We start from the raw sequence: 43,944 nt of genomic DNA, 5'->3' as shown, positions 1-43,944 counted from the left end.
CTTGTACTTCGTAGGGGCCCAACTGCTCATGCCTACCGGCTATCATGCTGGATTCATGCAGTGAATCCCTCGCACGATTTGTGCAACAAGGCCCAGAGCCGTGGTAAAGAACCGGTCAATCCCGGGCGGGGATCACCAGTTCTCCTTCAGCCATTTCACCGCGCGGCGCAGCGAGCGGCCGGGATAGCGCTCGGCCGGGATCTCGAAATCCCACCATTCGTCCTGCGGATGGGCGGCGAACATCGACAGGCCCACGGCCGCCGAGAAGCCCGGCCCGGTTGCGGCCTGCGGCAGGCCCTGGACCCGCAGCGGACGGCCGAGGCGCACCTGGTGGCCGAGCATCCGCGCCGCCAGACCCATCAGGCCGGGCACCTGGCTGGCCCCGCCGGTCAGCACGATCTTCTGGCTCGGCAGCGCGTCGAACCCGGCGGCATCGAGCCGCGCGCGCACCGCCTCCAGCGTCTCCTCGACGCGCGGACGCATGATGCCGATCAGCTCGGAGCGCGAGATTTCGCGGCGGTCATGCTCCCAGTCGCCGGTCTCGCCGGTCAGCTCGATCATGTCGCGGTCGTCGCGCCCGGTCGGCACCAGGCCGCCGTAGTAGCACTTGATCTTCTCCGCCAGGCTCAGCGAGATGCCGAAGCCCTTGGAGATGTCCGAGGTGACATGCGCCCCGCCGATCCGCACGCTGTCGGCATAGATCATGTGGCCGCGCATGAAGATCGACAGGCTCGTGGTGCCGCCGCCCATGTCGATGCACGCCGCGCCGATCGACTGCTCGTCCTCGACCAGCGCCGAGATGCCCGAGGCATAGGCCGAGGAGGCGATGCCCGCGACTTCCAGGTCGCAGCGCTTGATGCAGTGCAGCAGATTGCGCACCACGCCGGCATCGACCGACAGCAGATGCAGGTCGGCGGCCAGCGCATTGCCCACCTGTCCGCGCGGATCGGTCAGGCCGGACCGGTAGTCGAGCGCGAAATTCACCGGCTGGGCATGCAGGATGGTGCGGTCCGGGCCGAGATCCGGCACTTCGCAGCTGGCCAGGACCGCGGCGATGTCGGATTCGCGCACCGCCTCGCCTGCCAGGTCGATCTGCCCGGCCAGCCCGTAGCTGCGCGGCCCGGCGCCCGAGAAGCAGGCGATCGCGTGGTCGACGCGGACCTGCGCCATTTTCTGCGCCGCCTGGACCACCGTGCGCAGCGCGCGCTCGGTCTCCTGCATGACGTCGATCTCGCCGAAGCGCATCCCGCGCGAGCGGGTCGTCGCCGCGCCGATCACGCGGAAGCGCGACTGTCCGGCCAGCGGGCCGACGCCGTCGGGCCCGGGCAGATGGCCGCCGTCGAAGCGCAGGATCAGGCAGGTGGTCTGCGAGGTCCCGATATCGAGGATCGCCACCACGCCGCGCTGCATCGCCGCCTTGCGCATCTGGCGCATGGCACGCTGGGTTTCGTAGAGGTCGATCATCAGTTGGTCATCCCTTTTTCCAGCCCGCGCAGGGTCCTGAGATAGGCAAAGGCTTCATCCCCGAGCCGGATCGTCGGCCGGTCGGGATTGCGCATGTCGATCACCCGGATGTCGCGGCCAAGCAGGTCGCCCGCCTCGTCCATCGCCAGCACCCGCTCCAGCGCGTCGACCGCGCCGGTCTCGGGCAGCTGGATCACCTGGTTTCCGGTCAGCATCACGTCCCAGCGGCGTTCGCCCTGGCGCACCAGGCCGCGCAGCCGGTCCTTCAGCGGCTCGGCCGCCGCGACGATGGCCAGCGCCTCGGGGATCGCCTTGTCGGCGCCCGCCGCGGCAATCAGCGGCAGCTCGGGCGCGCCGTCGCGCCGGTCGGTCACCGCCACGCGGTGCCCCGCCTCGTCAAGCAGCGCCAGACCGCCCGCATTGCGCCAGATCACCACCGGCTGGCGCTGGGTGATCTCCAGCATCAGCGCGCCGCCGAGTACGACATGGGCGTTGACATGCTCCACCGCGTCGAAGGCCGAGACCTTGACGCGGATCTCGTCGAGATCGAGATCGAGCACGCTCATCGGGAATTGCAGGTCGAGCACCCGACGGATCTCGCGGGTCAGCTCGGGCGAGGCCCCCTTCACCGCCATCTGCTTGACCTGGAAATCCGGCTGGTCGCGCAGCCGCGAGGTGACGGCGACTTCGACGCTGCGGATCAGCTCCTGCGAGCCGGGCTGGCTGGCCCAGAGGGTCACGCCGCCGCCGATCACGCCGATCGGCAGCAGCCACAGCATGGTCAGGCGGAAGACCGGGGAGAGCCACAGCCGGTTGACGCGGTAGGCGATCCGCGTCGGCGCGTAATCCTCCCGCGGCTGCTTCACCGGCCACATGAGGCGTCCTCCACGATCCAGCGGCAGAGCTCGGGGAAGGAGATGCCGCAATGCGCCGCCTGCTCGGGCGCCAGCGAGGTCGGCGTCATTCCGGGCTGGGTGTTGACCTCCAGAAGGATCAGCCCGTCGATCCCGCGGCTCTCGTCCCAGCGGAAATCGGTGCGGCTGAGCCCGCGGCAGCCAAGTGCGCGATGGGCGCGCAGCGCGTAGTCGAGGCAGGCCGCGGCGATCTCCCCGGGGATGTCCGCCGGGATTTCGTGGCGCGACCCGCCGGGGCGGTACTTGGCGTCATAGTCGTACCAGCCGTCGGTGAGGATGTCGGTCACGGTCAGCGCCCGGTCGCCCAGCACCGCGGTGGTCAGCTCGCGCCCGGGGGCGAAAGTCTCGACCATCACCTCCTCGGGCATGCTGGCGGCAAGTTTCGGCGGGCCGTTCGCGCCCTCCTGCACCAGGTAGACACCGACCGAGGAGCCCTCGTTGTTGGGCTTCACCACATAGGGCGGCGGCAGCACATGCGAGGCCTCGGCCACGCTGCGCGGCACGATCCGGCTTTCCATGACCGGCAGGCCCGCGGCGGCCAGGACCGCCTTGGATTTCTGCTTGTCCATCGCCAGCGCGGAGGCGGTGACGCCCGAATGGGTATAGGGGATCCTCAGCCATTCCAGAAGCCCCTGCACCGCGCCGTCCTCGCCCCAGCGGCCATGCAGGCCGTTGAAGACGACATCCGGGGCGGCCGCAGCAAGCTGCTCCGCGATCTTCTCGCTCGGGTCGATTTCGGTCACGCGGAATCCGGCGGTCCGCAGCGCCTTGGCGCATTCGCGGCCCGAGGATAGCGAAACCTCGCGCTCTGCCGACGGTCCCCCGAGAAGGACCGCGACCAAGGGGTCTGACATCATGCCCCTGCCTCTCACTCGGGCCGTTTTCGGCCTCTGACTGCTCTGCCGCCCGGATTAAGCTCCAGGTCGGTTACTATTTAGTTATTTTCGGGTGTACCGGCGAGCGTCTCGCCCACCCTCTGCACTTCCCAGACTAGCTCAATGCCGTGGAATTCCCAAACCTTTTTCCGCACCAGCTCGCCCAGCCCTTCCAGATCTGCGGCAGTTGCGCCACCGGTATTCACCAGGAAATTGGAATGCATCTGCGACATCTGCGCCGCCCCGAGCGCGGCCCCGCGCATCCCCGCCTCGTCGATCAGCTTCCAGGCCTTCAGCTCGTGCGTGTCGTCCGCCCGCCCCGTCGAGGAAAAGCCGGCCGGATTGCGGAAGGTGCTGCCCGCGGTGCGGTCCTTCGTCGGCTGCGAGGCGTCGCGCTTTTTCACCTGCTCCTCCATTTTCGCGGCAAGCGCGTCGGGGTCGCCCTGTTCGGCGGCCAGCGTGACGCGGGTGATGACCATGTCGGGCGGCAGGCCGGTATGGCGGTAGGCAAAGCCCATGTCGGCGGGCGACAGCGTGACCACCTCGCCCTGGCGCGTGACCGCCTCTGCCTCGAGGAAATGATCTGCCAGATAGGCGCCGTAGCAGCCGGCATTCATCCGCGCCGCCCCGCCGATGCTGCCGGGGATGGTGCGCAGGAAGGTCAGGTCCAGCCCCGCCGCCGCCGCGCGCTTCGCCGCCTGCGCATCGGGCACCGCGGCGCCCAGGATGGCGCGGCCGTCCTCGAAGGCGATGCCGTTGAAGCCGCGGCCGAGCCGGATCACCAGCCCGCGGATGCCGCCGTCGCGGACGATCAGGTTGGAGCCGAGGCCCAGCGGGAAAACAGGAGTTGCCGGGTCGAGCCCGGCAAGGGTAGCGCGGAGATCCTCGAGGTCCTTCGGCTGGAAGAACATCTCGGCCGGCCCGCCGCAGCGGAGCCAGGTGAGCGGGGCAAGGGGGCGGTTGCTTTCCATGCCGCCTGCTCTAGCTCCTTGTCCGGAAAGAGTCATCCCGCCCCGCACCCGGCCGCGCGGTTTCCCGCCGTCCCGGAGAGAAGGACCCCAGAGAATGAAAAGCGCCGCCCTGCTCCTCGCCCTCGCCGCCAGCCTGACGGGCTGCGTGGAGTACTCGACCTCCACAAGTACGACGACCCGCACGACCGAGGACGGCGTGCCGCTCGGCTCGAGCACGTCGGACTGCCGCAGCGTCTCCGCCACCGTCATTCCTTCGGGGGCGGATTGCGCCTGAGTGCGGACACTGGACAATCGGCCGGTCCAGCGCCGCCGACGGTCCCCGCCAGTGGCATGCTCCCGGCACGACCAGCGCATTTGGGCTTCCCCGGGCAGTCGCTGCCGCATCCGCATGCGCGGCCGGCCCGGCGCTGCCGCAGGTCGGATCGAGCAGCTCCGCGTGCCGCAGAGTCTCGACCAGCGCGATCCCCGGGGCCGGAATGCACCTGAGCGCGCAGACCGATCAGCTGACCCGCGCGGCGGCACCGGCGGGTTGGGCCTGCCTGCCCGGCACGCCGAAGGCGTGTTTGCAGCACGAACAGAACAATCGCGCCCACCAAGGCAGCCGATGCCACATTCGCACTCACGACCAGCACCGATGCGTCGGCCGGATCGAGCAGCTCCGCCTGCCGCAAAGTCTCGACCAGCGCGCCCCCCGGGACCGGACTGTGCCTGAGCACGCGGGCTGATCAGCTGACCCGCCCTGCGGCAACGCCTGGCTGCGCCTGCCTGCCCGTCACGCCAGTGTAATGCTTCCAGCACGACCAGGCGCAGTCGCGCCTGCCCATGCAGTCGCTGCCCAATCTGCCTCCACCAGACGCCGAAGCGAATGCCATCTAGAGTCAGAATGACGCGAGAATGATGTCCACGGCTTTCTTCAGCAGTGGTGACGCCTGCCACAAGCCAATGCCGGAGGCCGAGACGACTGCAATGTTCTTCGAGATTCCGGCGGCGGTCTTCGTGAGGCTTTCGACCTCCTCCAGCGCCTTCTTCGAGCCGGTCCAGCCCGACAGCAGATAGATGCGGAGAAGCCTGCCTGAAGCGGCAACAAAATTCTCCCGGCGCTCTTCTATCGGCAGCGTCGCATCAGCGGCGTTACGCGCCTGATCTGGCAGCTCTTCTGCAAGGATGCCTTCCGATTGCGCGGCAGCCTCGTCCGCCGCGGCGATGATCGTCTCCGCTTCGTCGGAGGACATGTCCCGCAACGACGTTCCCGCTCGGGCGGCGACGGCCTCCTGAACACTAGGGTCGCGTTCCATCAGAGTCGCCTTGGCATCGGTCACGAGATGCAGGAAATCATCGAGATCGGCATCTTCACTTGGAGCTGGACACTCGCCGCGGTCCACCTTGATGCCGGTGCGCCTCAAGACCCGCGTGCAGGACATGTGAAGCTGGGTGGGACGGTCAGCGTAGGAAGCGACTGCTTTCCTGACGATGTCGAGTTCCGCCGAGATCGCCGTGAACTGGTTCCCCAACGCCCCATCGCTCGGGAAAAGGTCGAGCGCATCGCAGAGGATATCTGTGACGTGGCGCAAGTGGTCCGAGGCGATCTCCGTGACCGGCTCCACCCGGAATAACGACGTTTCCTGGTTCCGAATGACACGCTCGCCGCTCGCCGTCGCCATCACACCACGCTCCAGACGGAATTCGGCGATCCGGGCGGCGATCTTCTGCGGTCCGTCCTCGCCCTCCCACTGATCGGGCGCGATGAGGGCGATGCGTTCGAGCAGCGGCCAGTCGGGGGACGGAGCGTCGGACAGCAGGTCCTCGTACCATGAGGCGAAGGTCGCCCAAGGCTCCCCGGCAGCGTGCCACGCCTCGCCAATCTCGGACCAATCCATTTCTGACGTTGAGTTCTGAGCCCAGAGGGGTTTTGTTAGAATGTCTGTCTCTGCCGATAGCCGAGACGCATCCATCCTAATTTCGCCCCAACGTCCGAAGGCATCGCTCAGCGTATCTACCCCACCACCGACTGTAACAGAGGTGCCACGCCATGTGACAGAACGACCATCGGGGGCAACTGACCTATTTCGGACAGAAACAGTGGCGTTGTCGGCTGCGGTATAGGAGGCAAACAAGTGCACCGCTGAGTCTACTGCAGCTACGGTTGCGGCGGCTGCGGCCGCGATACGCGCTGCAGCGAAACTGGCCGAGGTTCCGGCAGCAGTGTTGATTGAGGCGCCCACGGAATTGAAGGCAACAAGTCTGAACCTCTCGGTTGGAACTTTCGCAGCCACCAGACATGTCAAGCAGGACCTCAAACACGCCAAAGCACTGGATTCAGCGTCTGGATTCACCGGAAAAACACCACGCCAAAGAGCTGGCTGCACCCGAAGTGCTGCGCGGGTTGCGATAGCTACCGAGGTCTCGTAACTATTTTGCTCTTCCAGCCAGGCCCGAAGGCTGTCCTGGTCCCGGATATCCTCGGCCGCCATCAAACCACCCAAACCAATTCGTCCCGAGGCAACCCCGGGGGAGGCGCCGGGTCAAGCCCGGCGCGGGGCGGGTCAGGCGGTCAGGCGTTCGGCCAGGCGGTTGGCCCAGGCAGAGATCGTGCCGGCGCCGAGGCAGACGACCATGTCGCCGGGGCGGGCCTGTTCGCGGACCAGGCGCTCCAGGTCGTCCTCGTCCATCACCGCGCGGGCGTGGCGGTGGCCGTGCTGGATCAGGCCTGCGACTAGGCCCTCGCGGGTCGCGCCCTCGATCGGGGCCTCGCCTGCGGCATAGACCTCGGCGATGCCCACCACGTCCGCCTCGTTGAAGCAGGTGCAGAAATCGTCGAAGAGCGAGGAGAGGCGCGAGTAGCGGTGCGGCTGGTGCACGGCGATGACGCGGGCGCCCGGCTCGACCGACTGGCGCGCGGCCTTCAGCACCGCGGCGATCTCGACCGGGTGGTGGCCGTAATCGTCGATGATGGTGACGCCATTCGCCTCGCCCACCTTGGTGAAGCGGCGGTTGACGCCGCCGAAATTCGCCAGCGCCTCGCGGATATCCTCGAGCTTCATGCCGAGATAGCGCGCCACCGCGACGGCCGCGAGCGCGTTCGAGACATTGTGGTCGCCCGGCATCGGCAGGGTGCAGCCTTCGATCTTCTCGCCATCGGGCAGCGAGATGTCGAAATGCGCGACGCCCTTCTCGTAGCGCAGCCCGGTGGCGCGGACATCGGCCTGGGCGTTGAAGCCGAAGGTCAGGATGCGGCGGTCATGGGTGCGCCCGACCAGCGCCTGGACCTCCGGATGGTCGGTGCAGCAGACGGCAAGGCCGTAGAAGGGGATGCCATGGACGAAATCGTCGAAGCCCTTGCGCAGGTTCTCGACCGAGCCCCAGTGCTCCATGTGCTCGGGGTCGATATTGGTGACGATGGCGATGGTCGCGGGCAGGCGGTTGAAGGTGCCGTCGGATTCGTCGGCCTCGACCACCATCCATTCGCCCTGCCCCATCCGCGCGTTCGAGCCGTAGGCATGGATGATGCCGCCATTGATCACCGTCGGGTCGATCCCGCCGGCGTCGAGCAGCGTCGCCACCATCGTCGTCGTCGTGGTCTTGCCATGGGTGCCGGCCACCGCGACATTCGATTTCAGCCGCATCAGCTCGGCCAGCATCTCGGCACGGCGCACGATCGGCAGGCCGCGGCGGCGCGCCTCGTCGTATTCGGCATTGCCCGGCTTGATCGCCGAGGAAATCACCACCACCTCGGCCCCGTCCAGGTTCTCCGCGCGCTGGCCCTCGAAGACCTTGGCGCCGAGCGAGACCAGACGGTCGGTGATCTTCGAGGTCTTCGCGTCCGAGCCCTGGATCGTGTAGCCGTGATTGAGCAGAACCTCGGCGATGCCGGACATGCCGATCCCGCCGATCCCGACGAAATGGATGGCACCGAGGCCGAGGGGGAGTTTCGTGGCGGCGTGCATGGCGGCCTCCCAGTGTTTCATCTGCTCTTCCTCTTCTTCGTTACTTGTTTTCGGCGACGGACTCGACCAGCGCGGCCAGACGGGTGGTTGCATCTGGACGACCGGCGGCCAGGGCGGAATGGGCCATCTTCACGGCGATGTCGGGCTGTTGCAGGATGGTGACGATCTGCGCAGCCAACGCCGCTGGCTGCAGTTTTGTTTCCGGGATCATGATCGCGCCGCCCGCCTCGACCAGCGCCCGGGCATTGGCGGTCTGGTGGTCGGCCGCGGCGGCGGCATAGGGCACCAGGATCGCCGGGCGGCCGATCACCGAGATATCCGCGATCGACGAGGCCCCGGCACGCGCGATGGCCAGCTGGCATTCCGCCAGCCGCGCGGGAATGTCGGTGAAGAAGTCGCGCACATCCGCCTGGACGCCCGCGCTTTCATAGGCATAGCGCACCCGGTCGAGATCCTCGGGCCGCGCCTGCTGCGAGACCCGCAGCCGGCTGCGCAGCTCTTCCGGCAGGCTGCAGACCGCCTCGGGCACGACGTCCGAGAGGATGCGCGCGCCCTGGCTGCCGCCGAAGACGGTAAGGCTCAGCGGATAGTCCCCGGGCGGGATATAGGGCGCCCCGGCACGGTCCTGGACCACCTGGCGCACGGGATTGCCCACCGGCTTGCCATTGGCGCCCGCGGGCAGGATGGTCGGCCAGGTGCCGCAGGCGACGACCGGCACGCGGCGGGCGAACTGCTCGTTCACCTTGCCGAGCACGCCGTTCTGCTCGTGCAGGAGCCGCGGCAGCTTCAGGAGCCAGGCCGCGCCAATCGCCGGGATCGAGGGATAGCCTCCGAAGCCGATCACCGCGGCGGGGCGGTCGCGGCGCATGGCCAGCACGGCAGAGGCCACTCCGGCGAGGATCTTCAGCGGCACCACCGCCCGGGCGAGCTTGCCGCCGCGCGCGAAGGTGGCCGAGGCCACGACCTCGCGCGCCACCTCCTGGGGAAAGCCCCCGGCATAGCGCGCGCCGCGCTCGTCGGTGGAAAGCTTCACCCGCCATCCGCGCGACAGCATTTCCTCGGCCAGGGCCTGGGCCGGGAACATGTGCCCGCCCGTGCCGCCGGCCGCAATCACCAGGAGCGGCGCGCTCACGGACGGTCCGCCCGCGCCAGCACGTCGGCCATGCGCCCCTGCGGCCGCTTGCGGGTCAGCGCCAGCAGCGCCCCCACGGTCAGCCCGGCCGCGATCACCGAGGAGCCGCCATAGGAGACGAAGGGCAGCGTCATCCCCTTGGTCGGCAGGAGCCGCACCGCGACCCCCATGTTGATCGCCGCCTGCATGCCCAGCACGCAGGCCAGCCCGGTCCCGGCGATGCGCACGAAGGGGTCGCGCTCCTGCAGAAGCCGCAGGAGCGAGCGCAGCACGACAGTGGCGTAGAGCGCGAGGATCACCAGCACCAGGATCAGCCCGTATTCCTCGGCCGCGACCGCGATGATGAAGTCGGTATGGGCGTCGGGCAGCGTCGATTTCACCTCGCCGCCGCCGAGGCCGACGCCGAAGACGCCGCCCTCGCGGATGGCGTTCGAGGCATAGCCGATCTGGCTGGTCGGATCGACTGTCGTGGCGAGGAAGCCGTCGATCCGCCCGGCGAAGTGGCTCGAGAGGTTGTAGGCGGTCACGCCCCCGGCGACGACCAGCCCGGCCACCGCGAAGAGGATCCACCAGGGCGCGCCGGCGACGAAGTACATCACCCCCCAGGAGAAGACGATCAGCGAGGCCTGGCCGAAATCCGGCTGCAGCGCCAGGGTGCCGACGATGAAGACGGCGACGCAGAAGCTCATGAAGCGGCCCGGCGGCCCGTCGATCTGGTGCGCCGCGGCCATTAGCCAGGCGGAGAGGATGACGAAGCAGGGCTTCATGAATTCCGAGGGCTGCACCGAGCCGATGCCCAGCGAGTACCAGCGGATGGCGCCCTTGCCGAAATTGGTGCCGAAGACCGGCAGCAGGAGCAGCGCGGCCAGGCAGAGCGCGAAGCCCATTATGCCGAAGCGGCGGATCGTCATGACCGGCATGACCGAAGCGGCGATCATCGCGATCAGCCCCATCGTGCCGAACATCAGCTGCTTCTTCACGTACCAGAAGGGTTCGAGCCCGTTGCGCTCGGCCAGGGGCGGCGAGGCGGCGAGGCCGAGAAGCAGGCCGATGCCCATCAGGATGATGATGCTGATCAGCGACCATCGGTCAACGGTCCGCCACCAGCGGGGAATCATCGGATCGCCGCGCACCACTGGCGCTGCGCCGTACACCATTTCGGTCATGGATGCCTGCCTGTCTGCCCAGCCCGGTTTTCCGGGTCTGAAGGCGATTCTAGCGCAAGGAGCCCCGCTTTTCCAGCGTCATGACCACCACATCGCGCCCTTCCGCCCTCCGCAGGCGCCGCAATGCCGCTTTTCCCGCCCTCCCAGCGCGCCATCCCGCCGCGTTCGAGCGGCGCGGAACACCGGCCCCTGCCCCCGGACCCTCCATTGCGCGAGGCTCGGCAATCGGCCGACGGGTCGCGCTCTGCCGATCGGGAACACCGCCTGGAACCTTCCCTCATCGCCCGCGCGGGACGGCCCGGCAGTGGCCGGCAAGATCTGGCCTGTGATCCTCGCAGCTCGCGACGGGCCTCGCGTCGGCTTGCGGGCCGGGCTGGCCAGTCTCCGCCTTCCGCAGGCAGGCTGCGGGGACATCGGCGCAGACCGGCGCGGGCGTTTCCAGCGCCATGCAGCTGGCGCGCTGCCTCGTCCATTCCCCGGCCAGCTCCATCAGGCTCGCTCCTTCCAGCCTGCGGATCGCGGCCTCGTCGACAAGCGAGGGCCTGACGGCCGCCGGTCCGAAGGAATGCCCGGACGCCGCCCGATCTCGCCATTCGGGCGCGCGATCGGGGTCGTGCCGTGACGCCTGGCTCGGGGCCGGGCCCGGAAGCTCATGCAGGCCGGCACGTCCTCCTCCGTCCGGTCCATGGGCATGGCGCGCTTCGGCTAGCTCGCGGCGCCTCCGGCCGACGGCGAGGCGCCGCTGGACCCTGGCGGCGGCGCGCCCGGTCTGGGCGAAGGCCGAGGCAATGAGGGCCCCCGGCGAAGGCTCTTCGCGCCATGGACGAAATGCACGCGGCCGCGCTGCCAGGTGGCGGAGAGCCGCCGTGCGGTCGCGGCCGTGATGCCCTCAAGCCCGCCGGAGATCACCAGCTTTGCGCCGCCGAGGACACGGCGCACGAGATCGCGCAGGGATGAATTGGAACCGTGGCGCCGGTGGCGCCGCGAAAGCCCCGTGCACGACCTTGAACAGCCTCGCTGAGCACGCGCCGATCGCCATGCCCAGGACCTTGCGCCCGCCCGCCTGCCATCGGGCTCGGACCGGTGGCGCAATCATGGCGGCTGTCCGCGGCCGTCACCATCGCGGCGGGTGCGAACAGGCCCCCAGCGAAGGCGCTGTTGATTCGAGCCCGACGGCGGCGCGCCCGCCCTTGCGTACCTTGAGACAGGTCGCGCCGATCCATGAGCCGGGGCGGAAGAGGAAGGGCTCCGGCGGAGCCGTTCCCACGCCGAAGGGCCATTTCCCCTCGATCGGCCCCGTCAGGACGGCATCCACCCATGCGCCAATCTCCGCGCAGGGCCGGCTGACCTGGCTCTTCGTGATCCCGGTGCCGCCCATCGCCCGCGTCGGGCCGCCGTGACCGCAGGCCGCCTGGATGGCGGCGGTCAGCGCCTTGCCCGCCCACCGCCGCAGCGCGAGGAGGGACCGGAGGCAGGAACCGGTCCGGAGGCGCGGGTGCGCAACACGATGCAGCTGCCACAGGTCTGCCAGTCCCGGTCGCGACAGCCGTTGCGTTGCGCGATCCGGCTGCAGCTCTTCTCGTCGCATACGGCCCCGACTCTGGCACCGACCTCCTTCCCGCTGCCGTCGATCCGGCGGATGGACGACCAGTCGCCCGAATGCCATCGGCCGTTCCGCGGCGAAGCCAATCATCCCGTGCAACAGGTCCGCATCGCCGCCCGGGGCGCGGCCCTCGGACCGGTGATGGGGCGCCCCCGCTCAACACGAGCGTGCGGAGCCGCATCACCGGTCTGGCCATCGGCGGCATCCCTCGGTTCAGCCTGGCGCCAGCACCCCGACCCTGCCGGCTCTCCCGATGGCAAACGCAGGCTGCACCGCGCCTCTGGAGGCGATCTGCTCTAAAGGCCGCCTCCACCATGATCGGCACCGTGCCGTCCCCGCGGGATCCCTCCGTCGACGGCGTCGAAGCTTCGCTAGTTCCCACGACACCAGCGACGCCGAAGAGAGCATGGCGGACCCTCAGAGACGAGAAACATTGATTTCTTCGGCGAGGCGTGAGTCAGGACGTTTGCTGGAGTTGCATGATGAAAGACCCGTTGCGGCTGACTGAGTAAGGCGGTTCAACTGCTCGCCGAACCTGATGAACCCGGACCATTTCTGCGTCGGGCGAAAACTCCTCCGGATCATTTGCCGATCTTCCGAACTCCCCGAGACGCGCGGTCACCACCCGGGCGATGACCGGCGGATGCTGCGCAGAGCTGACTTCCTCGCTCGCAACGGCGTGCACTGGCGCGACGCGACTTCGTCGCACGGCCCGCACAAGACGTTGCACAACCGCTGGATCCGCCGGAACCGAATGGGCGTCTTCGCCCGGATCATGGACGGATCGACCTTAAAAGGCCGGAAGACGAAGACCGTTCTGATCGACGCGGCTTTCCTGAAGGCCCAGCGGACGGCGTCCGGGGCTCCCGGCGAGTGCAATCGCCCCAGTGGATCATTTTCCCGCCAAACGAGCAGCGCGGACGGTTGGCGAGACAGGCTGAGAGGAACAGGGACCAATGCGCGAGGCCCGTTTCCGCGAGAAGTGGCGACATGAACTCGAAACTGCTTGCCGCTGCCGACCTTCTCGGGCGGTCGATCGGCTTCCACCTGACGGAGGGCCATCCTCTCGGGACATCGCCGCGCAATTCTCTGCAGGAGAGCGGATGCGCGGCGGCGAGGGAGCAGCGGCTTCGCGGGCCTCCTTGCCGGACGCGGAGTGGCCGGTTGCGGACCGCTGATAGTGAGCCCCGCCGCGCCATCCGTCCAAATGGCTTGGCGAACGCCGGTTGGTACCGCAACGCTCTGGACGCGCTCGAGATTCAGATGTGCCCCCCTTCCCTGACGGGCCCGAAGCTGGCGATCCCCCGCGGCAAACGCCGCTAAAAGCGCCGCCACCGTATCGCATGCGTGTTCAGCCGATGCTGTCGAAAAACTCGCAACTCTGCCCGCGGACCTTCAACTCGAGGGAAGACGTTCCGCGATTGGGCGCAAATGCTTCGATATCCGACTTCTTCAGCCAAGCTTGGGAACAAGGTTCCAACTTCGGGGCCCCTCTCGACCGCACCTGGGGTTTTTCAACAGTATCAGCTCTCTCAAAGATCGGCGGCGCGTGGCGACCCGCTATGACGGGTGCCCGCTCGTCTTCATGTCGGCAATCGCTCTCGCTGCCACCGTCATCTTCCGGCTACGAGCTACGAGCCATGTTAAGCTCGTTTCCGCAGCAGAACGGGGCGGTCATACGGGATGGCTCCGGCATCGCGGCAGGCCCGGCTGCCTTTGATCGGCCTCGCCCGCCCGGGCAATGGTCGCCCGGCGCCCCTTTGCGGCCCCGGCGCTGGCAATCGGACCGGGCCGGACGCTGCGGGACGACGCCAGGACACGGCGCCGGCTGTCAGGCCGCGGCCAGCAGCAGCTGCTTCCAGATCGCGCAGTCGTCGATCAGCGTCCATTCCCGGCGCAGCCCGCGCGGGCCGAACTCGGCATGGGTGATCCCCATCACATAGGCATAGCAGCCGGTCGGCGCGCCGAAGAGCCCCGGCCCGTCATGGCGGCCGTAGAGCGACCAGCGCAGCGCCGCGCGCGGCATCTGGCCGTCGGTCTCCATGCCGCTGACATGCTCCACCCGGAAGGCGGCGCCGGGGAAGGCCGAGCGCAGGCCCAGCCAGAACCGGTCGGCGGCGCGGTGCCCCTGCTCCGGCACGCCGCCCGGATAATGCAGCTCGCAGGCGCGGTCGTAGCGGTCGGGGATCATCGAGAAGGCGCCGTTCATCAGCTCGCGCAGCAGATCCTCGAGCTCCTCGCCCGGCGCGCTGCGGTTGCCGCGGGCGAAATAGGGGCCCTCGGGATCGTTGTCGGGGGTCAGCGGCGTGACGCAGCGCTCCGGCCCGCCCTCGGCCACGATCAGACGCTCGGCCACCGCCCGCGGCGAGAGCCCGAGCTGCGCCGCCAGCGCCGCGCTGTCCTCCACCATCCACAGGTCGTGGATGCGGTTCTCCGCGCACCACATGTCGGTCAGGATGCGCGCGTGGCAGCGGCGGCCGGAGGCCGCGCCATGGCGCCCCTCGCCCAGATGGGTGCCCCGCGCGCTGAGCCGGAGCGAGGCATGGAACCCCGCCGCGATGTCCTTGCCCGCGGGGGTCGCGTGCCAGATCACGTCCTCTCCCAGAAGCTCCCGGTCGGGGAATTCCGCCAGGCCCGAGAGCGCCTCCGACAGGATGGCGCGCGATCCCGAGAGCACCCGCGACGGGCTGCGCAGGATGGCCGCCTCGCCGTAATGCTCCAGGATCGAGGCGACGCCGCGCCCTTCGCAGGTTTCCCAGGTGACCCCGAGGACATATTCGGGAATGCTGTCCCAGTTGAAGGAGAAGCCGGGCGCAATCGCGCCGGGAATGTGGGAAATCTCTGCCATGGGGCGTCCTTCTGGATACGCGAACTGTCTACCGGAGCGCATGCCGAGTCGCTCCTGACTACGCTTCCTTGCTAGGCGCGCATGGTTAAGATCGGGCTATCATCTTCCCGGTCAGGGCGCGATCCAGTGCCCCTGCCAGCCGGACGACGCCTCGAACCGCGCGCGGCGGTGGAGCGCGACGCCCAGATGCAGCACCTCGAGCGCCTCGAGATCGAGAAGCAGCGCCAGATGCCGCTCGATCCGCGGCGCGGCCTGCCAGTCGGAGGGCTGCCCCAGCGGCGTGCCCGGCGGCGGGGTGCCGCCATAGGCGGCGCGCGCCAGGCCCGGCACCGCCTCCCAGCGCTGCGGATCGCCCGGCAGCAGGGTCGCGCGCACCCGCAGCCGCAGCTGCAGCGCCGCGCCCGGATCCCAGACGACGAGGGTCGCGCGCGGATCGGCCGCCAGTTCGGCCGCCTTGCCGCTGAGCGCATCCGTATGGACCTCGAGCCGCGCCGCCTGCCGGTCGGCGGCCCTGAGCACGACCATCCGCGCCTCCGCGCCACCGTTGAGACCGGCGGTTGCCAGCACCGGCAGGCGCGCGGCGGCGGCGCGGTCGCGGACCCCGTCCTCCAGCATCTGCCAGGCCTCGTCGAAAAGCGCCGCGAGGTCAGTCATAGCCCGTCATCTCCAGATAGCCTTCCCCGCCGAGGCTGCCCGAGACCGAGACCGGCCCCTCCCAATAGGCGATGCCGGTGCCCATCCAGGCGCGGGGATTGACCGGGCGGGTCTCCAGCACCAGCCCGCGCGCGGGGATCGCGATCCGCCAGGAGGTCGGCAGCCGCCTGTCGCCGATCCGCGTCCAGTCGAGCGGCTCCAGCGCGATCTCGCCATCCGGGATCGGCTCGGCCCGCCCGCCGGGGCCGATCCAGGTCCCGGGCGTGTAGCCGCCCGCCCCATCGCGCAGCCGGTAGACCATCAGCTTCGCCCCGCCCTCGAGATGGAGCGAGAACCAGTCCCAGCCGGTCTGCCCGGCCTCGAGCGGCTGCGATGACCATTCGCGGTCGAGCCAGGCACGGCCGGTCACCGCCTCCGTGCCCCCGGGCCAGGCCAGCCGGCCCTCGGCGCGGTAGCCCGGCTGCGAGTAGTAGTAGCTCGCCTGCCCGCGCGGATGCTTCAGCGAATAGCCGTCCTCGCCATGGAAGACGAGCGGGCCCTCCGCCGACAGTTCCAGGTCGTAGGACCAGCCCTCGCCCGCGGCATGCAGGCTCAGCCGGTCGAGCGCATCGGCGCCGGGATGGCCGGTCATCTGCCAGTCGTCGATCCAGGCCTCGAAGGGCGCGGCGGTGGCCCCGGCCTGGCCGATACCGCCGCGGGCGCGGCGCTCGGCCACCAGATGGCGGTCGGGCCCGGTCATGGCGGCATGGGCGAACCAGATCTGCGGCGAGGCCCAGCCGGGGCGCTCCTCCGGCGCCAGCGCCGAGCGGAAGAGCGTCCATTGCAGTCCGCGCGGCGCGCCGTCGGGGGTTTGCAGATTGGCGGTCACGTACCACCATTCGATGCGGAAGCGCGGATGCGGCCCGTGATCCTCGGGGAAGCGGAAGACCTTGCCGGGCCGGGGCAGCGCGAAGCCTTCTGCATCCTGCCCGAGCCCGGCGAAGCCCTGCCCCATGGCGGGCGTGGCGGCGCAGGACAGGAGCGCCAGAGCGCGGCGGCGGGTGATCCTAGCGGGCATCGGCAAAGACCCTCAGCAGGCGCGCCGGGCTGACCCGCGCCAGCCGCAACGCCGGGAGGAGCGCGGCCAGCAGCGCCGCGGCCAGCGACAGGAGCCCCAGCCGCAGCCAGTCCGCCGGGAAGAGCCGCATCGGCAGGCGCCAGCCGAAGGCCTCGACATTGACCACGGCAAGCAGCAGCCAGGCCAGCGCCAACCCGACCGGCAGCGCCAGCAGCGCCGTCGCCAGCGCCAGCAGCCCCGCCCGCGCCAGGTCGAGCGCCGCCAGCCGCCGCCGCGTCAGCCCCATCGCCCAGAGCGGTGCCACCTGCGGCAGCCGCAGCGCCTGCAGCGTCAGGAGCGAGGTGAAGATCGCCACGCCCGCCACGGCAAGGGTCAGCAGGTTCAGCGCGTCGGTCGCGGCGAAGGTCCGTTCGAAGACCGCGCGGGACTCGGCCTTCAGGCTCTGCTGGTCGGTCACCTGGTCGGGGCGCAGCCCCGCCGCGACCAGCCGCGCCGCCTCCGCCGCCGGATCGCCCGAGATCCGCAGCGAGAAGCGCGTCTCCTCCAGCCCGGGATGCAGCGCGCGGAAGGCCTCGAGCCCGGCCATCGCCTGGCGTCGCGGATTGCCGTAATCGGCATAGACGCCCAGCACCTCCCAGCCGCGCCCGTCGATCTGCGCACGGCCGCCCGGCGCCAGATCCGCGCCGCGCGCCCATTGCTCGTTGACGAGCACACCCTCGCCCGCGACCAGCCGGTCCCAGACCTGCGGCACCGCCGCGATCAGCGGCCAGTCGCGGCGGTAGGTCGGGTGGTCCGCCATCCCGTAGAAGAGCCCGGGCGCGCCCCCCAGATCGGCCTCAGCGCGGGTGACGGGCAGCACCGCCTCGGCCGGGATCCCCGGCAGGCAGGCCGCCGCCTGCGCGGCGCTGTCGAAAGAGAGGTAGAGCTCGGAGGCGAGGCGGCGGTCGAGCCAGCCCTCGAAGGTCGCGCGGAAGCTCGCCACCATGGTCGAGACGCCGATATTCGCCGAGAGCGCCAAGAGCAGCGCCATCAGCGCCAGAGACAGGCCCGGCACCTGCTGGCGCGCATCCGCCCAGAGCCATTCGCCAAGCGCCGAGCGCGCGCCCCGCGCCGCCAGCGCGAGCGCGGCGGAAAGCGCCGCGGGCAGGATCAGCGCCGCGCCAAGGAGAAGCCCGGCAAGCGCGGCGAAGCCCGCCGCCAGCCCGCCGATGCGCAGCGCCACCGGCACCGCGCAGAGAAGGACCAGCCCCGCCAGCGCCAGCCGCCGCTGCCCCGCATCCGAGGCCAGCGCCCAGGCCCGCGGCTTCATCGCTGCAAGGAGCGGCAGGCGCCTGAGCTGCCAGAGCGACTGCGCCGAGGCCAGCATCGTGCCGAGGAGCGCCATGCCGAGCCCCGCGGCCCACCACTCGGCGCGGATCGCCACGCTGCCGGCCACCGGCGCGCCGTAGAGCCCACGCAGCGTCGCCGCCACATCCGGCAGGAGCGCCAGCGCCAGGACGTAGCCCATCGCCACCCCGGCCGCGCCCGCAACCAGGGCCAGCGCCAGCGCCTCGGCCGCCAGCACGGCGGCGAGCGTGGAAAAGGGCACGCCAAGCGCGCGCAGCGTGCGGATCGCGCCGCGGCGCTGCTCGAAGGCCAGGCCGATGGCGCCATGGGCGATGAAGAGCCCGACCGCGAAGGCGAGCATGCCGAAAGCGGCCAGGTTCAGGTGGAAGCTGCCGGTCAGGCCGCGGATGTCGGTCCCGGGCGACGGCGGCGCCTCCCGCAGCCCGGGGGCGATCGTTTCCAGCGGCGGAACCTCCGGGCCCGGCGGCGCGAGGACCAGAAGCCGCGTCACCCGGTCCCCCATCCCCAGGAGCCGCGCCGCGGTGCCGATATCGGCGACCAGCGTGCCGGGCGAGAGCGCCTCGGTCGCGACCCGCCGTCCCGGCGTCTCCGCGGGCAGCTCGGCCAGGGTCTCGGGATGGCCGCGCAGCTCTCCGGGCGGGGAGATGAAATCGCGCAGCGCGCGGGCCGGGTCGGTCTCGCCGCCGCTTCCGGGCAGGGCCGGCGCGGTCAGCGGATCGAGCCCGACGAGCCGCGCCGAACCGTCGGCCAGGCGCAGCCGCCCCTCGATCACCGGCGCCACCTGCCAGCCCGCACGGCGCAGCGCGACATAGTCGGCGACGGCCAGGCTATCGCCCTCGCGCGGCACGATCAGCGGCAGGTCCGACTGCGCCAGCGCAGAGGCCGCGCGGTCATAGCTCGCCCGCGCCTCGGCATTGATCGCCTGCACCCCGGTCCAGAGCGCCGTGGCCAGCGCCAGGCCCAGAAGCAGCGTGGCAAGCTGCCCCGGATGCCGCCGCCAGTGCGACAGGAGCGCGGCGGCACTCCAGCGGATCACGCCAGCCGCCCGCGCGCCAGGTGCAGCCGCCGCGAGAGCCGCGCCGCCAGCCGGTCCGAATGGGTGACCATGACGAGCCCCGCCCCGGTCTCGGCCACCAGCGCCAGCATCTCGCCCAGCACCGCGTCGCCCGTCGCCTCGTCGAGATTGCCGGTCGGCTCGTCGGCCAGGATCACTTCGGGTCTCGCCGCCAGCGTGCGGGCGACGGCGACGCGCTGCTGCTGCCCGCCCGAAAGCGTCTCGGGATAGGCGCCCAGATGCGCCCCGAGCCCCAGCCGCTCCGCGAGCGCCGCCGTCCAGTCCGGGTCGTGCCGCCCGGCAAGCCGCGCCTGCAGCGCGATATTCTGCGCCACGCTCAGCGAGGGGACGAGGTTGAACTGCTGGAACACCAGGCCAATGCGGCCGCGGCGCACGGCGGCCAGCTCCGCCTCCTTCAGCGGACCGAGCGCCATGCCGCCCAGGCGCACCTCGCCCCGGTCGGGCCGGTCGAGCCCGGCGAGGATGGTCAGGAGCGTGCTCTTGCCCGAGCCGCTCTCGCCGGTCAGCGCCAGCGTCTCGCCCTGCCCGAGCGACAGCGACACGCCGCCCAGCACCGTGACGGGCCCGGCCTCGCCGGGGAAGCTCTTCGCGATGTCGACGGCCTCGAGCAGCATGGGGGCGACCTTAGCGCCCGGCACGGGAATGCCCAGGGACAGGCTGTCTCACTCCGCGGCCCGCTCGGCCAGCGCCTTCACCTGCGGCCCAAGCGCCGCGACGATCAGCGCCACGCCCTCGGCGGTGGGATGGAGCCCGTCGCCCTGCATTAGCCGCGCCCGCGCCGCCGGGCTGCCGTCATCCGCATTGCGCAGGGGCGCGAAATAGGACGGGAAGAGATCGGCGCCATGGGCCGCGGCCAGCTCGGGGAAGATCGCGTCGAATTCCTGCTGGTAGTCCGGCCCGTAATTGCCCGGCGCGCTGAAGCCTAGAAGCAGCACCGGCAGCCCGGCCTCGCCCGCCTGCGCCAGGATCGCGTCGAGATTGCGCCGCACCTCGGCCGGATCGACGCCGCGCAGCATGTCATTGGCGCCGAGCTCGACGATCAGCGCGTCGACATCGGGGCCCAGCGTCCAGCCCAGCCGCGCCAGCCCGCCCGCGCTGGTATCCCCCGAGACCCCGGCATTCTGCAGCGTCGCGCCGACGCCCTCGGCATCGAGCCAGCCCTGCAGCTGCGGCACCAGCCCCTGGCCGTCCTCCAGCCCGTAGCCGGCGGTCAGGCTGTCGCCGAGCGCGGCGATCACAACCGCGTCAGCATGGGCGGCAAAGGCAGGGAAAACCAGCGCAATTGCCAGCACAACCTTGCGGCCGCGGCCCTCAAGGCCATATCGCAAGGATGTGACACGACCAAGGAGACGCCCCATGGCCGAGCCCGTCCTTGCCCTGCAGGATGCCGCCCTGACCCTCGACGGCAATGCCGGACCGGTGAACATCCTCAGGGGCATAAGCCTCGATGTGATGCGCGGGGAAACGCTGGGGCTCACGGGGCCGTCGGGATCGGGCAAGTCTTCGCTCCTGATGCTCATGGGCGGGCTGGAGCGTGCCACCGGCGGGACCGTCGCCTGCATGGGGCAGGATCTGACCGCGATGGACGAGGACCGGCTCGCCGTGTTTCGCAGGGACAATATGGGGGTGGTCTTCCAGTCCTTCCACCTCATTCCGACGATGACCGCACTGGAGAATGTCGCGACCCCGCTGGAGCTTGCCGGACGGAAGGACGCCTTCGCCCGCGCCGCGGAGGAGCTGGAGGCCGTCGGCCTCGGCCACCGGCTGGACCATTATCCCTCGCAGATGTCGGGCGGCGAGCAGCAGCGCGTCGCGCTCGCGCGTGCCGCGGCGCCGCGCCCGGCGCTCCTGCTGGCGGACGAGCCGACCGGCAATCTCGACGGCGCCAACGGCCAGGCGATCATGGACATGCTCTTCGGGCTGCGCGACCGCCATGGCGCGACGCTGGTCCTCGTGACCCATGCTCCCGAGCTGGCCGCGCGCTGCGACCGCGTAGTGCGGCTGAAGGACGGGATCGTAGAGGGCGAGGACCGGCTGAGCGAGGCGGCCGAATGAGGCTCGCCCAGGCGGCGCGGATCGCCCGGCGCGAACTCAGGGGCGGACTCGGCGCCTTCCGGATCTTCCTGACCTGCCTGACGCTGGGCGTGATGGCGATCGCCGCGGTCGGCACGGTGCGGATCGCGATCGAGGACGGGCTGTCGCGCGAGGGCGCCTCGATCCTCGGCGGCGATGCCGAGATGGAATTCACCTACCGCTTCGCCACCGAGGACCAGAAGGCCTGGATGCGCGGCGTCTCCGAGGCGATGTCGGAGATCGTGGATTTCCGCTCGATGGCGGTGAACGGCGCGGGCGAGCGCGGGCTCACCCAGATCAAGGCGGTCGACACGCTCTATCCGCTGCTGGGCTCGGTCGCGCTAGACCCCGAGATGCCGCTTCGCGAGGCGCTGAAGGGCGACGGGACGCGGCCGGGGCTGGTGATGCAGAAGGTGCTGATCGACCGGCTGGGGCTGTCCGTCGGCGACACGGTGCGGCTGGGGGCGAAGGAATTCGTCCTCTCGGCCGAGCTGGCGCGCGAGCCGGATGCCGGGACGGCCGGGTTCAGCCTGGGGCCGCGCACCATCGTCTTCACCCGCGACCTCGAGGGCTCGGGCCTGCTGGAGCCCGGCTCGCTCTTCGACACGGATTACCGCCTGCTCCTGCCCGAGGGCGCCGATCTCGACCGCATCCGCGCCGAGGCCGAGGCGCGCTACCGCGACGAGGGCATGCGCTGGCGCGATGCGAGAAACGGCGCGCCGGGCATCCAGCGCTTCGTCGACCGGATCGGCGCCTTCCTGGTGCTGGTCGGGCTCGCCGGGCTGGCCGTGGGCGGGGTCGGCATCTCGGCCTCGGTGCGGGCCTATCTCTCGGCCAAGACCGGCACGATTGCCACCCTGCGCACGCTCGGCGCCGACCGGGCGACGATCTTCCTGACCTACCTGATGCAGATCGGCGTGCTCAGCGTCATCGGCGTGATCGCGGGGCTCGTGCTCGGCGCCGGGCTGCCGATGCTGCTTGGCCCGGTGATCGAGGCGCGGCTGCCGGTGCCGATCGCGCTCGGCATCAAGGGCACGGCGCTGGCCGAGGCGGCGGTCTACGGGCTCCTGACCGCGCTGATCTTCGCGCTCTGGCCGCTGGCCCGCACCGAGGAGGTCCGCGCCGCGGCGCTCCTGCGCGACGGCACCTCGCGGGCGCCGCGCCTGCCCCGGCCGCGCTACCTGCTGGCCATCGGGCTCCTGACCGCGCTGCTCGTCGGGCTGGCGGCGGTGCTCTCGGGGGTGCCCGCGCTGGCGCTCTGGGCGGCGGCGGGCGTGGCGGGCGCGCTCGGCGTCCTCGTCCTGGCCGCCTGGGGGCTGCGGGTGCTGGCGGCGCGCGCCGCGCGGCGCGGTCTCGGCCGCGGCCGTCCCGCGCTCCGCTGGGCGATCGCCGCCATCGGCGGCCCGCGCGAGGAGACGACCTCGGTCATCCTCTCGCTCGGGCTCGGCCTCGCCGTGCTGGCCGCGGTCGGCCAGATCGACCGCAACCTGCGCAGCGCCATCGAGGACGACCTGCCGGAGCGCGCGCCGTCCTACTTCTTCGTCGACATCCAGCCCGACCAGATGCCGGGATTCCTCGAGCGGGTGGAAAACGACCCGGCGGTCGGCCGCGTCGACACCGCGCCGAACCTGCGCGGGGTCGTCACCAAGATCAACGGCCGCCCGGCGCGCGAGGTCGCGGGCAACCACTGGGTCGTGCGCGGCGACCGCGGACTGACCTATTCGGCCACGAAGCCCGACAATGTCGAAATGGCCGAGGGCGCGTGGTGGCCCGAGGATTACGACGGCCCGCCGCTGATCTCCTTCGCCCAGGAAGAGGCGCAGGAGATCGGCGTCGGCATCGGCGACACGATCACCATCAACGTGCTGGGGCGCGAAATCACGGCGACGATCAGCTCGCTGCGGGTGGTGGATTTCTCCAATGCCGGGATCGGCTTCGTGCTGTCGATGAACCCCGCCGCGCTGGCCGGGGCGCCGCATACCTTCATCGCCACCGTCTATGCCGACGAAGAGGCAGAGGCCGCGATCCTGCGCGACATCGCCACCGCCTATCCCAACGTGACCGCGGTGCGGGTGCGCGACGCGATCGACAATGTCACCCGCGTCCTGGCCGGGATCGCCGCGGCGACCAGCTGGGCGGCCGGCGCGACGCTGCTGACCGGGTTCGTCGTGCTGATCGGCGCGGCGGCCGCGGGCGAGCGGGCGCGAGTGCAGGAGGCGGCGATCCTCAAGGTGCTCGGCGCCACGCGGCCGCGCATCCTGGCGAGCTTCGCGCTGCGCTCGGCGCTTCTGGGCGCGGCGGCGGGACTGGTGGCGCTGGCCGCCGGGATCGCCGCGGGCTGGGCGGTGATGGTCTTCGTCATGGAGACCTCGTTCCGCGTCAACTGGGGCTCGGGGATCGCGATCATCCTGGGCGGCGTGGCGGCGGTGCTGCTTTCGGGGCTGGCCTTCGCCTGGCGTCCGCTGGCGACGCGGCCCGCGCGGGTGCTGCGCGCGCGGGACTGACGCCGCGCGCGATGCGGTTCCCTCTTGCGGCGGCCGCGGGTTAAGGCAAGAAGACGGCATGACCGACCGCTTTCCCCTGCCCGCGGGCAACTGGCCCGAGATGGAACCCGGCTGGGTCTGGCTCTGCGGAGCCGGACCGGGCGATCCCGGGCTCCTGACGCTTCACGCGCTCAACGCGCTCTCCCAGGCCGACGTGATCGTCTATGACGCGCTCGTCGACCCGGCCATCCTCGCCTGGGCGCGCGACGATGCCGAGCAGATCTATGCCGGCAAGCGCGGCGGCAAGCCCTCTTCGGTGCAGAAGGACATCTCGCTGCGCCTTGTCGACCTTGCCCGCGCGGGCAAGCGGGTGCTGCGGCTGAAGGGCGGCGATCCCTTCGTCTTCGGCCGCGGCGGCGAAGAGGCGCAGACGCTGGTGCAGCACGGCGTCCATATCCGCATCATCCCGGGCATTTCCGCGGGCATCGGCGGGCTGGCCTATTCCGGCATCCCGGTCACCCATCGCGACATCAACCAGACGGTGGCCTTCGTCACCGGGCACGACCAGACCGGCGAGACGCCGCAATCGGTCGACTGGCAGGCGCTGGCGCGCGCCGCGCAGGTCATCGTGATCTATATGGGCGTCAAGCATATCGGCCGGATCTCGGCCGAGCTGATCGTCGGCGGGCGCGACCCGCAGGACCCCGTGGCCGTCGTGACAGACGCCACCACGCCGCGCCAGAAGGTGCTGGAGACCACGCTCGAGACCGTCGAGGCCGATATCGCCGCCTCGGATCTGGAGCCGCCCGCGATCATATGCGTCGGCAAGGCGGTACTGATGCGCCAGGTGCTCGACTGGCAGGGGCTCGCGGCCGGCGAGGCGCCGCGCAATGTCGATCCGCTCGGCCGGGGCCGCGCCGCCGAGGAGAAATGACCCCGGGCCGCGGCCTGATCCTCGCCGCGCCGTCTTCGGGGGCCGGCAAGACGACGGTGACGCTGGGGCTCCTGCGCGCGCTGCGCGACCGCGGCATGGCGGTGCGCGGCGCGAAATCCGGGCCCGACTACATCGATCCGCGCTTCCACGAGGCGGCGAGCGGACAGCCCTGCCCCAATCTCGATGCCTGGGCGATGTCGCCTGCGCGGCTGGCGCAGCTTGCCGCCGGGCCGGGGCTGCTTCTGGCCGAGGGGGCGATGGGGCTCTTCGACGGCGCCCCGCCCGAGGGCCGCGGCGCCAGCGCCGATCTGGCGCGGCACCTTGGCCTGCCGGTCGTCCTGGTGGTCGATGCAAGGTCGATGTCGCAGTCGGTGGCGCCGCTGGTCGCGGGCTTCGCTTGCTATGATCCGGACGTGGAGATTGCGGGGGTGATCCTCAACCGCGTCGGCAGCGCAAGGCACGAGGCGATGCTGCGCCGGGCGCTGGCGCCCCTTGGCCTCCCGGTGCTGGGCGCCCTGCCGCGCGCGGCCGGGATCGCCCAGCCCTCGCGCCATCTGGGCCTGGTTCAGGCCGGGGAGCATGACGATCTGGAGGCCTTCCTCGGCACAGCGGCGCAGCTGGCCGCCGCGCATGTCGACCTTGACGCGCTCGCTGCACTGGCGCGCCCCCTGCCGGCCGCGCCGGATCTTGCCCTGCCGCCGCCGCCCGCGCAGGTGATCGCCCTGGCAGAGGACCGCGCCTTCGCCTTCGCCTATCCGCACATGATCGAGGGCTGGCGCGCCGCCGGGGCCGAGATCCGGCCCTTCTCGCCGCTGGCCGACGATCCGTTGCCGGAGGCTGGGATGATCTTCCTGCCCGGCGGCTATCCCGAGCTGCATGCCGCGACGCTTGCCGCCGGCCGCAACTTCCTGCCCGGGCTGCGCGCTGCCGCCGCGCGCGGCACGGCGATCCATGGCGAATGCGGCGGCTACATGGTGCTGGGCGACGGGCTCGTGGATGCGGGTGGCACGCGCCACGCCATGGCCGGTCTCCTGCGGCTGGAGACCAGCTTCGCCGCGCGCCGCCTGCATCTGGGCTATCGCAGCCTCGCCGCGGCGGAGGGTCCTTTCGCCGGGCACTGGGCCGGGCACGAATTCCACTACGCCACGACGCTGCGCGCCGAGGGGCGGCCGCTTTTCGCCGCTGCCGATGCCGAGGGCGCGGCGCTGCCGCCGATGGGGCTCTGCGAGGGGGCGGTCACAGGCTCTTTCGCGCATGTCATCGCACCCCTGCCGGAAGGGGTTCCCAAAGCGGACCGGCCGGTCTAGTCCCCGAGGGAAGTGACGAGGATGCCCCGATGACCGATGCCGCCTATTTCCCGGATGACCGCCGCGCCAAGCGCAATGTCGCGGTCCTGGTCGCCGCGATGGCGGTGCTCGGCAGCCAGATCACCATGATCTTCGTCATCGGCGGGCTCGCGGGGCAGATGCTGGCGCCGAATGCCTGCCTCGCCACGCTGCCGATCTCGCTGATCGTCTTCGGCTCGATGACCACCGCGCCCTGGCTGTCGCGGGTGATGCAGCGCCGCGGGCGGCAGACGGGGTTCTTCATCGGCGCGGGCGGCGGGCTGATCGGCTCGGCCATCGGCGCGGCCGGGCTGATCCAGGGATCCTTCCCGCTCTTCCTGCTCGGCTCGTATTTCACCGGCATGTACATGTCGGCCCAGGGCTTCTACCGCTTCGCCGCGGCCGACAGCGCCTCGGAGGCGTTCCGGCCCAAGGCGATCTCCTATGTCATGGCCGGGGGGCTGCTGTCCGCGGTGATCGGCCCGCAGATGGTCAAGGTCACGCATGACCTCTTCCTGGTGCCGTTCCTCGGCACCTACATGGTGGCGATGGCGCTGAATCTCCTCGGCATGGGGCTGTTCTTCCTTCTCGACCTGCCGAAGCCCGCCGCGCGGCGGCCGGGCCCGCGCCAGGGCCGCAGCATCCGCGAGCTGCTGGCCACGCCCGAGATCCTGGTGGCGATCATCTGCGCCATGGTCTCCTACGGGCTGATGAACCTGGTGATGACCTCGACCCCGCTGGCGGTGGTCGGCTGCGGCTTCGCCCAGGACAGCGCCTCGGACATCGTGACGGGCCATGTGCTGGCGATGTTCATCCCCTCCTTTTTCACCGGCCATCTGATCGCGCGCTTCGGCGCGCCGAAGATCGTCGCCGCGGGGCTTGCCATCCTGGCGATGGCGGGCGGCGTGGCGCTGTCGGGGGTGGAGCTGGGGAATTTCTTCGGCGCGCTCGTGCTGCTGGGGATCGGCTGGAATTTCGGCTTCATCGGCGCGACGGCGATGCTGTCGCAGAACCACACGGCGGAGGAGCGCGGGCTTGTCCAGGGGATGAATGACGCGCTGGTCTTCGGCGGGGTGACGCTGGCCTCGCTGGCCTCGGGCGGGCTGATGAACTGCTCGGGCGGAAGCCCGGTCGAGGGCTGGAGCGCGGTCAACATGGCGATGGCGCCCTTTCTGGTGCTGGCGGGCGGCGCGCTGATCTGGCTGGCGCTGCGGCCGAAGGAAGCCTGACGCCGCGGCGGCGCCGTCCGTCTTGGACGGCTGGCCCGGCACGCGCCGGACTCTCTCTCACATGTCGGGCTTTCCCCCTCACCCCGGCCCTCTCCCCGGCGGGGAGAGGGAGGCTCACCACCCCCTGAGGCGATGCGCGAGGAGGGACATGTCGCGGCGGAAGGGCGAGATCTCCAGCCGTCCGGCAAGGACCCTGTCCGGTTCGGCCCGCGCCATGCGCAGCACCGTCCCCGCGCGCCAGGCCGAGAGCAGCGCCGGACGGGCGGCCCGGTCCGGCGCGCCGCCGCGGGCCGCGCCGAGCCGGTCGAGCCCGATCCGCGCCAGTTCGGCAATGTCCCGGGGGTCTTCGGAAGGCAGCGGACGGCGGCCGCGGGCGCGCAGCTCGGGCACCGCGCGCAGATAGGCGGCGAGCCCCATGGCAAACCCGGCCTCCGCGAGCCCGCGCGGCGCGGCGCCGAGCGCGGCGCCGGCGGCCCTCATCAGGCCGCCGCCGGTATCCTCGAGATATTCGATCAGCGCGACCGCATCGGCGAAGGGCGCGAGCTCCAGATCGCGGTGGCGGGCGACGATGGCCGCGTCGAGCGCCCCGGCCCCGGCGGGCGGCAGCACCTGCGCCAGCGGCGTCGCGACCTCGTGGCGGCGCACCGGGGCGCCGGTGGCGATCTCCTCCATCACCTCGCGCCACCAGGCCAGCCGCATCTGGCCGATCATCGGCTCGGTGCTGACCCAGGGGGCGCGGGCGATCTCGATATTCGCCGCATAGACCGGCAGGAGCCGCGCCCGGACGGAGGCGGGCTGGCCGCGCAGCGAGATCCAGCGGTCGGGATCGCCCCGCCGCACGAGGTCGGCGCAGGCGTCAAGGGTCATGCCAGATCGGCCACCGGGCGGTTCAGCGCGCCGATCCCGGGCGCGCCGTCGCGGATCAGCTTCCAGGTGATCGCGTCGAGCAGCGCCTCGAAGGAGGCGTCGACGATATTCGGCGAGACCCCCACGGTCGACCAGCGGTTGCCCGCGCGGTCCTCGGTGTCGATGATGACGCGGGTGACCGCCTCGGTGCCGCCATTGGTGATGCGCACCTTGAAATCGACGAGCTTCATGTCCTCGATATACTGCTGGTAGGCGCCCAGATCCTTCATCAGCGCCTTCGACAGCGCGTTGACCGGACCGCGGTCGGAGCCCTGCGCGTCGATGCTCTCGGAGACCGAGAGGTGCTTCTCGTCGCCGATCTTCACCACCACCACGGCCTCGGAGAGGCTGACCATGCGGTCGCGCTTGTTCTTGCGGCGCTCGACGGTGACGCGGTAGCGCTTGACCTCGAAGAATTCGGGCAGCGTGCCGAGCTCGCGGCGGGCGACCAGCTCGAAGCTCGCCTGCGCGGCGTCATAGGTGTAGCCCTGCGCCTCGTTCTCCTTGATCCGCTCGAGGATCGCCCCGAGCGCGGGATCGCCGGAGGCGACCTCCAGTCCGGCCTCGGCGAGGCGGCGGCGCAGGTTCGACTGCCCGGCCTGGTTCGACATCGGGATCAGCCGCGAATTGCCGACCTGAGAGGGGCGGACATGCTCGTAGGTGGCGGGGTTCTTCAGGATCGCGCTGGCATGGAGCCCGGCCTTGTGGGTGAAGGCCGAGGCGCCGACATAGGGCGCCGAGCGCAGCGGCACGCGGTTGAGGATGTCGTCGAGCATGCGCGAGGCCCGGGTCAGCCCGGCCACCGCCTCGGCGGTCACGCCGGTTTGATAGCGGCTGGCATAGGGCTCTTTCAGGATCAGCGTCGGGATCAGCGTGGTGAGGTTGGCGTTGCCGCAGCGCTCGCCCAGGCCGTTCAGCGTGCCCTGCACCTGGCGGACGCCGGCATCGACCGCGGCCAGCGAGCCCGCCACCGCATTGCCGGTATCGTCATGGCAGTGGATGCCCAGCCGGTCGCCGGGGATGCCGTCGGCGATCACCTCGCGCACGATGCGGCCGATCTCGTCGGGCAGCGTGCCGCCATTGGTGTCGCAGAGCACGATCCAGCGCGCGCCGGCATCGTAGGCCGCCCGCAGGCAGGCAAGCGCATAGCCCGGATTGGCCTTGTAGCCGTCGAAGAAATGCTCGGCATCGTAGAGCGCCTCGCGCCCCTGGGCGACGACATGGGCGAAGGAGGCGGCGATGTTCTCGAGGTTCTCCTCGAGCGTGATGCCGAGCGCCTCGGTCACGTGGAAGTCGTGGCTCTTGCCGACCAGGCAGACCGCCGGGGTCCGCGCATTCAGCACGCCGGCCAGCACGTCGTCATTCTCGGCCGAGCGCCCGGCCCGCTTGGTCATGCCGAAGGCGGTGAAGGTCGCGCTGGTCTCGGGGCGCGCCTCGAAGAAGGCGCTGTCGGTGGGGTTGGCGCCGGGCCAGCCGCCCTCGATATAGTCGATCCCCAGCGAATCCAGCGTCTCGGCGATGCGGATCTTCTCTTCGGTGGAGAACTGCACGCCATGGGTCTGCTGCCCGTCGCGCAGCGTGGTGTCGAAGAGGTACAGACGTTCCTTCATTTCAGATACTTCTCCGCCAAGGCCTCAAGCATTTCCGGTTGGTTTTCTTGTGACGCCTGCTGGTTGGCTTTCATACGTTCAGCAAGATCGGACCAGAATTCCGCTTCATCCGCATCGTCTGCGGCGTTTCGATTCAAACTCTTCGCCAGCACAGAGTTAATTGACTCGACCGGCATGAGCTTCAGCTCGATACCAGCCTTACTCATCCGCACCTCGATGCCAGCCGCCACAAGATCCTTTTTCATCGCGTCGACCGCGGCGAAATCCTTGGTCTCCATCGCCTGCGCGCGGATCGCGGCCAGCGCATCGGCATAGGCGCTGAGATCGACCTCGGCCGTCTCGGCCCAGCCGCCCATCGCGTCCTCGAGCAGCCCGATCATCGCCGCCGAGGCCTTCAGCCCGGCGGCATCGCCCGCGGCGGCGAGCTTGTGCAGCTCGGCGATCGCGCCGGCGGTGTTCAGGTCGTCCGAGAGCGCCGACAGAACCGCTGGCGAGACCGTGCCCGGGGCCGCCCCGTCGGTCAGGGCGCGCCATTTGCGCAGGGTCTTCTCGGCCTCCTCGCGCTTGGCCTCCGTCCAGTCCATCGGCTTGCGGTAATGCGTGCCGAGGAAGACCATGCGGATCACCTCGCCGGGGATGCCCTGGTCGAGGAGGTCGCGCACGGTGAAGAAGTTGCCCAGGCTCTTGGACATCTTCCTGCCCTCGACCTGCAACATCTCGTTATGCAGCCAGACATTGGCGAAGCCCGAGCCGGGATGGGCGCAGCAGCTCTGCGCGATTTCGTTCTCGTGATGCGGGAACATCAGGTCGTTGCCGCCGCCATGGATGTCGAAGCTCGGGCCCAGAAGCTCGTAGGACATGGCCGAGCATTCGATATGCCAGCCCGGACGGCCGCGGCCCCAGGGGCTGTCCCAGCCGGGCAGCTCGTCGCTCGAGGGCTTCCACAGCACGAAATCCATCGGGTTGCGCTTGTAGGGGGCGACCTCGACGCGGGCGCCGGCGATCATGTCCTCGACCGAGCGGCCCGAGAGGCGGCCGTAATCCTTGTAGCTTTCCACCGAGAAGAGCACATGGCCCTCGGCGGCATAGGCATGGCCCTTGGCGATCAGGTCCTCGCACATGGCGATCATCTGGCCGATATAGGCGGTCGCGCGCGGCTCGTGATCCGGGCGCGCGGCGCCGAGCGCGTCCATGTCGGCATGGTACCAGCCGATCGTCTCCTCGGTGCGCTCGCGGATCAGATCCTCCAGCGTGCCCGCGGCGCCGGCCGCCTTGCGGCTGGCCGCGGTCGCGTTGATCTTGTCGTCGACATCGGTGAAGTTGCGCACGTAGGTGACATGGTCGGCGCCATAGACATGGCGCAGCAGCCGCACCAGCACGTCGAAGACCACCACGGGGCGGGCATTGCCCAGATGCGCCCGGTCATAGACGGTCGGACCGCAGAGATAGAGGCGCACATCCGACGGGTCGATCGGCTCGAAGTCCTCGAGCTTGCGGGTGCGGGTATTGGTCAGGCGGATCTCTGCCATCGCGGCCTCCATTGCGATCAGCTAGGGACGTTGCCCTATACCGGATCGGCCGCGATGAAAAGGGAAAGGGCCGCCCTTCCCGCCGCTTGGCGGCAGGGTGCGGAGCGGCCCGGAACGCGCGGCTCAGGCGGCGACGCGCAGCTCCTCGACGATGCCGCGATAGCCCCCCTCCTCGAGGAAGCGCGCCTCCTCGCCGGTGGTCGGGCGGGCGAGATCCTCGTTGCGGTGCGGGAAGCGGCCGAAACGGCGGATCACCTCGCGATGGGCGCGGGCATGCAGCAGGTTGTCCGCCCCGGTCTCGGGCATGCGCTCCTTGATCAGGCGGATGCAGCGCTCCTGGTCCATCAGGCATTCCGAGTGCATCAGCGGCAGGTAGAAGAACTGCCGCTCGGGCTCGGGGATGCGCATGTCCCAGCCCGCCTCGATCGCCTTCTTGGCGATCTTGCGCGCGGCCTCGTCGGTGACGAAGGCGCGGCCGTCGCCGCGGAACATGTTGCGGGGGAACTGGTCGAAGAGGATCAAGAGCGCCAGCATGCCGCGCGGCGTCGCGCTCCAGCCCTGCGGCGGCTCGGTCCGGGCAGCGTCCCAGAGCCCGGCAAATCGCGCAGTCACCTCGGCGTCGAGCTTCGCTCCGCCCATGTACCAGCCCTTGGGTCCGACCTCGGAAATCCAGAACTCCAGCACATCTTCGTAGCCCGCCATGGTCGTCTCCTCTCAACAGGGCGGCCTGCAGGCGGGCATCCGGCCCGCATGCCGCTATGGCGCGAGCCCTGCCGGGGAAGGTGCCGCGGGCTAGGCGGCGTGGTCCTCTTCCTCTTCGGGCTCATCCTCCGATTCCATATAGGACTCGGCAGCGGCCTCCATTGTCACCATCGACGCTGTCGGCAGCACCGGCGCGAAATCGCCGGTCTCCTCGACCGAGGGCGCCGGGCGCTGCGTCATCCGGTAGGCGGCATAGGCGGTCAGCGCGGCGAAAAGCCCAAGCAGGAAAAGGAAAAATCCGTTCGGCCCGATGCTGCCGATGGCAAAGCCGGTGATGACCGGACCGATCACGGCAGCGAAACCGTTCAGAAACAAAAGCTGTCCGGAAGCCGAGGCCATGTCGTCGGGCTCGAGGAAATCCGCCGTGTGGGCGACCAGCAGCCCGTAGAGCGGGTTCGACACGCCGCCGACCGCCAGGCCGACGCCGATCAGCACCGGATAGCTCATCGCGAAGAAGGGCGCCGCCGCGCTGACCGCGCCGACCGCGGCGGTGGCCAGGATGAGCACGCGCCGGTCCATCCGGTCCGAGAGCCAGCCGATCGGGAACTGGCAGACCAGCCCGCCGACATAGATCGATGCCACGAAGAGCGAGATCTGCGACACGCTCAGCCCCGCCTGGGTGCCGAAGACCGAGGCCATGCCGAAGGTCGAGGAATAGACCCCGCCCATCAGCAGGATGCCGACGCAGCCCAGCGGCGAGACCTTGAAGAGCTGCCGGATCCCCATCCGCTTGGTCGAGGAGAAGGTCGGCGTCGGCGTCACCGACAGCAGGATCGGCGCGAAGCTGATCGAGACCAGCACCGAGACCACGACGAAGAGCACGTATTTCGACGGATCGCCCACGATCGGCAGCGCCTGCGCCGCGACCACGCCAGCGGTCTGCACGATCATGTAGAGCGACAGCGTCTGGCCGCGCAGCTTGTTCGGCGTCGAGGAGTTCAGCCAGCTTTCCGCCGTCACGTAGACGCCGCACATGCAGAAGCCGAAGACCACGCGCAGCGCGATCCAGACCCAGGGCTGGGTCACGGTCGGGTAGAGGATCAGGATCGCCGAGATGAAGGAGGCCAGCGCCGCGAAGACCCGGATATGGCCGACCCTGCGGATCATCTCGGGCGCCAGCTGCGAGCCGCCGAGGAAGCCCGCGAAATAGGCCGACATGACCAGCGACAGCTCCAGCGTGGAGAAGCCTTCCATGCCGCCGCGGATGCCCAGCAGCGTCCCCTGCGAGCCGTTGCCGATCATCAGCAGGAAGATCCCCAGGAACAGGGGCCAGGACATGATGAAGGCGCGGAACATGGGACCGAATCTCTCCGTTGGGTGTCACGCCCCGCCCTAGCGGCCCGGCGTGACCGTTTTCCATGCCAAAAGGACATGGAGCGCGCATTTTTCCGGCTCGGGCGGTTCCCCGCTTAGCCGGCCGAGGTTAGCCCCCGGTTGACGGCAGCAGCAGCGAGGCATCTCCGTAGCTGAAGAAACGGTATCCCGAGGCGATGGCATGCGCATAGGCAGAAAGCATCCGCTCGCGCCCCATCAGCGCCGAAACCAGCATCATCAGCGTCGATTTCGGCAGGTGGAAATTCGTCATCAGCCCGTCGGCCGCGCGGAACTCGAAGCCGGGATAGATGAAGATGTCGGTCTTCTCCGCGAAGGGCCGCACCTCGCCGGTCGCGCGCGCCGCGCTCTCGATCAGCCGCAGCGCCGTGGTCCCGACCGGGATGACCCGCCCGCCCGCCGCCTTCGTGGCGCGGATCTCGGCCGCCGCGGCCTCGCTGACCTCGCCCCATTCGGCATGCATCCGGTGCTGGGCCGGGTCGTCGACCTTGACCGGCAGGAAGGTGCCCGCCCCCACATGCAGCGTCACTTCGGTGAACTCGACGCCCTTCGCGCGGATCGCTTCCAGCAGCGGCTGGTCGAAATGCAGGCTCGCCGTCGGCGCCGCCACCGCGCCCGAATGGCGGGCGAAGACGGTCTGGTAGTCGGTGCGGTCCTGCTCGTCCGCGGCGCGCTTGGCGGCGATATAGGGCGGCAGCGGCATCGCGCCGACCTTGGCCAGGGCCTCCTCGACGGTCTCCTCGCCATGCTCCAGCCGGACCCGCGCCATGCCGGTCTCGTCGCGATCGAGCATCACCGCGCGCACGCCCTCGCCGAACTCCACCGCCTCGCCGTCGCGCAGCTTGCGCAGGGGCTTGACCAGCGCGGTCCAGATCTCGCCGCCCGGCTGCGGGTCGAGCAGCGTCACCTCGATCCGGGCCTGGCCCGTGCCGCTGTCGCTGGCGCGGTGGCGCAGCCCCGACAGCCGCGAGGGCAGGACCTTGGTGTTGTTCAGCACCAGCCGGTCGCCCGGGCGGAAGAGATCCGGCAGGTCGCCGACATGGAGATCGCGGAACGGCGCCTCCTGCCCCTCGACCAGCAGCAGCTTCGCCGCGCTGCGCGGGCGCGCCGGACGGGTGGCGATGCGGTCCTCGGGCAGCTCGAAGTCGAAATCGGCCAGCTTCATTTCGTCTCTCCGATCTTCGGCGGCTCGCGGCGGAAAAGTTCCCGGAACACGCCCGGCGCCAGGATCGACAGCGGGTTGGCCCGCACCTTGGGCGCGTCGAACGGCCCCGTCATGGTGAAGGTGATCCCCACCAGCCCCTCGCCGCGCCGGGTCATCCCGGCGCCGACGCGGTTCACGAAATAGAATGGCGATATCACGCCCTGCATGTTCATCGTCTTGCGTTCCAGATCCAGCGCTCCGTCGATCGACAGGCCGAGACTCGGTCCCGTCGCGGCTGCTTGGCTCACAACCACGCGCTCCGGCGTCAAGAGGAACTCTGCATCCACCTGGCCGAAAAACAGCCCGCCCTCCCCGGCCTGCTCGGCCAGGCCGACCACCGAGATCGCCGAGAGGATGCTGGCGGCGGCCGGGGCGTCGGTGACGGTCAGCCCCTCGATCTCCAGGTCGCCGCGGTAGCTGCCCGTCGCGCCGGTCGGGTCGAGCGTCAGATCCAGCGTCCCGCCCGAGGCCTTGGCGAAGAAGCCCGCGTCGCGCAGCGCATGGCCCGCATCCGCGGAGCGCACCCGGATGCGCGGCCCGGGCGAGGCGGCGGTCAGCGCGACCTGGACCGGCGTGCCGCCATTGACCCGGCCGGTCACCTGCCCCGAGACGCCGCCCGCCAGATCCACCGTGCCCGAAGCGCCCTCGAGCGCCAGCTTCTGCGAGGCGCGGATCCGCATCCCCTCCAGCGTCACCGGCCCGGCCGCCGCGCCGCCCGAGCCGCCGCCCCGCCCCCTGGGCAGCCCGGCCAGATCGACCGAGCCGCCCGAGAGCGACAGCGCCACCTTGCCGCCGCCGCCCGGGCGCAGGGTCAGCCCCGAGTCGAGCCAGCCGCCGAAGCGCAGCCGCGAGAAGGCCAGTTCCGACAGCCCGCCGCCCTCGGCCAGCGCCAGCCGCCCCTCGCCCGCAAGCCCCGGCGCATCGATCGAGAGCCGGTCGAAGGACGGCGCCGGGCCGAGCCGCCCGGCAAGCGACAGCGAGGCCGCCCGCCCGGCGGATTTCGACCAGCCGAGCGAGGGCAGCGACAGGCCCATCCCGCCGAGATCGGCCGTCAGCGACAGCGCCGCGGGCTGGCCCGGCGCAAGCTCCACCTGCCCCGTGGCGCGGCCGGTGCCGGTGACCTCGCGGCCGGTGACCGGCAGGCCGATATGGGCAAGCAGCTCTGCGTTGAGCGGCGCCTCGAAGCGCAGCTCGCTGGCGACCGCGCCCTGGCCCAGCGGACGGCTCCAGGCGACCTGCGCGGGGAAGCCGTCGAGCGTCGCCGGGCCGGAGATAGTCACCGCCTCGCGGTCGAGCGCCAGGTCGAGCCCCGGCGTCGCAACCTCGCGCCCCTTCACCAGCGCCGAGGTCGCAGCGTCGGCGATCCGGCCGGTGGCGCTGAAATCGAGCTTTCGCTCGGCCCGGTCCGGCCCCATCGGCACCTCGAGCGCCAGATCGAGCGTGACCGCGCCCGAGACCTCCTCCGGCGCCATCGGCAGCGTGGCGGTCGTGCCGCCGGTCAGCCGCGGCAGGCTCAGCATCGACAGCGCACTGCCCGCAGAGGCCTCGGCATGGCCCGCCACCAAGAGGGGCGCAGACTTGTCGGAGGTGTCGGACTTGCCGAGCCGCCCCGGCCCGACCGCCACGGTCCCGCCATCGGGCGCCGTCATCTCGGCCCGGTCGAGCGCCACCGCCAGCCCGTGATCCTGCAGCGAGAAGAAGCCCGACGCCGCGGCCAGATCCGGCACCCCCTGGTCGGCGGTCAGCGCGGTCCCGTCGAAGTGGAAGGTCAGCGCGGTATCGGGCTTGCCGGTATCGCCCATCCGCAGCGACAGCCGCGCCGCGGTGACCTCGCCGTCATGCACGTTCTCCATCGCCCATTTGCGCGTCGGCGGCGAGACCGAGGGCGGCCAGAGCGCCTCCACCGTCGCCAGGTCGAGCACATCGGCCGCGGCGTCGAGCTGCAGGCGCATGCAGTCGGGCAAAAGCTTGCGGCTGGGCTCGGCGGGCCGGGTGCAATGCGCCGGGTCGCGCCATTCCAGGCCGCCCGTCACCCGCAGCGCCGCCTCGGGCAGGACCAGCCAGCTCGGCCCGAGCTCGAGCGCGCGATCCGCGAAATCATAGCGCAGCCCGGCCTCGACATGCGGCGCCTCGACAGGCGCGGCGAGAAGCCCCGGCATGTCGAGCGCGAGCCCTTCGAGCGAGGCCTGCGCCGTCACCGCCGATACCGCGCCCGAGGGGGTCACTTCGGGCGTCAGCCGCAGCGCGCCCGAAAGGCTCAGCCGGTCGCTGTCGAAGCGCAGCCGGTCGACCATCAGCATGCTGCTGTCTAGATCGAGCACCAGATCGGCGCCGCCGCCCTCCACCTCGGCCACGCCGGCCTTGCCGAGCCGCACCGTGCCGTCGCCCAGCACCACGCGGCCGCGCAGCGGCGCCAGCGAGCCGTCGGCGCGCAGATCGGCGGCGAGATCGAGCGAGACCGGCAGATCCGCCAGCGGCTCGGCCGCGGCGGCCAGCCCGCTGCCCTCGCCCGGCAGGAGCTGCGCGGGCGAGAGGCCGCGCGCGGCGAAGCGCAGCTGCCCGGTGCCCTGCCGCATATCCGCCGAGACGGTCAGCGCCAGCGTCCCCGGCGCGTCGCCGTCCCCCGGCCCCGCCAGCCGCAGTCCCAGCGCCAGGGCGCTGCCCTGCCGCCCGATCCGCAGATCTCCGTCGCGGTTGTGCCAGGCCCAGCCGTTCACCCGGTCCTCGACCCGCAGGTCGATGCCGGAGATGCCGATCTCGGACAGCTCCGAGAAGACCGGCCGGTCGAGGATCGTGCCGAGCTGCGCCAGCGCCTCGCCGGGCTTCTGCACCGCTTCGAGAATCGTCGCCCGGTCCGCGCCCAGCCGCACGCCCCCGCCCGAGACCGCCAGCACCGCCGTCAGCCCGTCGAGCCGCAGCGCGCGCGGCAGCAGCTCGGCGCACAGCAGCGACCCGCGGTCGATCACCAGCGTCGCCGAGGCGAGGCTGACCAGCGGCTCGCTCTCGCCGCGGCGGTAGAGCGCCAGCCCGCGCAGCTCGGCCACCGGCACGAGGCCCGGGCGCAGCATCACGTCGAAATCGCCGATCACCGCCGAGAGGCCCTGCGCCGCCAGCCGGTCCTGCAGCCGGTCGCCCGCCACCCGCTCGATCCAGGGGCCGACCGGCAGCGGCCGCTTCTGCGCCACCATCGCCATCACCGCCGCCCCGGCCACCGCCACCGTTCCGAGGATCACCCCGGTCTGCACGATCCGGCCCGCGATCTTCAGCAGACGGGCGTGAAGCCGCCGCTTGCGGGCCGTGCCGCTCAGATGCTGGTGCTGGCGGGGATGCATGGGGTTGGATTCTGCCTCGATTCACCTAGAACTTGGGACGATTATCAGTTGCGAGGACCGACAATGCCAGAGACCGGCGATACCGCACCGGATTTCACGTTGCCACAGGATGGCGGAGAGGATGTCACGCTTTCGGCCGAACGGCCGGCGCCCGTGGTGATCTACTTCTATCCGAAGGACGATACCAGCGGCTGCACCAAGGAGGCCATCGCCTTCACCGGGCTGATGCCCGACTTCGCGGCGGCCGGCATCAAGGTGATGGGGATCTCGAAGGACACCGTGGCCAAGCATGCCAAGTTCCGCGCCAAGCACGAGCTGGGCGTGCAGCTGCTGTCCGACGAGGATGGCGCCGTCTGCGAGGCCTATGGCGTCTGGGTCGAGAAATCCATGTACGGCAAGAAATACATGGGGATCGAGCGCGCCACCTTCCTGGTCGGCGGCGACGGCAAGATCGCCCAGGTCTGGCGCAAGGTGAAGGTGCCCGGCCATGCCGAAGCGGTGCTCGAGGCGGCGAAGGCGCTGTGAGCGGAGACCTGCCGGTCGCGCTGCCCGAGCGGTGGCGGACTTCCGCCGGCACCCTGGCCACGGCCCGTCTGGGCCGCGGTCCGGCGCTGGTGCTGGCCCATGGCTGGCCCTGGTCGTCGCAATCCTGGCACCGGGTCCTGCCCGCGCTGGCGCGACAGTTCACCGTGCATCTCTATGACATGCCGGGCTATGGCTGCTCGGAGATGCGCGCGGGCCAGCCGACCGGGCTCGATGTCCAGGGGCGGGTCTTCGCCGAGATGGCCGCGCATTGGGGGCTCGACCGGCCGCTGGTCTGGGCGCATGACATGGGCGGCGCCACGGTGCTGCGCGCGCATCTGCTGCACGGGGTGGAACTGTCGGGCCTGGCGCTGATGAACGTGGTGGCGATGCGGCCCTGGGGCTCGGCGTTCTTCGACCATGTCGGCCGCCATGTCGAGGCCTTCCAGGGCGTGCCGCCGCATATCCATGCCGCCATCGTCGAGGCCTATATCGGCGGCGCGCTGGCGCGGCCCCTGCCCGCGGGCGATGCCGCAATGCTGGCCCGGCCCTGGCTCGGCGAGGCCGGGCGCCACAGCTTCTACGCGCAATTCGCCCAGGCCGACGAGGCCTTCACCGCCGAGATCGAGCCCGCCTTCGGCGCCTGCCGCTGCCCGGTGCGGGTCTTCTGGGGCGAGGACGATCCCTGGATCCCGCTGGAGCGCGGCGCCGCGCTGGCGCAGGCGATGGGCGTGCCGCTGGCACCCCTGCCCGGGCTCGGCCATCTGCCGCAGCTCGAGGATGCCGGGGCCGCCCTTGCCGCAGTGCTGCCTTTCCTGCAAGAGACTGCGCCATGACCCAGACGCTTGCCGAAATGGCCGTGGACGTGCTGACCACCGCCGACCCGATGGAGAAGACCGCGAAATCGCGCGACTATGCCGCCCGCTGGTTCGCCGCGCGCGAGGCCGGGACGCCGATCGAGATCGGCCGGGCCGAGGCGCCGCTGCGCCCGGCGCGGCCCGGACGCCCCGAGCTCTTGCCGCCGAAGGACGTGCCGCGGCGCCGGCCGGGCAGCGAGGCGGGGCGCAAGGCGCTCCTGCATGCGGTCGCGCATATCGAGCTGAACGCGGTCGACCTGCACTGGGACATCATCCCGCGCTTCGCCCATGTGAAGATGCCGATCGGCTTCTATGACGACTGGGTGAAATCGGCGGACGAGGAATCCAAGCATTTCCGCCTGGTCTGCGGCTGCCTCGAAGAGCTCGGCAGCTTCTATGGCGAGCTGCCCGCCCATGCCGGGATGTGGCGCGCGGCCGAGGACACGGTGGACGACTTCATGGGCCGCCTCTCGGTCGTGCCGATGGTGCTCGAGGCGCGCGGGCTCGATGTCACGCCGGGCATGATCGAGGTCTTCAAGAAGGCCGGGATGAAAAGCGCGGTCGAGGCGCTCGGGGTGATCTATGCAGAAGAAGTCGGCCATGTCGCCTATGGCTCGAAATGGTTCAACTTCCTCTGCGGCCGCGGCGAGCTCGACCCGAAGGAGACCTTCCACGCGCTGGTGCGGAAATACTTCCACGGCGCGCTGAAGCCGCCCTTCAACGAGGAAAAGCGCGCCGATGCCGGGCTGCCGCCGGATTTCTACTGGCCGCTCGCCGAGGATCTGCCCGCCCCCGGACGCTGAGCCCGCGGCACCCTGGCGCTTGCCAGCCGCCCGCCCGCTGCGCCATGCCGGAGCCATCGGCGGTCGGCGGGGGGCAGGCGCGTGGCAGAGTACCGGGAGCTCGTCTCCGCTTTCTGGCGGATCGGCATCCACTCCTTCGGCGGCCCGGCCGCGCAGATTGCGGTAATGCACCGCGAGCTGGTGGAAGACCGCGGCTGGCTGGGCGAGGCGCAGTTCCTGTCCTCGCTCAGCTTCTGCATGCTGCTGCCCGGACCCGAGGCGATGCAGCTTGCCACCTATTGCGGCTGGCGGCTGAAGGGCTGGCGCGGCGGGCTGATCGGCGGCGGGCTCTTCGTGGCGCCGGGCGCGGCGGTGATGGCGGTGCTGGCGCTGGCATATCTGGCCTGGGGCGCGCTGCCGCTGGTTGATTCGATGTTCCTCGGCATCCAGGCGGCGGTGGTCGCGATCGTGCTGCAGGCGCTCGTGCGGCTGGGACAGAAGGCGCTCGGCACGCCGGCGCGCTGGATCATCGCCGGGCTCTCCTTTCTCGGCATCTTCGTCTTCTCCCTGCCCTTTCCGCTGATCGTGGCAGGGGCTGCGCTATACGGCGCGCTCGCCGCTCCGTATAGCGCAGCCCCGGGCGGGGCCGCGCCGCCGCCCCCGGCCCGCGCACGGCTCCTGCCGGTGCTGGCCGTCTGGGGCGGGCTCTGGGCGGCGCCGGTGCTGCTGGCCCGGGCGATGGGCTGGGAATTCCTCGCCGCGATCGCCCTCTTCTTCTCGAAGCTCGCCGTCGTCACCTTCGGCGGCGCCTATGCGGTGCTGGCCTACATGGCGCAGGCGCTGGTGGCGGAGCATGGCTGGATCACTGCCGCGCAGATGATGGACGGGCTCGGCCTCGCCGAAACGACGCCGGGGCCGCTGATCCTGGTGACGCAATTCGCCGCCATGGTCGCGGGCGGCAATGCCGGAGGCTGGGGTCTGGCGCTGGCAGCCGGGGCGATGGCGCTCTGGGTGACCTTCGTGCCCTGCTTCCTGTGGATCTTCGCCGGCGCCCCCTATGTCGAGCGGATCGCGGCGCAGCCGCGGCTTTCCGGCGCGCTGCGGGCGGTGACGGCGGCAGTCTGCGGCGTGATCCTCAACCTCTCCGTCTGGTTCGCGCTGCATGTCTTCTTCGCAGAACAGGCGCCCATCGCCTTCGGACCGGTCACGCTGATGCTGCCGGAGCCCGGCTCGATCCGCCTACTTGCCGTGGCGCTTGCATTTTTCGCCGGCTTCCTCATGCTAAGAGCCAAGCAGGCGATCGGCCCGGTTCTCGCCATTTCGGCGGCCGCGGCAGCGATACCGGATCTGTTAACCTGATGTTGCGGCAATTCGCGCGATCCTCCCCTTTTCAATCGCCGCGGCATTCGGTTAGACGGGTAAGAAAGCGAGAGACATCATGGCCCGCACCATCGACTATGGAAATATGATGCACCGCGCGATGCGCGGACTGATCCGTCAGGTTCTCGGCGACATCGCCGATCACGGCCTGCCGGGAGAGCACCATTTCTTCATCACCTTCGACACCAAATGCGACGGGGTCGAAGTGGCCGATTGGCTCCTTGATCTCTACCCGTCGGAAATGACCATCGTCATCCAGCACTGGTACGACAACCTGGTCGTGGACGAGGACGGATTCCGCATCACGCTCAATTTCGGCGACCAGCCGGAAGAGCTCGCCATCCCCTACACCGCGATCCGCACCTTCGTGGACCCCTCGGTCGAATTCGGCCTGCGCTTCGAAACCACCGAGATGGAAGACGAAGACGAGGAGGACGACGAGGACGCGCCGATGGCCGAGGATGTCGAGCCCGAGCCCGAGGACAAGCCGCGCGGCGACGCCGAAGTGGTCAGCCTCGACAGCTTCCGCAAGTAGCGGCGCCCGCTTCGGGCGCTAACATCATGGCATCCCTCCGTTAACCGCTCTGGATGCGGCAATTCGGGCCTGCGGGGCGATTGCATGCGTCGGCATGCAGCGCTATTCCGCTTGCGACGCATGAAACGGAGGATGTTCCATGACCGACACCCGTACCGAGACCGACAGCTTCGGTCCGCTCGAAGTTCCCGCCGACAAGTACTGGGGCGCGCAGACGCAGCGCTCGATCATGAACTTCCCGATCGGCTGGGAAAAGCAGCCGGTGCCGATCATCCGCGCGCTCGGCGTGGTCAAGAAGGCCTGCGCCATGGCCAACAAGCAGCTGGGCGCGATGGAGGCGGAGATCGCCGACGCGATCATCGCCGCCGCCGGCGAGGTCGTCGAGGGCAAGTTCGACGACAACTTCCCGCTGGTCGTCTGGCAGACCGGCTCGGGCACCCAGTCGAACATGAACGCCAACGAGGTGATCTCGAACCGCGCGATCGAGATGCTGGGCGGGCAGATGGCGTCGAAATCGCCGGTCCACCCCAATGACCACTGCAACATGGGGCAGTCCTCGAACGACACCTTCCCGACCGCGATGCATGTCGCCATCGCCATGCAGGCGCGCGACGTCCTGCTGCCGGGGCTGCACAAGCTGCACGGCGCGCTGGAAGCGAAGTCCAACGAGTTCAAGGACATCATCAAGATCGGCCGGACCCACACCCAGGACGCGACCCCGCTGACCCTGGGCCAGGAGTTCTCGGGCTACGCCCACCAGGTCAAGAAGGGCATCGAGCGCGTCGAGGCCTGCCTGGGCGACATCTACGAGCTGGCGCAGGGCGGCACCGCCGTCGGCACCGGGCTTAACACCAAGAAGGGCTGGGCCGAGATGGTCGCGGGCAACATGGCCGAGATCACCGGCCTGCCCTTCGTCACTGCGCCGAACAAGTTCGAGGCCCTGGCCGCGCATGACGCGATGGTGATGTTCTCGGGCGCGCTGAAGACCGTCGCGGCGTCGCTCTTCAAGATCGCCAACGACATGCGCCTCCTGGGCTCGGGTCCGCGCTCGGGCCTCGGCGAGCTGATCCTGCCGGAGAACGAGCCGGGCTCCTCGATCATGCCGGGCAAGGTCAACCCGACCCAGGCCGAGGCGCTGACCATGGTCTGCGCGCATGTCATGGGCAATGACGCGGCCGTCGGCTTCGCGGGCTCGCAGGGCCATTTCGAGCTGAACGTCTACAACCCGATGATGTCCTACAACGTGCTGCAGTCGATGCAGCTGCTGGGCGACTCGGCCTCGGCCTTCACCGACAACATGGTCGTCGGCACCCAGGCCAACGTGGCGCGGATCGACAAGCTGATGAAGGAGTCGCTGATGCTCGTCACCGCGCTTGCGCCGACCATCGGCTACGACAACGCCACCAAGGTCGCCAAGACCGCGCACAAGAACGGCACCACGCTGAAGGAAGAGGCCATCGCGCTCGGCTTCGTCGACGAGGCGACCTTCGACGCGGTCGTCCGTCCCGAGCAGATGATCGGCCCCAAGGACTGACATCGTCCCCGGACCGGGAACAAAGAGGGGCGCGGCGGAACAGCCGCGCCCCTTTTGCGTTTCATGATACTCTCGGCTCGAACTTTCCGGAGCAGTTCCATGGCAGACAAGCCCATCAGCCTTTCGAAGTACCGCAAGACCCGCCAGCGCGAGGAGGCGCGGCGCCAGGCCGACCAGAATGCCGCGCGCTTCGGCCGCAGCAAGGCCGAAAAGGCCCGCGAGCGCGACGACGCCGAGCGCAGCAAGCGCGGCCTCGACGGCCATCAGCGCGAGCACGACCCAGAGGCCTGAATCGCCCCCCAGGCATGGCCGCACTCAATTTATGCGCGAATCCCGGGCAGTCAGTGCCCCTACGGAAACAATTCATTTCAAATTGGAAAGATTGCCCGTTCGGAAACAAATTTTTTACCATTTGGCAAGGTTTGGCTTAAAAACAGCCGGCAAGTTATCGTATATGCCTGCATCGGGATGAAGTTGCTGGCGCCCAAGCGCGCCGGAGCGGCGGCAGACAACCTGGGACCGGCCGGAACGGAGACATGGATGGAAGTTCCCGGGCAAGACAGGA

General features: G+C 70.2%; 34 protein-coding genes and 2 pseudogenes. 14 read left to right on the top strand and 22 right to left on the bottom strand.

The genetic code is table 11. The features are described 5' to 3' along the window. Nucleotides 1-132 precede the first annotated feature (132 nt). The 4 genes from ftsA to murB all read right to left on the bottom strand — a co-directional run bounded on the left by ftsA (nt 133) and on the right by murB (nt 4,260). The gene (gene ftsA / locus FGX59_RS19120) at nt 133-1,464 is read right to left on the bottom strand and encodes a cell division protein FtsA (RefSeq protein WP_138468730.1); all 1,332 of its coding nucleotides are present in this window, start codon (nt 1,462-1,464) and stop codon (nt 133-135) included. After that, nucleotides 1,464-2,339 (bottom strand): cell division protein FtsQ/DivIB, encoded by an 876-nt coding sequence (locus FGX59_RS19115; RefSeq protein WP_138468729.1) that lies wholly within the window; start codon nt 2,337-2,339, stop codon nt 1,464-1,466. Before FGX59_RS19115 ends, ftsA begins: the two co-directional genes overlap by 1 nt. Next, nucleotides 2,327-3,235 (bottom strand): D-alanine--D-alanine ligase, encoded by a 909-nt coding sequence (locus FGX59_RS19110; protein ID WP_138468728.1) that lies wholly within the window; start codon nt 3,233-3,235, stop codon nt 2,327-2,329. The genes FGX59_RS19115 and FGX59_RS19110 overlap by 13 nt, the downstream gene beginning before the upstream one ends. A gap of 77 nt (nt 3,236-3,312) precedes the next feature. After that, a complete protein-coding gene (murB, locus tag FGX59_RS19105; protein ID WP_138468727.1) occupies nt 3,313-4,260 on the bottom strand; it encodes a UDP-N-acetylmuramate dehydrogenase in 948 nt (315 codons plus the stop codon). A 58-nt stretch (nt 4,261-4,318) separates the two neighbouring features. Here murB and FGX59_RS19100 point away from each other — a divergent pair, with 58 nt between their 5' ends. Then, nucleotides 4,319-4,498, top strand: coding sequence for a hypothetical protein (locus tag FGX59_RS19100; protein ID WP_138468726.1), 180 nt, complete (start codon nt 4,319-4,321; stop codon nt 4,496-4,498). Nucleotides 4,499-5,102: 604 nt separating this feature from the next. Here FGX59_RS19100 and FGX59_RS19095 read toward each other — a convergent pair. From FGX59_RS19095 to FGX59_RS39715, 5 genes and pseudogenes are all read right to left on the bottom strand, one after another. Further along, the gene (locus FGX59_RS19095) at nt 5,103-6,101 is read right to left on the bottom strand and encodes a hypothetical protein (protein WP_138468725.1); all 999 of its coding nucleotides are present in this window, start codon (nt 6,099-6,101) and stop codon (nt 5,103-5,105) included. A 666-nt stretch (nt 6,102-6,767) separates the two neighbouring features. Further along, a complete protein-coding gene (gene murC / locus FGX59_RS19090; protein WP_138468735.1) occupies nt 6,768-8,168 on the bottom strand; it encodes a UDP-N-acetylmuramate--L-alanine ligase in 1,401 nt (466 codons plus the stop codon). Between the two features lie 40 nt (nt 8,169-8,208). Further along, on the bottom strand, nt 8,209-9,300 hold the full coding sequence (locus tag FGX59_RS19085) for a glycosyltransferase (protein ID WP_138468724.1): 1,092 nt from the start codon (nt 9,298-9,300) through the stop codon (nt 8,209-8,211). Continuing rightward, nucleotides 9,297-10,466, bottom strand: coding sequence for an FtsW/RodA/SpoVE family cell cycle protein (locus FGX59_RS19080; RefSeq protein WP_138468723.1), 1,170 nt, complete (start codon nt 10,464-10,466; stop codon nt 9,297-9,299). Before FGX59_RS19080 ends, FGX59_RS19085 begins: the two co-directional genes overlap by 4 nt. Before the next feature lie 840 nt (nt 10,467-11,306). Then, nucleotides 11,307-12,171, bottom strand: a pseudogene (locus tag FGX59_RS39715) (transposase); the annotation flags it as partial. A gap of 1,429 nt (nt 12,172-13,600) precedes the next feature. Here FGX59_RS39715 and FGX59_RS19060 point away from each other — a divergent pair. Continuing rightward, a pseudogene (locus tag FGX59_RS19060) lies at nt 13,601-13,696 on the top strand (IS5/IS1182 family transposase); the annotation flags it as partial. 204 nt (nt 13,697-13,900) lie between these two features. On the opposite strand, the gene FGX59_RS19055 reads toward FGX59_RS19060, so the two are convergent. The 6 genes from FGX59_RS19055 to FGX59_RS19030 all read right to left on the bottom strand — a co-directional run bounded on the left by FGX59_RS19055 (nt 13,901) and on the right by FGX59_RS19030 (nt 20,339). Next, nucleotides 13,901-14,917 carry an ester cyclase gene (locus FGX59_RS19055; RefSeq protein ID WP_138468719.1) on the bottom strand — a complete coding sequence of 339 codons (1,017 nt, stop codon included), beginning with the start codon at nt 14,915-14,917 and terminating at the stop codon, nt 13,901-13,903. Nucleotides 14,918-15,028: 111 nt separating this feature from the next. After that, nucleotides 15,029-15,571 (bottom strand): pyridoxamine 5'-phosphate oxidase family protein, encoded by a 543-nt coding sequence (locus FGX59_RS19050; protein WP_138468718.1) that lies wholly within the window; start codon nt 15,569-15,571, stop codon nt 15,029-15,031. Next, nucleotides 15,564-16,628, bottom strand: coding sequence for a lipocalin-like domain-containing protein (locus tag FGX59_RS19045; protein WP_138468717.1), 1,065 nt, complete (start codon nt 16,626-16,628; stop codon nt 15,564-15,566). The genes FGX59_RS19050 and FGX59_RS19045 overlap by 8 nt, the downstream gene beginning before the upstream one ends. After that, nucleotides 16,618-19,008 carry an FtsX-like permease family protein gene (locus FGX59_RS19040; protein WP_138468734.1) on the bottom strand — a complete coding sequence of 797 codons (2,391 nt, stop codon included), beginning with the start codon at nt 19,006-19,008 and terminating at the stop codon, nt 16,618-16,620. Before FGX59_RS19040 ends, FGX59_RS19045 begins: the two co-directional genes overlap by 11 nt. Next, nucleotides 19,008-19,664, bottom strand: a complete 657-nt coding sequence (locus FGX59_RS19035) for an ABC transporter ATP-binding protein (protein WP_138468716.1) — start codon at nt 19,662-19,664, stop codon at nt 19,008-19,010. Before FGX59_RS19035 ends, FGX59_RS19040 begins: the two co-directional genes overlap by 1 nt. Nucleotides 19,665-19,712: 48 nt before the next feature. Next, complete coding sequence (locus tag FGX59_RS19030) at nt 19,713-20,339, bottom strand: arylesterase (protein WP_240722572.1); 627 nt, start codon at nt 20,337-20,339, stop codon at nt 19,713-19,715. A gap of 67 nt (nt 20,340-20,406) precedes the next feature. On the opposite strand from FGX59_RS19030, the gene FGX59_RS19025 reads away from it, so the two are divergent. The 5 genes from FGX59_RS19025 to FGX59_RS19005 are packed head-to-tail and all read left to right on the top strand — an operon-like array spanning nt 20,407 to nt 27,094. Further along, on the top strand, nt 20,407-21,105 hold the full coding sequence (locus tag FGX59_RS19025) for an ABC transporter ATP-binding protein (protein ID WP_138468714.1): 699 nt from the start codon (nt 20,407-20,409) through the stop codon (nt 21,103-21,105). Then, a complete protein-coding gene (locus tag FGX59_RS19020) occupies nt 21,102-23,627 on the top strand; it encodes an ABC transporter permease (protein ID WP_138468713.1) in 2,526 nt (841 codons plus the stop codon). Before FGX59_RS19025 ends, FGX59_RS19020 begins: the two co-directional genes overlap by 4 nt. A 58-nt stretch (nt 23,628-23,685) precedes the next feature. Beyond that, a complete protein-coding gene (gene cobA / locus FGX59_RS19015) occupies nt 23,686-24,540 on the top strand; it encodes a uroporphyrinogen-III C-methyltransferase (protein WP_138468712.1) in 855 nt (284 codons plus the stop codon). Continuing rightward, a complete protein-coding gene (locus FGX59_RS19010; RefSeq protein WP_138468711.1) occupies nt 24,537-25,847 on the top strand; it encodes a cobyrinate a,c-diamide synthase in 1,311 nt (436 codons plus the stop codon). The genes cobA and FGX59_RS19010 overlap by 4 nt, the downstream gene beginning before the upstream one ends. A gap of 29 nt (nt 25,848-25,876) precedes the next feature. After that, complete coding sequence (locus FGX59_RS19005) at nt 25,877-27,094, top strand: MFS transporter (protein WP_138468710.1); 1,218 nt, start codon at nt 25,877-25,879, stop codon at nt 27,092-27,094. Between the two features lie 114 nt (nt 27,095-27,208). Here the strand turns inward: FGX59_RS19005 and FGX59_RS19000 are convergent, their stop codons facing one another. From FGX59_RS19000 to FGX59_RS18970, 7 genes are all read right to left on the bottom strand, one after another. Next, nucleotides 27,209-27,961, bottom strand: coding sequence for a squalene/phytoene synthase family protein (locus FGX59_RS19000; protein ID WP_138468709.1), 753 nt, complete (start codon nt 27,959-27,961; stop codon nt 27,209-27,211). Further along, nucleotides 27,958-29,610, bottom strand: a complete 1,653-nt coding sequence (gene cimA / locus FGX59_RS18995) for a citramalate synthase (RefSeq protein ID WP_138468708.1) — start codon at nt 29,608-29,610, stop codon at nt 27,958-27,960. The genes FGX59_RS19000 and cimA overlap by 4 nt, the downstream gene beginning before the upstream one ends. Next, nucleotides 29,607-31,139 (bottom strand): cysteine--tRNA ligase, encoded by a 1,533-nt coding sequence (gene cysS, locus FGX59_RS18990; protein WP_138468707.1) that lies wholly within the window; start codon nt 31,137-31,139, stop codon nt 29,607-29,609. The genes cimA and cysS overlap by 4 nt, the downstream gene beginning before the upstream one ends. 123 nt (nt 31,140-31,262) lie before the next feature. Further along, nucleotides 31,263-31,841 (bottom strand): DUF924 family protein, encoded by a 579-nt coding sequence (locus FGX59_RS18985; RefSeq protein ID WP_138468706.1) that lies wholly within the window; start codon nt 31,839-31,841, stop codon nt 31,263-31,265. Between the two features lie 90 nt (nt 31,842-31,931). Continuing rightward, complete coding sequence (locus FGX59_RS18980; RefSeq protein ID WP_138468705.1) at nt 31,932-33,197, bottom strand: MFS transporter; 1,266 nt, start codon at nt 33,195-33,197, stop codon at nt 31,932-31,934. A 127-nt stretch (nt 33,198-33,324) separates the two neighbouring features. Further along, nucleotides 33,325-34,398 (bottom strand): tRNA preQ1(34) S-adenosylmethionine ribosyltransferase-isomerase QueA, encoded by a 1,074-nt coding sequence (gene queA, locus FGX59_RS18975; RefSeq protein WP_138468704.1) that lies wholly within the window; start codon nt 34,396-34,398, stop codon nt 33,325-33,327. Beyond that, on the bottom strand, nt 34,395-37,769 hold the full coding sequence (locus FGX59_RS18970) for an AsmA-like C-terminal region-containing protein (RefSeq protein ID WP_138468703.1): 3,375 nt from the start codon (nt 37,767-37,769) through the stop codon (nt 34,395-34,397). The genes queA and FGX59_RS18970 overlap by 4 nt, the downstream gene beginning before the upstream one ends. Nucleotides 37,770-37,832: 63 nt before the next feature. Here FGX59_RS18970 and bcp point away from each other — a divergent pair, with 63 nt between their 5' ends. From bcp to FGX59_RS18935, 7 genes are all read left to right on the top strand, one after another. Then, nucleotides 37,833-38,294 (top strand): thioredoxin-dependent thiol peroxidase, encoded by a 462-nt coding sequence (gene bcp, locus FGX59_RS18965; protein ID WP_138468702.1) that lies wholly within the window; start codon nt 37,833-37,835, stop codon nt 38,292-38,294. Next, entirely contained in the window at nt 38,291-39,127 is an 837-nt protein-coding gene (locus FGX59_RS18960) for an alpha/beta fold hydrolase (protein ID WP_240722568.1), read from the top strand. Before bcp ends, FGX59_RS18960 begins: the two co-directional genes overlap by 4 nt. Further along, nucleotides 39,124-39,951 carry a ferritin-like domain-containing protein gene (locus tag FGX59_RS18955; RefSeq protein ID WP_138468701.1) on the top strand — a complete coding sequence of 276 codons (828 nt, stop codon included), beginning with the start codon at nt 39,124-39,126 and terminating at the stop codon, nt 39,949-39,951. The genes FGX59_RS18960 and FGX59_RS18955 overlap by 4 nt, the downstream gene beginning before the upstream one ends. Nucleotides 39,952-40,032: 81 nt before the next feature. Beyond that, entirely contained in the window at nt 40,033-41,289 is a 1,257-nt protein-coding gene (gene chrA, locus FGX59_RS18950) for a chromate efflux transporter (RefSeq protein WP_138468700.1), read from the top strand. 79 nt (nt 41,290-41,368) lie between these two features. Then, on the top strand, nt 41,369-41,845 hold the full coding sequence (locus FGX59_RS18945; RefSeq protein ID WP_138468699.1) for an SspB family protein: 477 nt from the start codon (nt 41,369-41,371) through the stop codon (nt 41,843-41,845). A gap of 139 nt (nt 41,846-41,984) precedes the next feature. After that, the gene (fumC, locus tag FGX59_RS18940) at nt 41,985-43,379 is read left to right on the top strand and encodes a class II fumarate hydratase (protein WP_138468698.1); all 1,395 of its coding nucleotides are present in this window, start codon (nt 41,985-41,987) and stop codon (nt 43,377-43,379) included. Nucleotides 43,380-43,478: 99 nt separating this feature from the next. Further along, the gene (locus FGX59_RS18935) at nt 43,479-43,670 is read left to right on the top strand and encodes a DUF4169 family protein (protein ID WP_138468697.1); all 192 of its coding nucleotides are present in this window, start codon (nt 43,479-43,481) and stop codon (nt 43,668-43,670) included. Nucleotides 43,671-43,944: the final 274 nt, after the last annotated feature.

The organism is Poseidonocella sp. HB161398 (assembly GCF_005870025.1).
Taxonomy (GTDB): Bacteria; Pseudomonadota; Alphaproteobacteria; order Rhodobacterales; family Rhodobacteraceae; genus Mangrovicoccus.
Note: the sequence above shows the minus strand (reverse complement) of the source record. Positions and strands in the feature narration are given on the sequence as shown.

What these genes read in the sequence shown, in the direction of transcription:
- ftsA (WP_138468730.1), bottom strand. Translation starts at nt 1,464, where the DNA reads ATGATCGACCTCTACGAAACCCAGCGTGCCATGCGCCAGATGCGCAAG.
- FGX59_RS19115 (WP_138468729.1), bottom strand. Translation starts at nt 2,339, where the DNA reads ATGTGGCCGGTGAAGCAGCCGCGGGAGGATTACGCGCCGACGCGGATC.
- FGX59_RS19110 (WP_138468728.1), bottom strand. Translation starts at nt 3,235, where the DNA reads ATGATGTCAGACCCCTTGGTCGCGGTCCTTCTCGGGGGACCGTCGGCA.
- murB (WP_138468727.1), bottom strand. Translation starts at nt 4,260, where the DNA reads ATGACTCTTTCCGGACAAGGAGCTAGAGCAGGCGGCATGGAAAGCAAC.
- FGX59_RS19100 (WP_138468726.1), top strand. Translation starts at nt 4,319, where the DNA reads ATGAAAAGCGCCGCCCTGCTCCTCGCCCTCGCCGCCAGCCTGACGGGC.
- FGX59_RS19095 (WP_138468725.1), bottom strand. Translation starts at nt 6,101, where the DNA reads ATGGATTGGTCCGAGATTGGCGAGGCGTGGCACGCTGCCGGGGAGCCT.
- murC (WP_138468735.1), bottom strand. Translation starts at nt 8,168, where the DNA reads ATGCACGCCGCCACGAAACTCCCCCTCGGCCTCGGTGCCATCCATTTC.
- FGX59_RS19080 (WP_138468723.1), bottom strand. Translation starts at nt 10,466, where the DNA reads ATGACCGAAATGGTGTACGGCGCAGCGCCAGTGGTGCGCGGCGATCCG.
- FGX59_RS19055 (WP_138468719.1), bottom strand. Translation starts at nt 14,917, where the DNA reads ATGGCAGAGATTTCCCACATTCCCGGCGCGATTGCGCCCGGCTTCTCC.
- FGX59_RS19050 (WP_138468718.1), bottom strand. Translation starts at nt 15,571, where the DNA reads ATGACTGACCTCGCGGCGCTTTTCGACGAGGCCTGGCAGATGCTGGAG.
- FGX59_RS19045 (WP_138468717.1), bottom strand. Translation starts at nt 16,628, where the DNA reads ATGCCCGCTAGGATCACCCGCCGCCGCGCTCTGGCGCTCCTGTCCTGC.
- FGX59_RS19035 (WP_138468716.1), bottom strand. Translation starts at nt 19,664, where the DNA reads ATGCTGCTCGAGGCCGTCGACATCGCGAAGAGCTTCCCCGGCGAGGCC.
- FGX59_RS19025 (WP_138468714.1), top strand. Translation starts at nt 20,407, where the DNA reads ATGGCCGAGCCCGTCCTTGCCCTGCAGGATGCCGCCCTGACCCTCGAC.
- FGX59_RS19020 (WP_138468713.1), top strand. Translation starts at nt 21,102, where the DNA reads ATGAGGCTCGCCCAGGCGGCGCGGATCGCCCGGCGCGAACTCAGGGGC.
- cobA (WP_138468712.1), top strand. Translation starts at nt 23,686, where the DNA reads ATGACCGACCGCTTTCCCCTGCCCGCGGGCAACTGGCCCGAGATGGAA.
- FGX59_RS19010 (WP_138468711.1), top strand. Translation starts at nt 24,537, where the DNA reads ATGACCCCGGGCCGCGGCCTGATCCTCGCCGCGCCGTCTTCGGGGGCC.
- FGX59_RS19005 (WP_138468710.1), top strand. Translation starts at nt 25,877, where the DNA reads ATGACCGATGCCGCCTATTTCCCGGATGACCGCCGCGCCAAGCGCAAT.
- FGX59_RS19000 (WP_138468709.1), bottom strand. Translation starts at nt 27,961, where the DNA reads ATGACCCTTGACGCCTGCGCCGACCTCGTGCGGCGGGGCGATCCCGAC.
- cimA (WP_138468708.1), bottom strand. Translation starts at nt 29,610, where the DNA reads ATGAAGGAACGTCTGTACCTCTTCGACACCACGCTGCGCGACGGGCAG.
- cysS (WP_138468707.1), bottom strand. Translation starts at nt 31,139, where the DNA reads ATGGCAGAGATCCGCCTGACCAATACCCGCACCCGCAAGCTCGAGGAC.
- FGX59_RS18985 (WP_138468706.1), bottom strand. Translation starts at nt 31,841, where the DNA reads ATGGCGGGCTACGAAGATGTGCTGGAGTTCTGGATTTCCGAGGTCGGA.
- FGX59_RS18980 (WP_138468705.1), bottom strand. Translation starts at nt 33,197, where the DNA reads ATGTTCCGCGCCTTCATCATGTCCTGGCCCCTGTTCCTGGGGATCTTC.
- queA (WP_138468704.1), bottom strand. Translation starts at nt 34,398, where the DNA reads ATGAAGCTGGCCGATTTCGACTTCGAGCTGCCCGAGGACCGCATCGCC.
- FGX59_RS18970 (WP_138468703.1), bottom strand. Translation starts at nt 37,769, where the DNA reads ATGCATCCCCGCCAGCACCAGCATCTGAGCGGCACGGCCCGCAAGCGG.
- bcp (WP_138468702.1), top strand. Translation starts at nt 37,833, where the DNA reads ATGCCAGAGACCGGCGATACCGCACCGGATTTCACGTTGCCACAGGAT.
- FGX59_RS18955 (WP_138468701.1), top strand. Translation starts at nt 39,124, where the DNA reads ATGACCCAGACGCTTGCCGAAATGGCCGTGGACGTGCTGACCACCGCC.
- FGX59_RS18945 (WP_138468699.1), top strand. Translation starts at nt 41,369, where the DNA reads ATGGCCCGCACCATCGACTATGGAAATATGATGCACCGCGCGATGCGC.
- fumC (WP_138468698.1), top strand. Translation starts at nt 41,985, where the DNA reads ATGACCGACACCCGTACCGAGACCGACAGCTTCGGTCCGCTCGAAGTT.
- FGX59_RS18935 (WP_138468697.1), top strand. Translation starts at nt 43,479, where the DNA reads ATGGCAGACAAGCCCATCAGCCTTTCGAAGTACCGCAAGACCCGCCAG.